Here is a 57671-nt window from a genome sequence, read left to right on the forward strand (position 1 = left end):
CAGGGTTCGCCATTCTTGGTTAGTGCGTCGTTTGGCCATTTCAAATCTCCTTTGCTGCTTTGGGTTGGAGGTTTGATCTTATTATTCGGGCTAGACGATTAGAATGCGGGGTTTATGATGCGCTTACAATTTAAAGTAGTGTGACGCCTAATAAACTTAGATCAAAAAAAATGAGGCTGCATTTTTAGCAGCCTCATTCACATCTCATAATTAATACTATCTAGGTAATGGTGGTAACCCAAGCTCTTCAAGGAAGTTATTGTGTTTATCTAACGCTTCTTTTATATCCTTTTCGATACTTTCTAAATTTTGATGCTCTTCTGCTAGATTGATTTTTTTCTCTGCTTTTGCTGTACTTACGTAGCGAGAAATATTTAAATTAAAATCATTTTTCTCAATTTCATCCATTGATACCCTACGAGAATAACGCTCTTCTTGATCTCGAAACTTATAAGTATCGATGATCTTTTGAATATCTTCAGGGCGTAGTTCGTTTTGACGTTTTCCTTTTTTGAAGTTTTCTTCATCACTTGCATTGATAAATAATACGTCATCGTACTTCTTACATTTCTTCAGTATAAGAATACAAACCGGTATACCTGTAGAGAAAAATAAATTTGCAGGTAAACCAATGACGGTATCAATGTGACCATCTTTTAATAGCTTGCTGCGTATCCGTTGCTCAGCGCCACCTCTAAATAAAACCCCATGAGGTAAGATAATTGCCATGGTGCCTTCATCACTTAAATAATGAAAGCCATGTAAGAGAAAGGCAAAGTCAGCCGCAGATTTTGGAGCGATACCGTGGTTCTTAAAGCGAAAGTCTTCTTTAAGCGCATCCGTAGGTTCCCAACGATAACTAAATGGAGGGTTGGCAACAATAGCATCACATTTCAGTTTCTTCGCAGGGTTTTTCTCATTGAGTAAATCCCAATCATTAACAAGTGTATCACCATGGAAAATATCAAATTCTGTATCCTTTACCCCGTGCAATAACATGTTCATTCGTGCAAGGTTATAAGTGGTGATGTTTTTTTCTTGCCCGTAAATTTTACCAACGCTGCCACCAGCCTCAACAATGTGTTTACGCACATTCAAAAGTAAAGAACCCGAACCGCATGCAAAATCCAAAACTTTATTAAGCTTTTTCTTTTTACCCATTTTAGGCTCTTGACTATCCAAGGTGACAATCTCAGACAGAATGGTTGAAACTAGTTGAGGTGTGTAAAACTCCCCAGCTTTTTTACCACCATTAGCCGCAAATTCACCAATAAGATACTCGTAAGCATTACCTAAAGTATCGGTGTCAGTTGAAAAGCCAGCAATACCTTCTGATACTTTTTGAATGATCGTACACAACTTAGCATTACGATCTGATGGCTTTTTACCGAGTTTTTCAGAGTTTAAATTGATCTCAGAGAACAAGCCTTGAAAGCTACTGTTAAAGCTTTCATTTTCAATATACTTAAAACCTTCTTCTAAAGTTTTAAGTAACTCACCATCTTGAACCCTTGCCATTTCAGCAATGCTTGACCAAAGATGCTCAGGCTTAATGATGTAATGTAATTTACGACGCATTTGTTTTTCAAAAAAAGCAACATCGTCAGCATTATCTTGATACCAAATAGCCAGGGGAGCGAGTTTTACTTTTCTACTCACTTCTTTGCCATCTGACAACGTTTCTGTCACTACGATTTCTTTTGCTTCAGGATAATCACGGCCTAACTCTTTCTTAGCTGCTTCTTCAAAATTATCTGATAAGTAACGTAAAAAAAGGAAAGAAAGCATGTAATCACGGAAATCATCAGCATTCATTGCGCCACGCAGACTGTTAGCGATATCCCAGAGGGTTTTACCCAACTTGTTTAATTGTTCTTGTGTCATCTAAATCGTCTCTATTTTATTGTTCTGTTGATAATTGTTGCACTGAACCATCAGGAAACAACTCAGGGTTAAAGCGGTAGTTATCCATAAACTCATTCAATATACGGCGAAAGTGCTCTTTGTTTTCTTCCGTCATTTCCATGGGCTCAAATAAAGAGTAATTACCATGACTTAAAATATTGATTAAACGAGCATGCAAGATACCATCAGGATCGTCATCACCTTGTTTTATACAAGCTGAAAAGTTTTTAAAGCCATGAAAAGTTGCAGTTTTCTCTAAAATGCTACGCAATATAGTAAAATGATAAGTATATAAATTGTCGTTTATCACAGCTTCATGTAGTTGTTCTAAAAGAGCAACGTGATGAAAAAATGGAGTACTGTTTGTATAGCGCAATTTATACTGTTGATTTTCTTTATCATGCTTTAAAAAGTAAGGCTGTAACTTCTTATTTCCATCCAGTTCATTCCACATGACATTAAAGAACAAAGCATGATGGGATGAGATAACGGTTTTTATTGTCGTATTATCTCTTAATAGCTGAGCTAAATGACTCGCAACAGCAATTGCGTTATGGTCATCAAGTGACGATATAGGATCATCAATATACAAATATTTGACCCAGTTATAGGCTTCTTGACCATCTATCGCTAGCTGAGCTACCGCTAAAAAGAAACACCACACAAAAATATTTTCTTCACCACGAGAGACTTTGATATGCTCAATCGTCTCATGTGACCCACTTTCATTTTGTATTTCTCGCTTGAAATTAATCGTCCAATTTGAATAATCAATTTGAAAGTCAAAATCAGCATATCGTTGCAGTAATGGACGGATACGATTTTCCATTTCTAACTCTTGTAAACCATCAAAGAAGTGAGAGTCTGGATTGATCTTTAATACTCGCTGTTGATCATTATCTAAATCATTATCCCAAGAAAACAGATCTTCAGTGAAAGCATTAAAATAAAGCGTATCTCTCGTTGTATCATCAACTTCTAACGGTGTGGTTACACCATCCATAATATTTGCTGGACGTATTGTGCTTACTTTACCTAACCCTTTGAACTCCATAGATAAGCGAGTCTTACCAGTGCCATTATAAGCAAAAACAAGAATTTGATTCTTTACCTTACGATTAACACCATTTTCCAATACTTCACGAAACTGTTCGGCAACTTGGCTTAGATCGTTGTATATCAATTCGCTCATGATGCAAGCCCCTCTACAGCAGGAAACAGTCGCTGCATTAAACCTTTTTTGTGAACCTTAAGTGTTTCTATTTTTTCAGACTGAGCCTCAATTAAATCATCCATCGAAGAAAGGAAGTCTGCGATCTTTTTTTGTTCTTCTTTTATTGGCAAAAGCATTGGTAAATTTTTTAATTCAGCGAGCCCAATACGTTTTCTTGTTGAGCCTGTAGCAGAACTTTCGACAGTAGAGCGAAATGTCGAATCATTAATCAATGAATAAAGGAAGTATTTATTATGACGATTTTCATCGACAACAAAACGAATACCATCAGAACACATGACATATCGACTGTGTGTTGCAGGTATGAAACATGCCCGACCGACGGGGTCGCCCATTTTAGATATTATAATATCGCCTGGATAAATATTATTTGCTAATAATTCATCTGCTTTTTCTTTAGATGTGAAAATCTTATAATCTTCATTAAACTGACCATCGCCAATATTTTGAAGTTGGATTATTCGAATTCCCTCTTTACGATAATCCGATGATTTTAAGTTTGAGCCAAACGGCCCACCTATAAAACTCCACTTTACATTTTTATCCGCTACATCAATTAATTTAAATCTATTCCAATTTGGCTTATTTTTAAATTCAGGAAACCTCAACTCAGGCACACTTTTCCCTTCCACAGGAAATAGCTTTTGCATCAAGCCTTTTTTGTGAGATTTTAGTGATTCTAACTTCTTAGTATTTGCAGTGATTAGGTCATCCATCGAAGAGAGGCAGTCTGCGATTTTTTGCTGTTCTTTTAATTTCGGGAAAGCACACGCCCAGCCTTCAATCGCACCTTTGGTTATATGCAATAGCCCTAAACCATTTGCTGATTGAGCTTTCATCTTTTCAGTCTCAAACTCCAAAAGAACGTATAAAAAGCTTTTGCTCACTTGTTCTTTTTCAATAACTTTCCAAATGTGATAATGATAAATAACTTTTTCGCCAGTCCAAATCCTTGGGCCAAAAGATGCAGACCATGCATACAAAAGATCGCCATTATCGCAATATTTGTCATTGCTTAATTCTAAATCGGAATAGTACCATTCCTTGTTTGTAAAAAAATTCCCCACCCTGAGAACTCTATATTTTCCTTTGTCTAATAATTCATCTTGTTTGTAAGCTTTTCCATTAATAAACGTAGCCTCAGCTCCAAAAGTGGTGCGTCGCCACCCTTCACTTACTATAAACTCAGGAAACCTCAATTCAGGCACTAACTCTTTAGCTTCTAACTTACTCATACGCTGCTAACCCCGAAATCTCACGCCCTTGGGCTAATTTGTGTAAATGGGGGATCAAATCTTCCATTAATGCTAACTCTTTCTTTGTTCGTTCTTTCCAACCTAAATCTAATGGCGCTAATAAATCCCCAAGTAACTCACCATCAAAAATCATTCGTTCCATAATCCCATCAACAAAAGCTTGTAAGCGCTCACTTGTTAAGCCATGTTTTAATGCCATATCATTAAGCTCATTGGTCGCTTTCTTCGCTTTAAATGCTTGGTAGCCCGCATGAATTTGCGACACATCTAGTGCTTCACCAGCAGGCAAACTGTGTATATAAGCAATCAGTTCATCACGTTCAGCCATTAAATTAGCTTGTGAACAAATAAAATCAATGAGCTCTTGTCGCGTCATTGTTTGTTTACTTGAGCCTTGTGTCGACTTAGCGATAAGTCCCATGATGTAATCGTAATCCACCAAAGCAGAGGCAAATAAAACAAGCTCAAACTCTAGTTGCTCAACTTCTTCAGGTAGTTCACCTTTATTGGTATCTAGCTTACGCTTCAGCTCTTTAGCGGTTTCTAGGTAAGCCCCTTTAAAGCCACGTAACACATCAATGGGTAATGTTTGAGCCACTTGCGTTTTTTGCTCTTCATCCAATTCTGTATATTGCTCTAATTGATTCTTAAGCTTTTGAACTTCTTTAAAATGGTTAATAAAAGAAGCTCGCTGCGCATCCCCTTGAAGGTTGGCAACTTCTGAAGGGTGACACTCTAGCCCTTGCTTTTGCATGAATGCTTCAAGGTTATCGACGGCTTCTTTATATTTCTCAACCACGACAGGGGCAGGATCGACTAGCCACACCTCTTCAGCGCCTTCTTCTTTGTTACCAGAGAAAAGCTTAATCGCATCATTGACTTCTTTTTCCTGGCCTCGGAAATCTAAAATATTCCCCCAAGGTTTACTGTCATTTAACACACGATTGGTACGTGAAAACGCTTGGATCAAACCATGATATTTTAAGTTTTTATCCACGTATAAGGTATTGAGATACTTTGAATCAAAGCCCGTTAACAGCATATCAACGACGATAACGATATCGATTTTGTTTTTATGCGGATAGTCCGCATTATCGTACTGATGATCTTTAATACGCTGCTGCACATCTTGATAGTAAAGATCGAACTCATTCACGGTGTGGTTGGTTGAGTACTGGCGGTTATAGTTATCAATAATATCGATTAATGCTTGTTTCTTACGCTCAGGCTCTTCACTGTTATCTGCCTTTTCTTGAGGTAAGTCCTCTTGTAATTGCTGGATATCTTTTACATTGCGCGCAAGTGTGTTTGAATCCGCACTGTCTTTATCCTTGGCACTCAACTGAGCTGGTGGAGAAAAGACACAAGCAATATTTAAAGGAATATATTCCTCATTTTCAGATAATTTAGCCGTCTGTTGATGCTTAAACTCTTTTACGTATTCAATTGCATGATTGATAGAAGAGGTTGCGAGAACAGCATTAAAGCGTCGGTGGTTAGTGACTGCATCATGTTTGTCTAAGATCTCATTTACCACAGCCTTAGGTGGTGGGGTAACTTTTTGTACTGTTGAGTCTTGTACAGCGTCTTCACTCACATCATCAGCCAGTTTTTTATTTGCTGAGTGTTTACCAAAAAAGTCGATATGGAAGCTGAGAACGTTCTTATCTTCAATAGCATGAGTGATCGTGTATTTATGCAGCTCTTTTTCAAAGATACTTTCTGTTGTTTTAAATGAACCAACATTGCCATCAATTTGAGTATAAGTGGAGTTATCTGGAAAAATCGGGGTTCCTGTAAAACCAAACAACTGAGCTTTTGGGAAGAAGCTTTTAATTGCGTTATGGTTTTCACCAAACTGAGAGCGGTGACATTCATCAAAAATAAAAACGATTCGCTTATCACGTAGTGGCTCTAGTCGCTCTTTAAAGGTTTGCTTACCTTCTTTTAGCTTACTTTGATTACGTGTGCTATTTTCATCTAAGGCTAAGCCTAGTTTTTGTATCGTCGTCACAATGACTTTATCGGCATAATCTTCAGATAGCATACGACGTACAAGGGTTTCTGTATTCGTGTTCTCTTCAACACAACCATCTTGAAACTTGTTAAATTCTTCCCGAGTCTGACGGTCTAGATCTTTTCGATCCACCACAAACAAGCACTTTTCAACATCAGGGTTATCTTTCAGTAGCGTCGATGCTTTAAAGGACGTCAGAGTTTTTCCTGAGCCAGTGGTGTGCCAGATATAACCATTTCCACGCCCCTCATGAATACAATCAACAATCGCTTCCACTGCATAAATTTGATATGGACGCATAACCAATAACTTTTGTTCCGATTGGACTAGTACCATATAACGGCTGATCATTTGGCCTAACGTACATTTAGCCAAGAACGCATCGGCAAAATCATGTAGGTGTACGATCTTACGGTTGTTTTCATTCGCTAATTGATAAATAGGTAAGAAGCGCTCATCAGCATTAAAGCTAAAGTGTTCATTTTTATTGTTAGCAAAGTAATAAGTATTGTTTTCGTTACTCACAATAAAAAGCTGAATAAAACACATGAGTGTATTGGTGTAACCATTACCCGGATCGTTTTTATAATTAACGATCTGCTCCATCGCTCGACGTGTGACGATATCGTAGGTTTTCAATTCAATTTGAACGGTTGGTACACCATTAATCAACAAGATAACATCGTAGCGATGATTACTTTCTGCCGTATCCATTTTGAGTTGATTAATGACTTCGAATTCGTTCTTGCACCAATCTTTAATGTTCACCAAGGTATAATGCAGAGGTGTACCATCCTCACGCTGAAAGTATCCTCGCTCACGTAAGGTTTTAGCAGCTTCGAACACATCCGCAGTAACGATGTCTTGATATAAGCGCTCAAATTCGTTATCTGTCAAATTCACGTAGTTCAGTGATTCAAACTTTTCTCGAAAGTTTTGCTTTAATTTCTTATCTGTTCGAATATCCTTTCGATAGGAGTACTTTAAGTCACCCAACTTATTGATAAGTGCTTGTTCAATTTGTGCTTCTTTCGTTATCATTTTGAGCTACCAAATTCGTTATTGAATGAAACTGATATTTTCAGTTATCACAAATCCTTTAAGATACAAATTCAACTTTATCTTCATTAATCACAGTGTACCTCAAGCGGTTATTTCTATAAATTAAAATAGAGTGATAGGTTATATATTGAGCTACTTAACTGATTGAATATAGGAGCTATCCCAAAGTGATGATTTTACAGTAGACTAAGCACATCACATTCAAGGAAGAAACATGAAAGAATTACTCGCCGCACTCTCTGACGCTACTGTTAACAGGCTCAAATCCCCTATTTTAGGTTCATTCATCCTCTCTTGGGCTGTCATTAATCATGTATCGATACTTACCTTTATTTTCAGTACTTCTCAGCAGAAAATAACGCTATTGCAATCGAGCTCAGATTTTTGGACAACTGAACCTTCTCTTTGGTTATCTCCTGCAATGATGAACCTGCTTTACCCTTCTATCACAGCGATTATCTACACCTTTGCACTTCCCTGGTTACAGCATTTCATTGATATAAAAAGATTCCGATTAATCGACGCAAAACGTATAACTGCCAAGCATCGTAATGAACGTTTTACTTATGCTAGCCAAAAGCGCACCAGTAAAGTAAGAGCAGAATCTAACCCTGAGTACTGGAAAGAAAAATTAAACAGAGATCTCGATAATTGGGATAACAAACGTCAAATTTTAGAAAACGATTTAAGCCAACTCAGATTGGAAAGGGATTCATTACAAGCACAACTAACCTCAAGTAACACCATTCAAAGCAATTTAAGTGAAGAAGTAGAAAAACTTCGTAAACTTCACCATGATGAAAAAGAAAAATTTTCAAATCAAGAGTCTGAATTAATTACCGAATTAAATCGAACTAATGCAGAGGTAGAGTCATTACTTAACAAAGTTGATGAATTAGATGAAGCTAATGCAAACCTTGAAGAGTTAAGGCGAGAGCTAGCAGAGTCAGAGAAAGCAATTGCTGGACTCAAAGAAAAACTCACCCTAGCAACCCAACAATATAATGATGCTCAAGAGTCGATAGAAACATTATTAGTCAAATTTTATGATTTAAGTAACTTCTTAAGTGACAAGCATCAATATCAAACGATAGCTAGAGCTCAAGGTTCCAGTACTGGTATACAAAAAGTCATACCTCAAATTAAAATTGATGAAGTCCTAAAGCCAATTAAAGATATTATCGAAGAGCGAGCTGAGCCAATCAAAAAAGCCAAGCTAAAGCAGCAGCTAGCTGAGCAACACAAAATGACTCAACAAGAACTAGAAAAAGTTAAGAAATCTCTTGCCTCTTTAGAGGAGCCCAATAAAGCAACACAAATATGGGATTAGTTAAAGAATGCCAAGTTTAAGGGTAGAAGAAATATGGCAAAAATTGATTATTTAGACATTGGCATTATTGAGTCCATCAGTAAAATATTAGCAGATACAACAACTGGCTTTACCGGTTCTGAACTTGGACGGCTATTAATGGAAGCTCGCATCGAAGATGTTGAACCAGCCTTAACTAAATGGAAGCGCCTTACTACCGCTCTAATCAATAAACAGAATCAAGACGGTTGCTCTAACAACATTATTAATTTTATACACGTAGCCATGTCTCCAGCTCGACATCATCAACGTGCAGAATGGTTCAATGACACTCGTTATCAACTCAATACAGTATTAAGCTTTGCAGGTTACACTCTTGGTGATGACGGTAAAATATCTCGCTCAACAAAGGCTTCCACTATTAACGAAGCTGCTGCCCGTGCAAGTAAGTTAAAAGAACACCTTATCGCAAGAAACGTCCATCCAGATATTCTTTTTTACTGTAAAGAAGAATTACTTGTTGATAATTACTTCCACTCAGTCTTTGAAGCTACTAAAAGTGTTGCTGATAAAATTCGGTATAAAACAGGGTTAACCTCTGATGGTGCGAATTTAGTTAATGAAGCTTTTTCATTTAAAAATGACATCCCGCACTTGGCCTTAAACACTCTTCAAAGTGATAGCGAAAAAAGTGAACAAAAAGGATTCATCAACTTATTAATTGGCTTGTTTGGAACGTTTCGTAACACCACAGCTCATGCTCCTAAAGTCACTTGGGAATTAAAGGAAATTGATGCACTCGATATACTCTCATTAGTCTCACTTGTTCATCGTCGGTTAGATTCCGCTATTGAAGCAAAAAAAATATATGAAAACAGAATGTAGCCTGAACTTTAAGTTCAGGCTACGCTCTTTATATTTCATTCACCCCCTCCACCAACTCCCCCAATGGTACACTCCTAGCCTTATTATTTTCATCCCAAAATCGTTGCTTACGAACCTTCCAACCGTGATACAGGTAGTTATTCTCTGTGAGATAATTGCCCGCACCCATCGAATAATTGTCCCGTTGCTCCTTGCTTTGAGTTTTATCATGCAAGAACGCCGTATCGGGATGGTTAAGGCACGCTTTGCGCATCTCAGGAAAGCGTTGCTGTGTATGTTTAGACCAGGCCAAGATGATGGTTTTAATTGTCTTGGATTCATAAATGTCAGTATGCGGACAACTGTTTTCACTGTCATATTCGGTTTTGGTGGCAATGATGACGGCCTGTGCCCATTCAGGAACGTTTAGGCTTTCTTGAAAGGCTTGCTCCTTTTGTTGGTGTGCTCGAATGCTTTCTTCTCTTTCCTTTATTTTTTGACGTTGTTTCTCTGCTTGTTTTCGTTTGACCTCTTTTATCACTTCGCTCGCCTTAGCTCTTGCTTGCTGTACTTGAACTCGGTCGAGTTGGTAGTGCTCAATGAGCCCAATCAATTCAAGCTGGTGGTCTTCACGCATCCATGCCATTTCAGGCTTATCGTGATTCTGTTGATGGTAGTCATACACCGATAAACAATGATCGCTAAAACCTAAATCATTGACGTTACAGCCTAGGTCCAAACGGCATTGATGCTCACTGCTATCATGAAAAGTCACTGTAATAAAAGTTTTGTCATAACCCCCTTTGGGGTTATCCAGTGCAACTTCTAGCGCCTTTTTCTCAAAGTCGTCAAAATCCCAAATATCATTAGTTTGAAATTGACGAGACTCTGAGCCGTGTACGAATACGCTTTTCGGAATGAGTTTATTGGGTGTCGAATCATCCGTCGTTTCATTTAACTTCACGGCCTTATCCTCTTTTTATATTTCAGGCATAAAAAAGCACCCCGAAAACATTGGACTATTTGTCTTCTGCTTTCGGGGTGCGGTTTGTTTTTGTTGCGGCTATCTTTGCTGTCTACACTTGATGTTATTTGTCTGGCTCATCTAAAAAACACTAAATGACTTGCCTTCACAAAACGCTTTCTTCGCCTCTTTCTCATTGCTGGCATCCAGTTTACAAATTAACCCGTCGCCATCTTGAGCGTAGTAGGTATAAGGAAAACACCCACCCGAGCCACAGAAATAAGAATATGACACTCGAAACATCCCTCTGCCAATGTCTTCCACTCTCGCTCTGCCTGTTTCATCAGGTTCAGGGTTTACTCTATCTAGGTAGTTCGCTAATTGCTCAGCGCTACCCACACCGCGGATCACCTCTTGAGAGGATTGTGGCGCAGAGGCATAGCTTGAGGTATCGCTTTCACTTTCTGATAACGACATAAAAACCAAGATAGAAAAGCCAAAGACACAAGATACGATCACGGTGTAAAGCTTGTTTTTGTTCAACCGCGCATAAAAGTAACTCACGATAAAACCATGCATTTTAAAATCTTTATGGTTTATTCCCTTTGCCTTTAAATACCGAATATCTAAGAGCCAGGCCAGTAGCACCGTCGCTATCCATATTGGAAAATAGACAAAATAATTACTGGCAATATCTCGAAGCATTTTAGCTTCATGACCATCATTTAAGACCGCTGCCACAAATGAGACAATGACACACCCAATCAATGGTGATAAGGCTAATAACCAAACTCGCCAATGACTCACCGGGATAATCGCCTCGGCTTTAACATCATCGGTCTTCGTCGAGTGATGACTATTCACATTCTTAAGCGCTTCAGGGGCTACTTCAACAGCTTTCGGTAAAGGAGGCGGCATATTCAGTGGTGGAGGTAAGTAACGCGCCAGCTCACTCTCTGCTGCTTTAAGCCATGTACTCATGCCTTGCTTCCATACTAACGTGTCTTGTGTAATTTCTCCGCGAGTAATAAGTGCTTGTAGTTCATCCATTGAATGACCACCGAGACGCTCACCCTGTTTTTCATAAAACCAAATGTCATGGCTCATTGTTATTCCTTATTGCGTTTTATCCCTTCCTCTTTACGTATCGACACGCAATACCATGCTCACAAGGCTTGATACCTAGCAAGCTTGTTTCTGGTCGGTAAGTTAAAGAAAGGGATTGAAAAGATAAGGTCAACCTATCCGTATTGATTGTTGGATACATTGACCGGATTGAATTCGCGATTAAGCCATTACTTAATGCGCAGTGGGTATTTCAAATTATTGAAGAAGGTATTCACACTGCTTGTTAAGCCACTGTCTAGCTTAAGTGCATAACCTGAAGCGGCAACACCTTGGCTACAATCTTGACCTGGCAATATTTCACCTGTTTCAGGATCTCGATTTAACTCGTATAAGCTACTCACATCAAAGCCAGATACTTCACTGCCAAGCTGGTAAACTTGATAGTGGCTGCTCTCACCCACTTGAGTGACACCATCAGCGATAAAACCTAATGAATAGAAGGTCGCATTGGTCACGCCCACCTTTTCACAGTTTGCGTTATATATTCCAAGCGCTTCAATAGCGTATCCTTGGTTATACCCAGAGGCACGAATATCAAATAAACCCGTTTTATCATCTAAAGTGACGAGAGCAGTTATCTCAGCACCATTATTCGTTAAGATTTTTACGTTATCCAAAACATTGTCATCCGCATCAACAAGCTGGCTCACTAACTGAGCAGGCTTTTCATTAACCAGTAAGTTTTCACCATCTGACTGTAAAACAACATTTGCGTTAGCAAGCAATGGCATTGCAACCAATAAAGGGATTAATTTAAATGTGTTCATGTTCACTCCAATGTGATTGAGGCATTTGTAGTTAAAGTAATAGGGGCCGTTGAAACGGTCAGGTTAGTGGTGCTAATCGCGCTATCTAACGTGCAACCTGAATGTTCACACTCTGATAGCTCGCCGCCATTATCGGGCGGTGTAATAGGCTCGATGGGCGTTTCAGGATCGACGGGCACTTCAGGTGTCGAACTGTTATCTGGATCCCCTCCGCCGCCACATCCCACTAAACTGCCCACCAGCAACGCCAGTAATAGTTTTTTCAAAATATTGCTCTCCTTGTTTTTTGATTTATTGATAAATAGGGTTAACCGCTTTGATTTGACGAATCGATACCGATTTAGGCACTCTCTGTGCTCCTCGCTCGGTCTCACGACTAAAATAGAACAAGACGGCATCATCCTGAGTAATATCCAATTTCGTTGGCATGATTTGCTCTTCAATAAGTAAATCGCTAGCACTTGATAAGGCATACACCAGCAAGATTTGATGCTCTCGATAGAGCGCACTTAATATCGCCTCTAGCGGCGGCTCAAAGGGCATGCTGAGCCAGTCCCCTAAAGCCGTAAAATCTATCGTGACTTTATTGAGCCAGCGCTTATCTGGCATATCTTCATCAAGTGCATTAAAGCGTTCGCGGTAATTGTGTAAGTGATCGTTTAATCGGTGTCGTACTTCTTTAGGTAGAAGGTTACTTAGGTAGGTTTTAATCAAATGAGCGATAAGCTCGCTATGAGAAAACTTTTCAAGAAAGGACGCTTTGTAGCGAATGCAATGGGACTTATCTCGCTTGATTTTTTCGATGCCAAGTAATTGCATGACTCGATCATCATTTAAGATACGACGCACTGCATGGTAGCTGGTTGAACGGTTATTCCTTTCCACTGCATTCGCTAACTCTTGATAAGTCATGGGTAATGCTGGTGGACGAGGGATCACCTCCGCCAAACTCAGTAAGGTTTCAATGGTTTTGATTTCATGCTGATCGGACACCCGAGATCACCTTTATAGATTTAAGATGACTCCCGATGATAAGCATGAGCTTTGCACATCATGCAAAACAGATTATTTGAGGTAAATAAACTTAGTTTTTGTGATGTTAATCAAACTATTTTGACTCAATAAACAAAATAGAAGTGAGGTTAACCGAATAAAGTGGTTGTTTTTCATCTGCATGAAAGTAGACAAGAACGGCTCCCACCGTTATAGACAAGGACACCACTCTTCCTATCAAGGTGCGACAAAGCATAACCATCAATATCGGCTCTTGATGAAAGGCGGCCTGTTTGCTTGCAATTAGAGCCTCATCAAAATGATGAGAATAAACGGGTAGTTGAATGTCCATTTCTCCTTTTTGTGTTGATTTTCTTTCATCATGTCGCTTCTCTTTCTGCGCTTTTAATTGAGCCAAAAAAAGAGGCGTTACATTTTGGGGAATGGCGGGATAAAGGTATTTATCAATCCAATCTAAAAACAAAACCTGGGCGCTTGTTGGCCCCATAAACACCACATGGGTTTTACGGTAGCGATAATGTCTACCTTGTTGCCCCTCTTCGACATAACCCAAAGTACACCAAGATTTTAACCAACGGCGTACGGAATCAGGGCTACGTTGAACCCCTAGCGCTAATAACGATTGATGAATATCCACCAGCGCAGTCCAATGCCTATCAGACAATAAGCTATACACTGTTAGCGCGTATTCAATGTGTTTTTCTCGACTCATGAGCCCTCACTTAATAGGGCCGAATGAAATCATTAACAACAATATCAACGGCCCATTTGAGATAAATATTAAAACCTTCACCACTAAAGAAGTCGCACAGATATCTGGTTATAAGAGTCCATCTCTAAGTATTGTAAAAATGCCGTCTCCCATAAGGCATACAGCTCTGAAGCATGCTTATTATTCTTTAACGATTGCCAGTAACAGGCCGGAAATAAAAAGCAGCTACCGGATTGAAAATCAAAATCTAAACAACGCTCTAACTCCGGATAGACACGACCTAAATACGCAAAATCAGTAATATAGGCCAGCGTCCAGGGCTGATTTGAATCAGTACGCTTAAGCATGATTTCAACAGGATGAAAGCCGCCTTCTTCAGCGGTATAACTGGTGTCTTTAAAATTAAAAGTAATGGATTGGGTTTGGGGGGATAAAACGGCGGGGTTTGACGCTTGCAGGTATTGAGACAACCGCTCATTTAAGTGGGATTTTAGCACTTTAGAAATGGGGAATATGGTTGGTTGGATACCAAGATTAGATAAGGTTTGCATTGGTACATTCTCCTCAAAAAAGAAAACCCACCAGCGATAACTGGTGGGCATATTCATGTTGAGGATATAGGGGTGTAACTTTTTAATATTGTTTCTATTTGTTCACACCGAAACCATCGCTGATTATTTTAATGGTATAACTAATATTGAACAGGACATTTTCAAGTTAGGATTTTTGCTCTAATTTTCGCATGTGGGATTACCGAGAGTATGGTAGCTGGCTGAAACTTGTGTACATGTGATTGCATGCTTCGGGACTATAAAAACGTGTTATACTGGTGACTCGCAGCGCGCGCATTTGATATGGATGACATGGGCATCAAAGACAAATAGGTCCAATACTCCCCATTCTTAATCAATCGTGTATTACAGGTGCTACGTGAATACCAACTACCTATTTATTTTCGTAGCGCGTCATAGCTTTTAAATTAAACCTGAATTGCTATTGCAGTTTGTCTTTGGCCAAACTGTCATATTGAATATTTGTCAACTCTGACTCCAAGTAGTCATCACTCATAAGTTTAATAAAATGGTTCTGAGATATTTTTGTCTTTAAGACAAACTTATCCCCTGCGTCATTGAGTTTTAGTAGTTTTGACAGGTATTTGTGTTTCTGTGCAAAAGCGATGATGTCGTTGTTTGCTACTGCTCCCATTACTGGCGAGTTGCGGGCAACCTTTGCTAGTTTACGAGAAAACGCCATATCCTCGCCTTCTACCCGTTCGACTAGCGGTGCAGTATCTTCGATCAACGCCATATCTGTGAGTTTTGCTACGCATTTGGCGGCTGTGTCTTTGATTACATCGTGGAACCCAAGATATGACTCCAGCGTTTTAACATTTTCAACGTAATAATCGTTATCAAGCTTAAGAAATACGAAATTGGGATCTATCTTCAGGATGTTTGATTCAAGTTCAGACAATCTATTATTTGATTTGAACAGATTCAATGCACCTTGTTCAGCTTTGAGTACTGACACTGTGTACTGATGCTTGTAGAGTGTAATTGTTTCGTTGTTTAGCCCCGTCAGTACAACGATTATTGCACTGATATCATCAAAATTTCCGTCCCCGACTTGGTACTTATCAGGCGCATTAACTCTTAGTTGTAAGGATTGATCTAACAGGTCAAATTCAAGCGGCTTGTCGTCAAAGTCAAACTTATAAAGAGCGTTTTTCCTTTCATCAGCGTCCGATAATAGAGGCATCGACAATGATTCATTTTCCACAATCCCAGTCTTTAACTTTGAGACCATGCTCGTTTTTAAGCGGACCAGTGCAGCATTATCAACATCCGAATCTCTAATGTTTGCTTCGTCATCAACAAAGAACATTTTGATACCAACGCAATCATCAACAATTGCACTCACCTTGTTTTTGAACTGTTCAACTGTCATTCGACCTTCCTTGCAAAACAAACACTGTTAGATAAGAACTTGAAATTTACTTGGTCACCTTCACTCAACTCACTCGTTGAAATAATGACCATATTTTTATACAGAGAGCCTCTACAACTCACGTCAGTTTTAAATAACTTGTAACCCAATAAAGCCAGTGTTGGGTTAGCATAATATTTATCGGTTTTGATGAAAATCAATCCAATAACTGCCAAAAGTAAGAAGTAAGCAATCGTCTTTCTTGGCTCATCAAAAGTAAAACCAATGAATGGCAGGATATAAGTTGCTAAAAACACCAAGTGCTCATAGCTTTCACTGCTGGACTTCTCGATCTTCATGACATCAAGAGAGCCTCCTTTCACTTCATTCTCAAACCGAAAATAGAAATACACACCTGCAACCAACCCCAGCAGCGACAATATGCTAGAAAAGTTTTTCTTTGCAATGTCTGCAAATGCACTAAAGCCAACAAATTCGCAATTCTCGCCAAAACAGTACGGAATATCTACAGTCAAAAATATAATAAAAACAAATAAAATCAGTAGTGAAAGTATGTACAACCCGATTTTATCCAAGGTATTTGAAAGATCCATCCTCATCGCCCTAATTACTGCTTATAAATACAGTATACATATTCCTGAACTATCTTTCATAAAGATACTTCTGAAACCCAATAAAGGTTTCTCTGATTGCTGCTGGTGAGCCAAATACCTCAACAGCATCGCCAATGGTGTTGTATTTGAGTTCTATCAGGTTGCGCATCTTACTGGGCGATAGTTGAATCGCCACTGAAATGGTAAACACTTACTAGCATTACAAAAATTAGGCCTACAATCCAGTACCAAGCAGAGCTGGTTAAGTTATGCGAAACAAGGTATGGGGCAAAAGTAAGTTAAAGCACTTCGAACTATCAATCTAGTTTTGCCCCTGAAATTTCCTACCTTATCGGCATACCTTTACTCAAATAACCGTATTATCTACTACGTAAGTATACGAATACTGCTCACCCTCGTTATCTTTAAACGATAAGAAGTACTGCTTTTCTTTTAAGCGCCTTACTTTAACCTCATCATCTTGATAACCTTCCGGTTCCAGTGCTAATACCTCCATAACACAATAAATCGAAGGCACTTCAAGCTCATCATTAAATGACACACGATAACTACTGTTGTGCAGCCTATCTAGAAAACTATTGATGCTTTTTTTTAACGCTTCTCGCTTTTGATTCACTATATCAACTTGGTCAACAACGGCTGTCTTATTCGTCACAAACCAAGCAGTTAAAGGTGTCATATAACCATCAATAGGCGTTTCAACGCATAAATCCCAACATTCAGATGCATTATATTTACGGTACATGATAGAAGCCGCTTTACCACCAGGTAGCCGGACTAAATGCCTCTTTTTTATAATATCAAGTTTAGCTACTAACGTATTTAATTCATAAGTCGAGATTAGCTTATCTGGTGCAAGTAACGTTTCTTCCATATACAAAGCCAAGGCTTTAACTTCAGGACTCGCCTCACTTAAGTTAATATAAATATCCGAAGATGTACCATCGTCGTTCACTGGGTGCTTAATAATGGCATTATAATGTTTCATTGTTTCTCTCCACATTCAGGGCAAAACTTCACACTGGTATCCATCAACATGCTATTACAGTTTTTGCAATACACAGCATCTTGACCTTTTCGTAGCATCGCAATATGGATAACGCTTGGGATGGTCACGCTGTAAGCTGGCCCAGCTAAATCGATAGCCGTCCATACTCCTGTTATCGCCCAACCAACGGGCCCCGCTAATACAGAGGCCGTTCGTACTACAGTCGCGTTAGTGGCAAACATGAGTCCTCGCCCTAAAATAAGCTTAGCGATTTGATTGGCAATAATGACGGTCAACTGATAAGACTTAAAACCACCAGCACGGAACAAGGTAATGAGCGCAGAGCTTGCCATGGCACCTTTAGGCGCACTACCTGAATAATCTAACTCTTCAAATAGCGCCGCCTTTTCCTCTTCACTCATTTGCTCAACGGCTTTTTTCAAAATCACTTCAAGTATGGCTTGCTCATTCTCCTCAACCGCAACGCCCTTTTTCACATTCGCTTTAACCTTCTTACCCACATCAAACACAATTTCGCCATAGCTAGGGCCAGCACTACGGTATAGGTTTGCAAAAGAGTTTCCGCCCATTTCACGAATTTCTTTTGCAATAAGGTCATTATACTTTTGGTGGTCTGGTCGATGCTTTTTGTAGGCATCCGATAGAGTTAAGTCTTGTGAGAACTTCTTCTCGATATAACCGACCAATGGCGCTAAATCCTCATTGGTGGCTTTTTCTAGGACTGGATTGATATCTGAATCGTAAATATTGGTATTGCTCATTTAAGTAGTCTCCATCGTTAATTGATATTCCCTACTTTACTCACCAGCTTTGCACAGTTCGCAAACCAACAAATTTTTTCACTTTTTTATTCTAACGTTCATCCCTTTCAGCAATACGTGCTTCAATCCATTCCTCAACTTCTTCTTTTATCCAGGCAACGGCTCTATCTCCCAACGATACAGATTTAGGGAAACGTCCTTCACTGATGAATTTATAGATACTTGAACGGCTTAGGCTAGTAAGGGCGATAACTTCTTTTAAACGGATAAGTTGCATGATGAGACTCCTTTAAATTGATTGGCTCAAAGGAATTCCCACCGTTGTTTTTTATCTCGTTAATGACTCAGCCCACCTGCAATATCGATAGCGCTCAGCCTTAGATTAAAAATTTGCATTTATATATTACCTCCCTGATTAACTAACCAATCTAGGAGGCAACATGTCTATCTATCATTCCACCGCACACCGTATTACCCCTACCGATATAGAGTTACTAGAGAAAGCTGCTGAAGTGGTTGAAAGCCTCTATCTATCCGGTGATGTGTATACCAACCCAAACAAAGTCAAAACCTTCTTACAATTCAAACTCAGCAAATACGAGCAAGAAGTCTTCGGTGTCATGTTCTTAAATAATCAACATCAACTGATTAGCTTTGAGCTCATGTTTAAAGGCACCGTTAATGCCGCCTCAGTCTATCCAAGAGAGGTTGCCAAGCTTGCACTACAACTTAATGCCTCTGCCATCATCGCCACTCACAATCACCCTTCAGGGCAATCCAGCCCATCACAAGCTGATATACAAATCACACAGCGACTAAAAGAAGCATTAGAGCTCATCGATGTACGCATGCTCGATCACATCATTATTGGTAAAGACACATCATCACTGGCTGAATTAGGCCAAATGTGACCTTTATTCATCGTTTAATTCATTAATCCCTCAAGGAGTCAGACATGTCTTATGCAAAGAAATTAGAAAGAGCCATCAAAGGCACAACAGCGGTGGTGACCGTCATTGTTGCCGCACCTGTATTCGGTCCAGTAGGAACCATCACTGCCGCAGGCTTTACCGTAGCAGCCGTTATTGGAGGCGTTACCGCTATGACTGAAGAAGACTGAATCACTATATTTAAAGCAATAAAAGAAAGCCCCCATGACGGGGGCATATATTATTAATCTTTATTTTTTGTTCAATATACATTCAATTAAAGTTATCGACTATAACCAAAATTATGCTTACCTGATCCATACTTTTTCGTTTCACATTTAGAAAGGTAGCTAAGCCGTCGAAATACTACGTTATATATAAAAGTATAATGCTCGTCCTTTACATTTAATTGATAGAAAGGCTTTGACTTAGGGAAATGTACTAACGATATAATATCGTTAGTTGACACTCTAATAGCGCTACTCCATGCCGAATAAATCAATCCAGCTAAATTATCCCTTAACACTCGGTAATCCCCAATACGATTAAATGAATTAGCATTTAAAAATATAGCCACATGATAATGTGGATTATTAGATTTCCCTTCTTCTTTACACCATATATATTCAAGTTTGGTTTTATGCACTCTAACACCAAACTTTACTTTCCTTTTTTCATACGCTTTGATTTTAGCTTTTAATGATTCAAAAAAACGACTAATCACCCTAGTGTCACTTTTCACTAAAGATAATGCATGTAGATCAAATCTTAATACGAATGTTCTTGCATGATTATTCATTGCTTTATTCATCACCAATCTAATTCTATCTAGATAAGTGTCATTTAAGGTATAGCTAGTCAATATACTCCAACCATCATGTTCGATAGTACTTAGACATGAGTTCATCATTAGGTCTCCTATAGTAATTTCATAGGACACATTGATGTTGTTTTTTTAGGTTACTTGAGTGGAGGGAATCTTAAGTTAGAGAGATTCAATAAAGATAGTATTAACATCCCCGACCTAATAAAAAAGCGTGGGGGAGACTAAACACACCTAAAGCATTAACGTCATTGATACAATCATCAGGAAAAATCACTCTGACAATACATTAAAATGTTAGGTAAGCTAATAACAGCCATTAAGCAAGCGAAATATACACTACAAAAAAACTACCACAATCAACCTATAAGCACTACAATAACAATACAATAAAACTACTGAGTAGATATCATGTTTGCTGAAAGAGATCTTACTGAAAACGGAAAAGATTTAGAAATAACATTTAAAACTGCGATTGAATATCATATGGCTATTATGTACATTCACAGCCATATAGCGATGTACCACTATAAACTTACAGCCTTTGGTCGCTTAGAAACACTACAGCTTAATGAGATGCTAAATGAACATTTAAGGGCTACAGGAAATCAATCAAAGGACCGAAAAAACGAAATAATCTCACACGTCAAAAACAACCTAATTACTGAAGATGATTTACCATGGTTTGATAAAAACAACGCAAGACTTTGTTTTTTTATTTGGTATTGCTGCATAAAAACTGGAGTACACTATGATAATAATTCTGGTACTTATGCTATAGAGCTGCTACCTGATAATTTTACTTTTTCCCCTTTCTACTCATCCGTAATGCTAGGTCAACTTAGCCCGACAGTTAAAACGTGTTTTCGGGACACATTAGACTTCATTAATTCATTCAGCTTTACCACACTAAAAAAACAAGACAAAATAAATTATTTAATCAGCCTACATGAACTACATAAAGAAAATACTTCCGTGGCAAACTTTAAATGGTTAGAATCGGAAAAGATAGATAAAGATTGGGCTATAGACTATATCAAAGATTTATTAGATAAATATAATTTCACAAGAGATTTCAATTTCCCTCATAACTTCCCAGAGTCAGAATTTAATAATGTGATCCCCCTTGCATTTGATACAAATAAAAACATACACCCTATAGATAAATACAAAGCAATTCAAAAACTAAAAAAAGCTTGGCAACAGAAAAAATATCGAGCCACATTAGACAATAAAAATAGAAAAACACATCAAATAACCATGTCTAAAGGAATAGATGATAAAATATCTTTAATAAAATCAAAATTAGAAGAGAAAGCGAATTCAAATTCTGAATTGCACAACAAACGAATTTTCACAAAAAATGAAATCATAGAACGACTAATCGATGAGGAATATGATAGACAAAAAAACTCATAATTTTTGTTCATTATCAAAAAAACTCGAGGTGTCTGTAGACTGCGAAATGTAATTTTGAGGTTATCGAGCACAGTTAAAGAGCATGGGTAAGTCCTACTAAAGCAGTAAAATGGGATGATACATGAATAATAATTTCAATTTAGAGCAAGCCGTTAACGTCTTCAATTCGGGCAAAATGTAACGGACAAAGATTACTTTTAAGCTCCTATCATGAGGTAAAGCGGCTTTAAAGGCTTAATCTTCTCGACGCATAGTGGTAACCAACCTAATCGGAAAAGCGAAAAGTTTAAAAAGATTGAATAGCATAGATTAGAAAGCTGATCACAAAAAGAGATATGGATTATTAAGGCTATCTAAGCAGCACAACAAATTGTGACTTTTGATATTATATAAAAGTCCTTTAAGGTTATTTAATTAATCGTCGCTTAATAGGTACACCAAAAGGTACACTAGAAAAAATCAAATCAACAGAAAGTAATAAATAACAAAAAGATAACAACACAATTCAGATGACGCCAGCCCACCAATCGATTGGAAAGGCCGCTAAGTTTAAAGCTTAGCGGCCTTTTTGATTTTTTATAATTTAGAAAATAGAATCAAGTTCAGATGCGCTGCCGGGATTTGAACCACCGCCCGCTTTTCTTTTATTCTTGTTCTGATTCATTCTTTCTCAATTCACGAGTTTCGGCTTCCAATCTTGCAGCATCAATTTCATCTAAAATGGATTCTACGTCGGCTAATTCGTCGGATTCGACAAACAACCCGGTCAATTTAGTCTCGGGAAATAACTCGCCGGCTTGGTACAACTGCCACATTTCTTTAGCGTATTCGGTTTGCTCTAGTTCTGGTACATACTGGCCGTAGTAGCTACGCATGTTGTTTACATCACGGGCAAACATCCATTCTGCGTTATTGTTGGCGGAGGCATTGACGGCTTGGGGTAAATCGATGATTACTGGCCCATATTCATCCACCAGCACATTAAATTCTGATAAATCACCATGAATGATCCCGGCGCATAACATACGTTTGATGTACTCGATCATCTCATCATGATCTTCTAATGCTTGTTCGGCGGACATAGATACATCATTTAAACGCGGCGCAACAAAGCCTTCTTCGTCGGTAATAAGCTCCATTAATAATACGCCATCCACTACCCCGTAAGGCTCTGGCACTCGCACTCCAGCAGTTTTCAAGGCATAGAGCGCATCGACTTCGGCGCTTTGCCAAACCGCTTCTTGCTCACCACGACCAAACTTAGAGCCTTTTTCCATGGCGCGAGCACGGCGGCTGTTTTTTACTTTACGCCCTTCTCGATATTGCACCGCTTGCTTAAAGCTACGTTGATTAACTTCTTTATACACTTTAGCGCAACGAATTTCGTCACCACAACGCACGATATAGACTGACGCTTCTTTGCCACTCATAAGTTGGCTCACTACGTCATCAACGACGCCATCTTCAACCAAAGATTGCATTTGTTTAGGTATTTTCATTACTGAGGTGGGACTACTTAAAGAAAAGGAAGGTATGTGGTTAGCTTATCTCATTTATGGCGAATTAGATATTGTTGCCGTTATTAAGCAATCTTCGGTCTTCAAAATAATCAATAGAAATCACCTATCAATACAATAAGAACAATCTATTTTTCAAAACACTCAAACAATGTGAATATACTTCCCGTAAGCAAGAAACGAGGCGCAATAACGCATTGCCCCATTTAGATTTCAGCAAGACTTTAGAATTTTAAACAAAAGGGAAAGACCATATTATGATTAACACTCAAATCAAACCATTCAACGCAACAGCATTCAAAAACGGCGAGTTTGTTGAGGTTTCAGAAAAAGACGTACTAGGTAAGTGGGCAGTATTTTTCTTCTACCCAGCAGACTTCACATTTGTATGTCCAACAGAATTAGGCGACCTTGCTGATCATTACGAAGAGCTACAAAAACGTGGCGTAGAAGTTTACTCAGTATCAACTGACACTCACTTCACTCACAAAGCGTGGCACGATAGCTCTGACACTATCGGTAAAATTCAGTACTACATGCTAGGCGACCAAACAGGCAACATCACGAACAACTTCGGTGTTATGCGTGAAGGTCAAGGTCTTGCAGACCGTGCAACATTCTTAATCGACCCAGAAGGTACGATTCAAGCAATGGAAATCACAGCTGAAGGTATCGGTCGTGATGCAGAAGACCTACTTCGTAAAGTGAAAGCAGCACAATACGTTGCAGCGCACCCAGGTGAAGTATGCCCAGCAAAATGGAAAGAAGGCGAAGAAACACTAGCCCCTTCTCTTGACCTAGTAGGCAAAATTTAATTAGCCACTAGTCTTAATATGCTGTTAATAACTCCCCATTATTGACGGCTAATTTGAGAGCTAGTTGATGGTATTACTTCTGACGACCTATACCGTTGGCTAGCTCTCACCCCTGTTTTTATTTTCGAAATTTGATTTATCCAGAGTAACCACTCTCATTTTAAAAGAACTCTAATTTTTAGAAGTAAGGTGTCATAGCATGCTTGAACAAGCGATCAAACAACAATTAGAACAGTACTTAGCCAATGTAAAACATGATATCCAATTAGTGGTTAGCCTAGATGAAAGCAAAGCCGCGCAGGATATTCTTGCTCTTGCTAATGAAATTGCTGAACTTAGCTCATTTATTACCGTGGTACGCGATGACGCAGCTAGCGACCGTAAGCCTGTCATGTCTGTGGTTAACCCAGAAAAAGGCACACAGTTACGTTTTGCTGGCCTACCAATGGGCCATGAATTTACGTCATTAGTTCTAGCCCTACTGCATTCTGGCGGTCACCCAATCAAGCTAGAAAGCGAGACGATTGAGCAAATTGGTCAACTAGGCAAAAAGCTTGATGTTGAAGTGTTTATTTCTTTGTCATGCCAAAACTGCCCAGATGTCGTCCAAGCGTTCAATATGATGTCAGCCATCAACCCTGATATCCGTACTACCATGATTGACGGCGCGCTATTCCAAGATGAAGTAAAAAATCGCGACATCATGGCCGTACCAAGTGTATTTGTGAATGGTGAATTATTTGGCCAAGGTCGTATGACGCTAAATGAAATCCTTGGCAAACTTGATGATGGTGCAGCCGAAAAAGCCGCTGCTAGCTTAAACGAAAAAGACCCATACGATGTATTAGTCGTTGGTGGTGGCCCTGGTGGTAGTGCTGCAGCTCTATACGCGGCACGTAAAGGTATTCGCACCGGGGTTGTAGCAAAACGTTTTGGCGGACAAGTCATGGATACCATGGCTATTGAAAACTTCATCTCGGTAAAACGTACTGAAGGGCCGAAGCTCGCTACCGATCTGGCTGAGCACTTAAAAGAATACGATGTTGATGTAGTAACCGAACAGCAAGCCGACAAAATCATGGGCGCGCCACATACTGAAGATGGCCTGATTCATATTGCTCTTGAAAGCGGTGCGACATTAAAAAGTAAAAGTATCATCCTTAGCCCTGGGGCTCGCTGGCGTGAAATGAATGTTCCGGGTGAACAGGAATACCGTAACAAAGGTGTCGCTTACTGCCCACACTGTGATGGTCCATTGTTTAAAGGCAAGAGAACTGCAGTTATCGGTGGTGGTAACTCAGGTATTGAAGCGGCGATTGATCTAGCTGGTATTGTTGAGCATGTAACGGTACTGGAATTTGCTGATGTACTACGCGCAGACCAAGTTCTTATTAACAAAGCGAACTCACTGCCTAACATCGATATTATTACTATGGCGCAAACTACAGAGGTCATCGGTGATGGTAAACGTGTGACTAGCCTTAAGTACAAAGACCGCAACACTGATGAAATCAAAGAAATCGAACTAGCGGGTATCTTTGTTCAAATTGGCCTAGTACCGAATACTGAATGGTTAAAAGACAGCGAAGTGAAACTATCAGAGCGCGGTGAGATCATCGTAAATGATCGCGGTGAGACTAGCATGCCAGGTGTGTTTGCTGCGGGTGATGCAACCACAGTACCTTATAAGCAAATCATTATTGCGATGGGTGACGGTGCAAAAGCAAGCTTAAGTGCCTTTGATTATCTGATTCGCCAAGATGGTTAATCTCTAATAATTAGAGCCTAGAACAATCATAGTTTGATACTAAAACGAGCTCATCACGAGCTCGTTTTCTATTGGATATAAACCGACTTGAGCATAAAGCTATACTTCAGGCTGAGCATGCTCCCGCTCTTCCGATAACTTCTCTTTCTTCACTTCAGGAATATGCCCTTCGCTCACCGCCTCTTGATAACAACCACTCATCTTAATGGCTAAGTACATATCGGCGCGGATCCGAATACCGCCTTCCCCTACTTTTACGCCAGCTAAATCACACCATTGCTTCAAGCGTCGCTTATGACCAGCCAGTACTAGGCGAATACCACGTTTTTTTAAGATCGCTTGAACGTCACTAATTACCGACATCACAGTGAGATCCAAATGGGTAAAGCTAGCCACCGCATCAATAATCACGTATTTGACATCGTTCGATCCAGCCTCCGCTACTTTATGTAATAAACGACGTTTAAAGTGCGCGGCATTAAAATAAGTAAGTGGTGAATTAAAACGATAAATCACTAAACCGGGAATGGCTTTCGCTTTACCTGATTTACCTAAACTTCTCACTGTACCTTTAGTATCGATACCCAACACTTGATCGGTTGGACGCATCACAATACGCAAAAACTGGAACAAACCGAGTAATACCGCCAAGGTGATCCCCGGAATAACACCAATCACCAACACGGCAATAAAAGTAATACTGGATAAATAGAAGGCATCTTTATCGCGCTTGCGTAGTCCCCAAATTCCTTTTAAATCAATCAAAGAAATCGAAGCAACTATCAAGACCACTCCCAGTGCAGCAACTGGAATAAACTGCAATGGCTGATAAGCCACTACCGCCACAATGGCAATAATAATCGCAGAAATTATCGAAACCAACTGAGTTTTACCGCCATTGGCATCATTGACGGCAGTTCGTGAGCTAGTGCCACTGACTACAAACCCTTGAGAAAATGCCGAAGCAATATTAATCATACCGAGCGCACGGAATTCTTTATCGGCATCAATATCATAGCCATTCTTGGCAGCAAAACTACGCGCAGTAAGCATCATACTTACAAAGCTCACCATGGCTAAATTGAGCGCAGGCATCACAAGCTCACGACTTAAACCAATATCAAATTCAGGTGCTTGAAAAACAGGTAGACCACCATCGACCATACCGACAATACCCACACCAACCGATTGAAAATCACCGAGCCAAACAAAAAGACTCGCGATAATGATGGCAAGCATTGCCGCAGGCCACCTTGGGCGTAACTTTTTACAACAGAGATAGATCCCAATCGTCACCGCACTGACTAACAGAGTTTGCCAATGAATATTCACTAATTGCGAAGGGGCATCCCATATCTGCTCAATGAGGTATGGTTGGTTATAGGTAATACCAAAAACTTTAAAAAATTGGCCAACGATAATGGTGATCGAGACACCATTTAATAAACCTAATAAAATTGGGCCAGAGAGAAAGTCGGCAAAGACCCCCAACTTAAACTTACTGGCAATTAAACACCACAGGCCAGTCATGGCTGTCATGGTAATAACTAATTGCCAATGTTTTACCGCATCACCAGCAGCAAGTGGGGTTACAACCGCCGCAATGACCGCACAAGTTGCTGTATCTGGGCCAACAATAAGTTGTCGAGAAGTCCCCATGAATGCATATACCAACATAGGCAGCACACAAGAGTACAAACCAACTATCGCACTTACCCCAGTTAATTCGGCATAAGCAATCGCAACCGGTAAGGCAACCGCCACCACAGAAAGCGCAGCTCGAAGATCATCACCAAGCCAAGCTTTGTCATAGTTTTTTAATTGAGATAAGCCGGGAAGCCACTCTTCGATCCATGCAACTTTCAACTCTAGCCCCCTTCTATAATTCATCTTCTAATCATTTATCTTATAATCATATTAGAAAATAACGGTGTCATGGGAATGTTTCTTTATAAAAATAAATTACTTATGGTTAAAACAAAGCCGACAAGGTTGAATTAACGAGGGGGATCGACTTTATTCATGCCAGAACCATTCACTCGAAACCAACCCGCTATTGAATAGCGATCACGGGTTGCCGGTAAGACCTCATGGGGGAAATCTTCACTCAAAAAAAGCGCAATCGTACCAAAGCTCGGCGTTACTCTAACCAATTCCTCTCGCGTATCATCTTGATAAATAACCAACTCACCTTGGTCTTCTTTGGTCCAGTTCGGATTTAAGTACACTACGAGACTGAGGATACGATTAGATTCACCTTTAAAGGCATCTTTATGGGTTTTATAAAAATCGCCCGGTGAATAATGCGCAAAATGACTTTCAAATGAGAATAGCCCTAAAAATAGATGTCGATTTAAATAGCGTTGTAACTCAGCCGCCCAAGCAAGCCATTCCTTTCCAGCTAAGCTTTCACCATTAATCCAACACACCTCATCTTTGCGTACAAACTGGTTGAGCATTAGCTTATCTTCACGCCCAATACCAGCCCGCTTAAAGTTATCATCGGGCATGCTGTGTACATGTTGATGCAGCTGATTTAATAAATCGGCAGGAAGTGCATTAGGGTGAATACTGTAACCTTGGTGAGCAATATTTTCGGCAATCGCATCAAATAGTGATTCATCAACCAGAGGTAAATGAATCACATCTTCAGTCAAAACTACGTTCATTTTTATCCTTAAAAAAATACACGCTGCCTCTCTTCTCTAAGGGGGAATATAGAGAAAACTAAAGAGGTTAGAACGGTCGCTGAGTGTAGTGCGTGTTTAGTTTTTAGGCGAGTGTTATTTAACGTTTAGTACTTGTATTACTTCATTGACCAATGTTGATAACGACCTTTAAATTCCTTTTTCTCAGGAGAGCTATAAATAAAGCTTTTTGAGGTTGTTAGATTTAACGCATGTAATGATTCAAGCATTTTCACTGCGGCTGTCACCCCATCAATAACCGGAACGTTTAGGCTATTTTGTAGGCGTAAAGCAAGATCGGACATACCTGCGCAGCCAAGAACGATCGCCTCTGCTTTATCTTGCTTTATCGCGATTAAACATTCAGCTTCAAGCTCATTAAAGACCGCTTCCGAAGTTTTCTCTAAATCTAACACCGATATTTCGGCAGCTCGAATAGAGGCACATTGATGTGTAAATCCATATTTATCTAATAAATGTTCAGCCATCGGGATCGTTCTGGCTAACGTTGTCACAATAGAAAAACGATGTGATACCAAACTGGCTAAATGAAAACCAGCTTGAGCAATACCAATAACTGGTGCAGTGGCAATTTCTTTTGCCGCATCGATGGCTGGATCGCCAAAGCAAGCAATAATATGACCATCGACCTGATTCGCCTCCCCTTCAGCAATAACCTCAAGTAAAGCCGCAGAAGCTATCACTTCATCTCTCATGCACTCAATACTCTCAGGGCCATGTATCGGTGATGAAGCAAAAACTTGAGTGCTATTCTGAGCAACCGATTCAGCACTAGAAGCTATTTTATCGGTCATCGCTAAGCAGGTATTTGGGTTGATAAGGTTAATTTTCATAAACATGCATTCCTAGGTAACAAATATTTAGTAGCACTAACGAATGCGATAAGCATGCCAAGTTTAAGAAAAGTCCAGCAATAGCAAGCAATCCAAACTAAAACCTTAAAAACAATATTGTATACAATTAATATATGCACATTACTGTACTTTCTTTGCACTGATAAAATGCAGATCCCTCATTAAAGGCACTTAAATAGGGAAATATGTACGATTCATTTCTCTATCCTTCCAAATTATATGTCTTAGCATTTTCTTGAACACCTTTATTAATCAACCATTCATACTGAAAAATCAAACATTGGCACGTTAATTGTATCCAAATAAAACAATAAATAAATACAACCAAATTTCAATCTCATAATTTACAGGAAGGAATCTTAATATGAGTGCCCCTAAATTTACCGTAAGCTCAAGACTTGCTAATGATGATCTAATTCCCACTAAAGATAAAAGTTGGGGCTGGTACAGTATCTTTGCTTTTTGGATGTCGGATATCCATTCGGTTGGTGGTTATGTGGTTGCTGCTTCGCTATTTGCTTTAGGGCTTACTGCATGGCAAGTATTAATATCCTTAACGGCTGGGATCTTAATTGTCCTTTTATTTGCTAACTTGATGGGAAAACCAGGACAAAAAGCCGGCATACCATTTCCTGTGGTTTGTCGTATGTCATTTGGTGTGATTGGGGCTAACATCCCGGCAGTAATTCGAGGTTTAATTGCTGTGGTTTGGTATGGTATTCAAACCTACCTCGCCTCCAGTTGCTTAATCGTAATGATTTTATATTTTGCACCTGAATATCAAACCTATACTGAAATATCCTTCCTAGGGTTGTCATATTTAGGTTGGTTTGCCTTTATTACAATGTGGTTGATTCAAGCTTCTGTCTTTATGTTTGGCATGTCAGCAATTAAAAAATTAGTTGATTGGTCTGGACCGGCTATTTATTTAGCGATGATTTTATTAACGGTTTGGATGGTTTATAAAGCGGGTTGGCAAAATATCAACTTAAACCTAAGTGATAAGCAATTATCAGGTTCTGACGCTATTATTCAAATGATCATGGCCACAGCGATCATTGCCGGTTACTTTGCTGGTCCAACTCTCAATTTCTCGGACTTCTCTCGTTATTCACCCTCTTATAAATCATTAAAACTCGGTAATTTATTAGGCTTACCACTTAACTTTATTATTTTCTCAGTAATTAGTGTGTTAATCGTTGCGTCAACTATTCCTGTATTTGGTGAAATCATTACCGATCCTATTGAAACCGTAAACCGACTGGATAATGGCACCGTTATCATATTAGGTTCATTTACCTTTATTTTAGCGACCGTCGGCATCAATATTGTGGCAAATTTTGTCGCTCCTGCCTTTGACTTTTCTAACGTATCGCCACAAAGAATTAGCTTCAAAACCGGCGGATTTATTGCTGCCATTGGCGGTATATTAATAACACCATGGAACCTATTTAATAACCCTGAAGTTATTCACTATACGGTTGATGTATTAGCCGCCATGATCGGCCCGATTTACGGCATAGTCCTCATTGATTACTTTAAAGTTCGTAATCAAGAAATTGATATCGACTCTTTATACACAGAAGATCGTAGAGGAAAGTATTGGTATTTTAATGGCATCAACTCAAATGCTGTTAAGGCTTTAATACCTTCAACTCTATTCGCACTAGCCTGTTCATTTGTATTTACCGATCTGGCTAACTTTTCGCTTTTCATCGGTGGATTTACAGCTTCTATTAGCTACTACTGGCTAATGAAAGATAAGTTAACTTCTGTGGTTAAAACAGAAAGAGCAGTTAGTTAATAGGCATCTGCTTAAATAAGCATAAAAAAACACCAAGCTGGGGAGGCTTGGTGTTTTTCGTTTTTACTAGCTAACTTGGAGTTTAACTAGGTTTACACAGGGAGATACATCGCTATTCCAATTGAAACATTCTAAAGCTTAATGCCTCAGTTCATTCCAGCGACGCTACATGTCGTGCAAACATTTATCGTGAAGTAGATGCAAGGCAACAAAGAAACAAAACATCTACAACGCAACATCTTTTGTTACATTATGGACACATTAATGAAAAATAAAACCATCATTTTTGAAATGTAAATTTACTAGAAACGTCACTTTCAAAATTGGCATTTTCAGAAAAATAGACTACAAAACTGAGAGTGGTATTAACTCTAGACCTAGTACCGAACTAAACGCCATCACGACTAGTAATGAGGTTTTAAATACCGATTTAGACCATTGAATGTAATTCGATTGATCCATGCTTCTAAAGGTGACTTTTGACCATGCGAAGCAAGATAATGCCGCCACCGCTAAATATTCATAACCTGTGTGCCCGAAAGCATACAAACCAAGCGCAACCAACGAGAATGCGGCCACGTATGCCATCATATGTTGACGAGCACGCTGAATTCCTTTCACCACGGGCAGTACAGGAATGCCTGCTTCTTCATAGTCTTGCATTCTGAACATCGCAATGGCATACGAATGCGGCATTTGCCATAAGCAGAACAAGCTAAACAACAATACCGCTTCAAAGCTGACGTAATTAGTCACCGCTAGATAGCCAACCAATGGTGGAATAGCCCCCGATACACTACCCACTAAAGTGCCGTATACCGAGGTGCGCTTGTACCACATAGTGTAAAAGAACACGTAAAACACATAACCTAATAACACCATTACTGCTGACAACGGATTAGCCATTTTATAGAGTAATCCGGTACCCGCCAGCAACATCACCAAGGCGTAAAGAAAGGCGTGATCAACCTTGATTCCACCTTTCACCATGGTGCGATTTTGAGTACGTGACATTTTAAAATCGATATCGCGATCAAAAATGTTATTAATCACACAGCCAGAGGCAATGACCAACGCCACGCCTAGCATAGTGAATAATAGCAAACTCAATGTAACAGGCTCTGATTTAGCCGCTAGAAAGTAGCCAGCTAAAACAGAAATTAAATTGCCAACAATAATGCCGGGTTTGGTTATTGATACGTATTCTTTCAACATCAGCAGACCTACATCATCATATTGTGGTTTAAGTTCCACATGATCCAGATTGAACCTGCGATGACGATGAAAACAATCACGGCAGTAAACGCAAAAGAAAGCGCGTTGAATCGACCTTTCTCTGAGCTATCCATGTGTAAGAAATACACTAGATGAACCAGTAATTGCAGCACTGCGGTAATGATCAAAATCTCAATGGTTGCTTCTCGAGACAGTACCCCAGTGTAGGCAAAGTAAAATGGAATAATGGTCAAGATAAGCGAAGCTATAAAGCCAATGATGTAACCTTTAGCACCTGAATCTTGATGGTCTTTTGATACAGCTGAATGAGACATTAGATCACCCCCAGTAAGTACACGATAGTGAATACACAGATCCAAACGATATCTAAGAAGTGCCAGAATAGACTTAAGCAGTAAAAACGGCCTTTCATTAAATCATTCAAACCTTTAGTGCTTAATTGGAAGTAGCAAACTGCTAACCAAATTAAGCCAAAAGTCACGTGTAGTCCGTGCGTCCCGACTAAGGTAAAGAATGCCGATAAAAACGCACTACGCTGTGGGCCAAAACCCTCTGCAATCAAATGATGGAACTCATACACTTCCATCGCGATAAAGCCTAGGCCAAGTAAAGCGGTGATTAATAACCAACGCTTTAAACCAGCCACATCTTCACGCTTCATTGCAATGATGCCAAAACCAAAGGTGATACTACTTAAAAGCAGCAACATGGTTTCAACAAACACAAATGGTAGTTCAAAAATATCTTTACCAGTTGGACCACCAGCAGTGGCATTAACTAGTACTGCATAAGTGGCAAATAACGAGCCAAATAAAATGCAGTCACTCATCAGGTAAATCCAGAAGCCATATTGCTTCATTTCATTTGCATCATGATGATCGTGATCATCATGATGACCATGCTCAACCGCAGTATTAGCGTGCATAATCAACCTCCATATCTTCATCATCCGCGGGTGTGCTTTGCTGAGCTTTTGCTTTGCGAAGCTGATCTTTATTGGCTTGCTCAATCGCTTTAATTTCTTCAACCGATACGTAGTAATCACGGTCTTCATTGAAACTGTGAACAATCGAGGTCACGATAATGCCAACGAAACCCACTGCGGCTAACCACCACATGTACCAGATCATGGCGAAACCAAAGATCAGGGCGAAACCAGAGATAACCATCCCCGTTGCGGTATTTTTCGGCATATGAATTGGAGAGTATTCTTCCTTTTCTGCCAATGTCGCTTCTACGCCAGCTTCGCCACGTTGTTTTTGATACCAGAAAGCATCAATTTCATCGCCTTTCGGGATTTTGACAAAGTTATAAAATGGTGGTGGTGATGAGGTTGACCACTCAAGAGTACGAGCATTCCACGGGTCACCGGTTAGATCGCGGTTTTGTTCACGGTCACGCACACTGACAATAAATTGCGTGGCTTGACATAAAACGCCACAGAAAATAATAAAAGTACCAAACGCTGCAGTTGCTAATAGCGGGAAGTATTCAGGATCAATGTGCTGGCTCAAACGACGAGTCATGCCCATAAAGCCCAGTGCGTATAGTGGAATAAAGGCAAATAAGAAACCAATAATCCAGCACCAAAATGCTCGTTTACCCCAGGTTTCGTTCAAGGTAAAACCGGTCGCTTTCGGGAACCAGTAAGTCACACCAGCAAAACAACCAAATACCACACCACCGATAATCACGTTATGGAAGTGAGCGATCAGGAATAAACTGTTATGCAATACAAAGTCTGCCCCGGGAACGGCCATCAATACCCCTGTCATACCGCCAACGGTAAAGGTGATAAGGAAGCCAATGGTCCAAAGCATTGGAGAGCTAAACTCAACGCGACCACGGTACATGGTAAATAGCCAGTTGAAGATCTTAACCCCGGTTGGAATGGAGATAATCATGGTGGCAATACCAAAGAAGGCATTGACATTGGCGCCCGATCCCATAGTGAAGAAGTGATGCAACCAAACCACAAAGGCCAAGATGGTAATCACAACCGTTGCCCACACTAATGAGGTATAGCCAAACAATTTCTTACGAGAAAAGGTCGCCACTACCTCTGAATACACACCGAATATCGGCAGTATTAAGATGTAAACTTCCGGATGTCCCCATGCCCAGATAAGGTTGACGTACATCATCATGTTGCCGCCCATATCATTGGTAAAGAAATGGGTACCGATGTAACGATCAAGCGTCAATAACGCAATCGTCACCGTCAAAATTGGGAACGAGATAATGATTAAGATATTGGCGCACAATGAAGCCCAAGTGAACACTGGCATCTTCATCATTGGCATTGATGGCGTACGCATGCGCATGATGGTAGTGAAGAAGTTCACCCCAGATAACGTGGTACCTACACCGGATATTTGTAGCGCCCATATCCAGTAATCAACCCCGGTTCCAGGACTCGCTTGAATGCCAGATAAAGGCGGATACGCTAACCAACCCGTACGGGCAAACTCACCTACCCCTAAAGAAACGTTGGTTAAGATCACACCCACAACAAACAACCAGAAACTCAAGTTATTCAAATATGGGAATGCCACATCACGCGCACCAATTTGCAGTGGTACGACGATGTTCATTAAACCAATGATCATCGGCATCGCCACGAAGAAAATCATGATCACGCCGTGAGCACTAAAGATTTGGTCATAGTGCTCTGGTGGTAAGTAGCCCGCATCTCCAGCAGAAGAAAGCAACTGCTGACTACGCATCATGACTGCATCCGAGAAACCTCGAATCAGCATAATTAATGCCACCGCGATATACATAAAACCAATTTTCTTATGGTCGATAGAAGTGAACCACTCCGACCATAAATATTGCCATTTACCGTAATAAGTAATGGCTGAAACTAACGCAAGCCCGACCAACGCGATAACGGCCAATGTCACCACAATAATGGGTTCATGGTATGGCACGCTGTCGAGGGAAAGTCTTCCAAATATACTTCCAAACATAGTATTTCCTACCCTTTAATTTTGTGCCATGTCCATAGAGTGCCCTTTACTCATCTTTTCATCTGATGAGTTCAGAGAACCTTTGTACTGCTTCACCACATCGGCAAACAAATGCTCAGGAACACTGGAGTAATAAGTCACCGGTACGTTTTCACTTGGCTTAGCAAGCTGACGATAGCCCTCAAAATCATTCATCACTAAAGCATTTTTATTGGCTTTAACGCTGTTTACCCAGTCATTAAATTGCTCAGGAGTGTCCGTAACATGGGCAGTAAATTTCATCCCAGAGAAACCTTCACCACTGTAGCTAGCGGAGATGCCTTTGTAGTCATTCGCTTCATTAGCCATTAAGTGGACACTGGTCATCATGCCCGGCATCGCATAGATCTGACTGCCAAGACGAGGAATAAAGAAAGAGTTCATGATGTTGTCAGAAGTGACTTTGAACTTAACCGGGACATCTTTAGGGAAAGCCACGTAATTGACGGTCGCAATATGTTGGTCAGGGTAGATGAACAACCATTTCCAATCCAAAGAAACGACTTCGATGGTCATATGATCAACATCACTCACTAACGGTTTAGATTGCTCTAACTCGTGAGTAGTGCGCCAAGTGATCGTACCTAAAATAGCGATGATAATGATTGGAACTGTCCACACCACTATTTCAATCTTGGTTGAATGTGCCCATTCCGGATCGTATTTTTCATCGGTATTGCTCGCGCGATACTTATATGAAAAAAACACTGTCATTAAGATCACGGGGATAACCACAATCAACATCAGCAATAGTGCCGTGATGATCAGTTCTTTTTCTTGAATGCCTATGACCCCTTTAGGATCAAGCAAAGCAGATTTGCATCCTGACAAGAGTAGAGCTGCAATAAACATCCCTCCTCTCACCAAGATACTTCTATATCTTGAGGCTTCCATTCTAATTCTCGATGTTTAAGGGTTGCTGTCACATTGTGGATATAAACGAAACAACCAAGTGGTAAACAACGCAGCTTTATTAACCAGTCACCGCATTTAGCGACTTGTTAGCTAACATTTACTGCTTTTTTTTAATTTATTGCTTCAAGTGCATATCGCCCCACCTTGAGTGGTACAAAATACACACACTTCAAAAACAACAAACCACACCAAATAAAATTAAAATATTACATTTAAAAATATCTAGTTACATTTAGACCATTATGCTTACATAAACACAACAACTCACCATGCAAAAATGAAAACTAACTTTCCATAAAACAAAAACCCACAAGATAGACGGGCCAGTTTTATCCAATCTAAAAACATGTAGAGAACAATCTAAGAAAGAATAATCGAGAAAGGAAACAACTTAGGAATAACTGATATTCGCCGAATTTAGCGACAAAAAAGCAAACATTCATGGATTTTAACGACAAAAATCGCAAGGAAAATTGAGTCCTGATACACAAAACAAAGAAAAGAATCCGAGAGTGGTTACTGAAAAAATGGAGGGAAATCGCGTGCTTTTACTCTAGATGAAAATTAACAATTGGTACTGTTAACGATTAAAAAACACCCAAAAAGATTAAAAACATTCATTACATCAATAACAAAAATTGCAACTTCCATTAGCATAAATGCTTTAAAATTAACACTGTTAGCTACATTCAATTTATTCGACTTTGGTCTTAGTTTTCTATATAAAGAATGTTATTTTCATGTAAACACACAGATATATTGTGGTTTTGTGCTGTTAATGGATTGCTGTATTTTGCTTAGGAGTTAGCTAATGAACACGCAAAAAAATTCTTTTTCACTCATAGATAAACCCACCTTCTTTGGTGCAATTATCGTTCTTTTATGTGCCGTCATCCCTTTAATGATTTTCCCTGAAGAAGGGGAGAAATGGGTTGCACTGGCCAAAACATTTATGACAGATAAAGTGGGAGCGCTTTATCTTATTCTTGGCCTTGCCTCTTTCTTCTTTATGATTTACATCATTTTTTCAGACATTGGCCAAATCAAACTCGGTGATCCCGACGAAAAACCTGAATTCAAAACGGCATCTTGGGCTGCCATGCTATTTTGTGGTGGTATCGGTGCCAGTATTTTATATTGGGGTACTATCGAGTGGGCATTTTATTACCAAAATCCACCATTTCAATTAGCGCCAGGAAGTGAAGAAGCGGTCCGTTGGGCAGCAACTTATGGAATTTTCCACTGGGGCCCAATTGCTTGGTCTATTTACCTAGTACCTGCAATTCCAATTGCCTACTTCTTCTATGTTCGTAAACAACCTGTTTTAAAGGTTTCAGCAGCACTGATGCCTATCATTGGTGAAAAACGCGCTCAAGGCGGTTTAGGTAAAACCATCGACGTTATGTTTATCTTTGGTTTACTTGGCGGTGGTGCAACCACGCTAGGCTTAGCCTCACCACTGATCACTGAAGGTCTACACCACCTATTTGGTACACCGAAAACCACTGGTGTACAGCTAATGGTTTTATTAGTTTGTACTATGATCTTTGCTTATTCTGCTTATGCCGGAATGTCAAAAGGGATCCAATTACTCAGTAACATCAACTTCTGGGGTGCCTTAGCATTATTGATTTTCATCTTCGCAGTTGGACCAACTACCTTCTTACTTGAGACAGGTTTGGATTCTCTAGGAAGAATGCTATCAAACTTCTTTGTCATGGCCTCTTGGGCTGAACCTTTCGGTGGTTACGGTTCATTTGAAAATACCCATTTCCCACAAGATTGGACGATTTTCTACTGGGCGTGGTGGCTAGTGTTTGCACCAAGCATGGGCTTATTCATTGCACGTATTTCTCGCGGCCGTACCATTAAACAAATGGTTGCAGGTTCAGTGTTCTTTGGCTCTTTAGGTTGCTTCTTATTCTTCATGGTTCTAGGTAACTTTGGTTTATCACTTCAGTTATCAGGTCAATTAGATGTTATCAGCGTCCTAAATGCTCAAGGTACTACTGCTGCTATCTTTGCGATATTAGATCAACTGCCAATGAGCACTTTGGTTATCGTGGTCTTTACCGGTCTATGTATCATCTTTACCGCAACAACTTTTGACTCGATTTCTTACATCCTGGCTTCTGTTGTGCAAAATGATGTCACTGAAGAACCAATGCGTTGGAACCGTTTATTCTGGGCATTTACCCTATCATTCATGCCATCGGTATTGATGTTCATGGGCGGTCTCGCGACACTACAAACCGCTTCGATTGTGGCCGGTATTCCATTGATTGCTATTTCAGCCATGTTAATGATGTCGACCATTAAGGCTGCCAATTTCGATCTGGCAAACCAAGAAGGTTACGAAGATCCAGTGATCAACATTGAAGACTTACCAGATGTCGATCCTTGGTCTACGGAAGGTATCGCTCTGGCAAAATTTGAAGAGCTGAAATCTACAGCGATTGAAGCTGCCGATGATGAACGTCAAGCACTGAAAGCGATTTGGAAATTAAGAAAGCAAATCCGTGAAGAAGCCTTAACCTATGGTGATAATGGTCTTGAACTTGGTGATATTCCGGCTGAACTACAGAAACAGTTAGATACCCTCACAACTGAGGCGATGGCTGCAAAAGAAGTGAAACTTGCGGCTTCTCAAGAAGCACAAGAAGCTCGAATTGCTTTCAATGATCTAATCAAAGAAAAACAAGAGCAAGAAGCTCAAAGTGACTCTACTCCACCAGCGGAAGTAGAAAAAGCAGCGAGTTAATATAAGTAACAATCTCTTAGATACGAAAAAGGGCAGATGATTCTGCCCTTTTTATTGCGCTAAATTTACTTCAAATACTGAGCATGAAACTTCAGGTGTTCATCAATAAAGCTAGCGATGAAAAAGTAACTATGATCATAGCCATCACGAAGATTAATCTCGAATGGGTAGTTCACATCATTCGCTGCATTTTCCAAAAGTTGCGGTTTCAGTTGTTCTTCCAAGAAATTATCCGCTAAACCTTGATCGACTTTAATCGGCGGTAGGTAGGCTTCGTTACCTTTGATTTTTTTCATCAACTCCACCGAATCATATTTGACCCACAATGCTTGGTCATCCCCTAAATAAGCGGTGAGAGCTTTGTGTCCCCACGGACAATGCAGTGGGCTAACAATTGGGCTAAATGCTGAAATCGATTTGAACCTTGGTGCATTACGCAAACCGATCGTTAACGCTCCATGACCACCCATTGAGTGACCAGAAATCGCACGCTTATCGGTAACGGGAAAATTCGCTTCAATCAAAGCTGGCAGTTCATAAGCGATGTAGTCATACATTTGATAATGCTTAGCCCAAGGCTCTTGAGTGGCATTGAGATAAAACCCCGCCCCTTTACCAAGATCATAAGCTTCATCATCCGCCACATCATCACCACGAGGGCTAGTATCTGGTGCCACAATCGCAATACCTAACTCCGCCGCCATACGCTGCGCACCGGCTTTCTGGACAAAATTCTCATCGGTACAAGTTAAGCCTGATAACCAATATACGACCGGTACTTTATTCGACTCTAACGCTTGCGGTGGCAAAAAAATCGAAAAGCGCATCTTGCAATTAAGCACTTGCGATTCATGCTCAAATTGCTGTTGTTGGCCGCCAAAACACTGATTTGAATTCAACTGTTTCATAAATATCCATCTGTTATTTTACGTGTCTCGTGTCTCGTGTCTCGTGTCTCGTGTCTCGTGTCTCGTGTCTCGTGTCTCGTGTCTCGTGTCTCGTGTCTCGTGTCTCGTGTCTCGTGTCTCGTGTCTCGATAAAGAGTGTCCTAGCTACGATTCAATCGTCAAGCTCATTGAACTAACCATTAGGAAAACTCTTATCATAGAAACTCGATCTTTCGTATTTCACCTCGAGATACGAGCAACGAGCTTCCTAGCTACGATCCCCCCTTCAAACTCATTGAACTAACAACTAGGAAAACTCTTATAATAAAAACTCGATCTTTCGTATTTCACTTCGAGACACGAGCAACGAGTTTCCTAGCTACGAACTTTAGAAATGAATAACACTACGAATACTCTTACCCTCATGCATCAAATCAAATGCATCATTAATATCTTCTAAGCCCATAGTATGAGTAATAAAGTCATTCAACTTAAACTCACCTTTCATGTAACGTTCTACGTAATCTGGTAGTTGTGAACGACCTTTTACTCCGCCAAATGCAGAACCTTTCCATACGCGTCCAGTAACAAGTTGGAACGGACGAGTTGAGATCTCTTGCCCTGCACCTGCTACACCAATGATGATCGACTCCCCCCAACCTTTGTGACAACACTCAAGCGCTGACCGCATTAGGTGTACATTGCCAACACATTCAAATGAGTAGTCAACGCCGCCATCGGTCATTTCTACGATCACTTCTTGAATTGGCTTATCGAAATCTTTCGGGTTCACCACATCGGTTGCGCCAAGTTTTTTAGCAAGATCGAATTTTGATTCATTGATATCAATAGCAATGATTCGGCCCGCTTTTGCCATGGTCGAACCAATGATCGCTGATAGACCAATGCCACCAAGACCAAAGATAGCTACCGTATCACCCGGCTGAACTTTTGCGGTATTGGTTACGGCGCCCATGCCTGTAGTTACCCCACAACCAAGTAGGCAGACTTCTTTTAAATCGGCTTGTGGATTAATTTTTGCTAACGACACTTCCGGTAGAACCGTGTATTCAGAGAACGTTGAAGTGCCCATGTAGTGATAAATCGGCTCACCATTAATAGAAAAACGAGTGGTACCATCTGGCATTAAACCTTTACCTTGCGTTTCACGAACCGAAGAACACAAGTTGGTTTTGCCCGAAGTACAGAATTTACATTCGCCACATTCTGCGGTGTATAACGGGATAACATGATCGCCCACTTGAACCGAAGTAACACCTTCACCCACAGACTCAACAATACCGCCACCTTCATGGCCTAAAATGGCTGGAAATACGCCTTCTGGATCATCACCTGATAAGGTAAAAGCATCAGTATGACAAACACCAGTGGCAATAATTTTCACGCGCACTTCACCTGCTTGTGGAGGCATGACATCAACGGTTTCCATCTTTAAAGGCTCACCGGCTTTCCACGCTACGGCTGCGCGTGACTTAATTACTTGTGCTGTCATTTCAATTCCTATTTAGATGTTTTTTAATTGCTTTCAGTATAGCCAAGCTCACCTAAATGATAAGGATCTTATTTGCAAAACACTTTTACCAGTAGGTAATAATGGGTAGGATATAGTATCGATTGATACATATAGGTGATAAATATGCAGTGGCAAGGAATCTCAGAATTTGTGGCAGTCGCTGAAACTGGCAGCTTTACTTTGGCCGCCAAACACCTATCGGTATCGACCGCGCAAATCAGCCGTCAGGTGAATCAGTTAGAAAAACGACTATCGGTAAAATTGTTTTATCGCACGACTCGTCAAGTTAAGCTCACCGATATTGGTCAAAATTACTTTGAACAATGTCAGGCTATTTTAGAGCAATTAAAAGAAGCCGAACTGTCCGTCACCAACCTCAATCATAGCTTGCAAGGGCAACTTAAAGTTTCGGTGCCAATCGCCTACGGTGAAAGTCATATTGCGCCATTAATTAATGACTTCTGTTTGTTATATCCAGACTTGAATATCGAGCTTTGGTTAACCAACCAGTTAGTCGATCTTACCGAAGAAAAAGTCGATCTGGCGATCCGCTTAGGCGCGTTGGATGATTCGAGTATGATGGCGAAAAAGTTACGTCCAAGGCAGCAATATCTCTGCGCCTCGCCCAAATACTTACGCCAACATGGTCAGCCAGAATCTTTGAACGATCTCAAGCATCATAATTGCCTAGTGGGAACCCTAGACTATTGGCGTTTTCATAACAGGAAGTTAACCGTAAATGGCTCGTTAAAGTGCAACAATGGTTATGCGTTGCTTGATGCGGCACTCAAAGGGATTGGTATTGTTCAACTGCCCGACTACTACGTAGAAAGTTATCTAGAGTCAGGTCAATTGGTCGCACTATTGCCTCAGCTACAAACAAAAAATGATGGCGTGTGGGCGGTCTACCCTCACAACCATCATTTATCGACTAAAGTCCGTTTACTGCTCGACTATTTAGATAAGCACTTGAACTAAGATTGCTTTTTATTCATTTCAGCTAGCGTTGCTTGTAGCTTGTCCAACTTTTCATTAAGTATCTGCATTTCCTGTGAAGTCGCCATGGTATCCGCATCCGGGTTTTGCTCTTCGCGTAGTTGCTTATGCTCTTCTGACATCACTTCCAAAATAGTACCAACCATCATATTTAAGAAAATGAACGCGGTGAGGAAGATGAAAGTTAGGTAGTAGATCCAACTCAATGAATAGACTTCCATGGTTTCATACATCACATCGGTCCAATCCTCAAAGGTCGCCACTCGGAACAGGGTTAGCATTGAGATCGACACATCACTCCACAAGGTTGGGTTAATGTTGGCGAACAACATGCTGCCAATTGCGGCGTAAATGTAGAAGATCACAAACATTAATAACCCGATATACCCCATCTGAGGAATCGCTTTTATCAATGCATTTACCAGTACCCGTAACTCCGGCACCATGGAAACCAAACGCAGCACGCGGAAGATACGTAGTAGCCTAGCGATAAGGATGGTCGAGCCGGCTGCTGGATATAAGCTACCGATAACAATAATGGTATCGAAAATATTCCAGCCCTTTTTAAAGAAAGAGCGGATACCATCACTGGCGAGATAGCGGATCACTAATTCCACTAAAAAGAATACCGTGATCGCGATATCCATGATGTTGAGTGCCGACTCCATCGTCGGAGGTAAAGAATAGGTATGGGCTCCAACCGTTAGGGCTGAAATGATGATCACCGCAATCACAAACCATTGAAAACTTTTGCTTTGATCGATGCGTTTAAAAGCTCGCTGAAAGTGCGAAAAGGTAGACGTTTGTTCCAAGAATTTATCCCTTAAGAATATCGTGTTATTAACTCACATCATGATAAGTGGATTCTTGGTATAACAAAGTGAATAGACGTAACAGAGTATTACCTGCACGTCTGTTCAATGGTCATTAACTCATTAAACCTAACAAGTATTTGGCTGCTGCTTGTGGATCTTGCGCATGACAAATCGCTGAAACTAAAGCCAAACCATGTACGCCCGTTGCCATTAACTCAGGAATATTGCTTTGGTTAATGCCACCAATCCCGACAATCGGTAACGAGAGGGTATTCAGCGCCTTTTGTAAACCTTCAATGCCCCAATGATTTTTCGTATTGGTTTTAGTAGGTGTTGCAAAAATGGCGCTTAAACCAATGTAGTCAATTGGCAAAGTATCGGCTTGCGCAAGTTGTTGTTCGTTTTCAATCGACAAGCCAAGGATCTTATCTGGGCCGATTAACCGACGAGCGATGTCCGCTGGCATATCCGACTGACCGAGATGAACGCCATCAGCATCAATCGCCAGTGCAACATCCACTCGATCATTGATAATTAAAGGTACACCACTACCTGTTAAAATATCTTTTACGGCTTGTGCTCGTTCAATAAAAGCACGCACATCACCATGTTTTTCGCGTACTTGCACCATGGTAACCCCACCTAGTACCGCTTCACTGACTACATGTTTCAGTGTGGCTAAATCTTGTTGATCATCGGTGACCAAATACAAACGATAGTCGCTCATTGCGCTTCCTTATTCACACGCTCTAGGTTTATAGGATCTCATTTAAGACGTTCTACTTTAAGACGTTGGCTCAGCGTTTGCACATCAAGTTGATATAACTCATCTAACAATGCCATTTGCAGACTACCCGGACCGCGCGCTTGCTCCGCTGCAATCTCCCCCACCACACCAAGCACCGCTGTGGCAGCTAAACCAGACTCATCACCGACGGCGGCAAATGCTCCGGTCAAAGCGCTAAGCGTACAACCCATCCCCGTTACGCATGGCATCATTGGGTGACCATTGCTGAGTTTTACGGTTTGTGTATTACTCACTATGTAGTCAGTTTCACCGGAGATCACCACACTCGCACCATACTCATTAACCAAAAAACTGGCTGCGCTTAATGCCGCATCACTACTATCTAAAGCATCTACGCCTTTGCTTTGCGCTTGTTCACCGGCTAATGCAATAATCTCAGAAGCGTTGCCACGAATGATCAACTTATTGGCTAACTGAGCAATTTGACGTGAAGTGTTGGTACGTAGCTGGCTGGCACCACAACCCACAGGATCAAGCACCACTACTTTGTTATGAAGATTGGCTTGTTCTACTGCATAAGTCATTCGCTCTGTCCAAGCACTATCAAGCGTGCCGATATTCACTACCAGCGCACCAGCAAATGACATCATCTCCGCCATTTCTTGTTTTGAATGCGCCATGATAGGAGATGCACCAATTGCCAATAACGCATTAGCCGTATTATTCATCACTACATAATTCGTAATGTTTACGACCAATGGCTTCTGCTCTCGTAACGAAGTTAGCGCTTGAGTAATTTGTTCGATTAACATGTGAATTCTCCAATTAACCCTATTTAACGTTTAAACCTTGCTGCCAAAAAGCCACTTCCATACGAGTTGCGGTTTTAAATACTTCAATCAAGTTTCGGCCACGCTGACTATTAATATCAATTTCATCTAGCAGTTGATTAAAGTGCTCTGCACCACTTGCCACACCAGACTGAAACTCTTCGCCGCCGTATAAATTTATCCAGCTTGCGTAAGGATTGCCTTCCAAAACGGTATCGGCATCTTCGATCAGTCTTTTTCCAATCACTGCATAGCCAATCGAACACGGCGCTAAAGCAGCGTAAAGATCGACGAGATCGCCAGTCATGCCAGCATCAAGCACATAACGGGTGTAGGCAACAGTGCCAAAATCTTCTGGCTCATTTTCCAAATCACTTTCGGTTAATCCCCACTGGCCGCAATAAGTCACATGATGCGACAGTTCAGAATCAAGTAAACCCTGTACCGTAGGTAGAGCGCGGCGCATATCATCCAAAGTACGGGCTTTGTAAATAGCCAATGCATAAGCTCGTGCATACTGTTTTAAGAATAAAAAATCTTGCTTTAGATAATGTAAAAAACAAGCTTGCTCCAGAGTACCTTGTGCCAATTGCTCAACAAAAGCATGCTCGGTGTATTGCTGCCAATCTCGCTGACAAGCGTCGATCAAATCTTGGTATTTCATAATGTAGTTATCTCAAATTGGCGATATCGAATTAACTAAATCTCAACTTAGTCTCTTTAACTTAAAGGCTAAGAACGTAATCTTTAGCTTTTGGTAGCGTCTCGATGATTTTTTTATCGAACATAAACTTGGCGTAGTCGTCATAACGTTTGAGATCGACTGCCGATGGACGCAGTGCAAAACGGGTTAAAGTATCTTTCCACGCACGATGATTAAGCTCGTTATCTAGCGTATCGGGTGCGTAGGCGACAAACTCTTTCCATGAGGTTTCTGGATGGTTAACGATATAAGTAGTGGCTTGTTGTAGTGCAGTATTGAAAGCTTGGATCATCTCTTTATCGTAGCTTTTAGCATTGGCAACAAACACCAACTCATCATAGGCAGGCACACCATGTTCTTCAGGGTAGAACGATTTCGCTTTATATCCTTCTAGTGCTAGCTGATTGGTTTCAAAGTTACGTAGACCGCCCCAAATCGCATCCACCTTGCCAGAAGCTAATGAAGACGATAGCGCCCAGCCAACGTTGATCATTTGTACATCAGAAAGCTCAACGTCCTCTTGCGCTAACATAGTGCCTACCGTTGCCCCTTCATTGCCGGAAATCGCAATACCGATCTTCTTACCTTTAAGGTCTGCAAGATTTTCATTCTTTCCATTATCCAGCACCATCAAGGTATTAAGCGGTGTGGCGACAAGAGTTGCCGAGCGAATTAAAGGCAAACCGGCTGCCACATCAATGGTTAGACTAGGTTGGTATGAAATCGCCATATCGACCTTGCCTGCTGCAACTAACTTAGCCGGAGTACTAGGATCGGCTGGCTCTTGAATATTGACTGTTAAACCTTGTTGCTTGAAATAACCCCGCTCTTTGGCAATCACAATTGGGCCATGATTTGGATTGACGAACCAATCCAGCATTAAGGTCATTTCTTTTTCTGCGGCAAGCGCATTAGTAGAAATAAGCGAGGTAACTAAAGTGACAGCACTGATCAATTTGTTTATTTTCACGAATCATTCCTTATTAAATTGTCCTGTTGGTTTACGATTTACTAGGTTCTGTTGAGCTTTCGATTCTTGGAGATCGTTATTTGCTTTCCCAAGGGACTAATTATTTACTTTCCCAGGGAATAGCGGCTTTCAATAATTTATCGGTGATGAAATACAAAGCGATCGATAGCATTGCCAAAATAAATAACGCGGCAAACATTTCATCGATAATCATCCGAGCGTTAGCTTGTAACATCAGATAGCCCAAGCCTTCACTGGAACCAACCCACTCCCCCACGACCGCTCCAATCGGCGCGATCACTACTGCGACACGAATCCCAGAAGCTAAGGTGGGTAAGGCTGCGGGTAGTTGAATATGGCGTAACAATTGCCACTTAGAAGCGCCCATGGTTTTGGCGAGATCAAGGTAACCCGTTGGAGTATTACGCAGGCCGTCATAACAACAAGTCGTCACCGGGAAAAATATAATGATGGCTGCCATCACCACTTTCGATGCAATGCCATAACCGAGCCAAAGCATCAACACTGGCGCGATAGCAAATACTGGGATCGCCTGGCTGGCAATAAGAATCGGTAATAACCAACGCTTGAGCGGTTCAAACATCAACATTTGTAAGGCGAACAGCAGGCCCATCGATAAACCAAGCGCAAGACCTAGCAAAATTTCCTGCGCGGTTACCCAGGTGTGCTTAAGCAACACATCATATCGAGTAAGTAATTTATCCAGTACATCGACTGGCGCAGGCAAAATAAAGCTTGGCATATCAAACATCACCACAACCAACTGCCATAAGCCGAGTATCACCACAACCGTAACTAGCAAACGTAGCGCAGGATGCGTCACACGCTCTTTTTGACTCACTCGGCGAGAAAGCGATTGGTATTGAGTCATCTCACTCATAATCTTTCTCCAATTGCTGCAAAATGGCTTGTTGTAACGCGGCGCATTCGCCATCTAATATTCGGGGAGTCGGCGATTCTGGCACCGCAAGAGATTGCGCTTTGGCTGGTGTTCCTTGCAGTACATACAATTGATTGGCTAGCCGGACAGCTTCTTGTGGATCATGGGTGATCAAAACCACGGTTTTCTCTTTCAATAACTCGGCTGACAAAGTCTGTAATTTATGTCGCGTCACGGCATCAAGCGCTGAAAAAGGTTCATCCATCAATACCACTGGCTTGTCTTGCATTAAGGTGCGAGCAAGCGCCACACGTTGTCTCATTCCACCTGAAAGTTGATCCGGTTTGGCATGGCTATAATCCACCAGCCCGACTTGCTGCAATAATTTGATCGCACGTTGCTGCTCTTGCGGAGAATCGCTTGGAGAATGATTAAAACGAGAACTTAAACAAACGTTATCCAACACATTGAGCCACGGCAGCAATAGATCTTGCTGAGCCATATAAGCGATATGCTCGGTTAACAGTAAGTTGTCGGTAGTCGTCAGGCTCCCTTGCCACTCAACTTTGTCGGCTAATAAGCCCGCTAAGTAGCGAAGAATCGTGGTTTTACCGCAGCCACTTTTCCCCAACAACACCGTCCATTGCCCTGCTGGGATCTGCATATTGATGCCTGAAAGCGTAGGAGTTTGGCTATCTTTATATTGCAAACAAGCGTTAGTAATTTGAATGCCGATAGTTTTAGCTGACATAGCTCTAGGAGACGTAGATTTAGTAGACATAGCTTCAGTAGACATTGCTAACGCCTAACTTTATCGCGATGGTATTAAGTGGGATGACCGATAAGTGATTTAAATCAACGCAGTAAGCTCCTGAAATCACAGGCGCACTAGGTTCTTTTGATGAAGAGATTTGCTGAGGATTACACTGTATTGAAGAATTCGCCATTACCACTCCTATTACCAACGTATAGGAACTGGCTTTGGCCGTCATTTGGAAGGATCGAAGATCAGATTCGCAAAGGTTGCCGAGGTGATTCGGCGAGTGGCAAAGCGTTATAGTTCCCTACGTCAGTGCTAACTGAATCAGGTTCTACGGGTCTCGAATTTCGATCTCAGCCAATCTTTGGCTCCCCGACTATTACGCGCAAATCATAACAGGACATTTAAATCAGTAATATGCTTTTTTGATAATAACTCCTATTTAGAATTCATTTATGAGAGCTAGGTATTCCGTTTGCTATCACTTTTGGTCAGGAGAGCGCCATGGCCAAATAACGGACAAAAAAAGTCCGCAATAAATGCGGACTTTAAGGATGCTTAATATCAAGCTAGTGTTGGTGGAAAATTATTCCCACTCAATCGTCGCGGGTGGTTTGCCCGAAATATCGTAAACCACACGAGAGATGCCATCGATTTCATTGATGATACGGTTAGAAACCTTACCTAGGAAATCGTATGGTAGGTGCGCCCAATGTGCAGTCATGAAATCAATGGTTTCTACCGCGCGTAGTGACACAACCCAATCGTATTTACGGCCATCGCCCATTACGCCAACCGAGCGTACAGGTAGGAATACCGTAAAGGCTTGAGAAACTTTATTGTAAAGATCTGCAGCGTGAAGCTCTTCAATGAAGATAGCATCGGCGCGACGTAGTAAATCACAATATTCTTTCTTCACTTCACCTAGAACACGCACACCTAGACCCGGGCCAGGGAACGGGTGACGGTAAAGCATGTTGTATGGTAGGCCAAGCTCTAGACCTATCTTACGTACTTCATCTTTGAACAATTCACGTAATGGCTCAACCAGACCCATCGCCATATCATCTGGCAAGCCGCCAACGTTATGGTGAGATTTGATCACATGCGCTTTACCGGTTTTCGATGCTGCAGATTCGATTACATCTGGGTAGATAGTGCCTTGTGCCAACCATTTAGCGTTTTTCAGTTTCTTCGATTCTTCATCAAAGATTTCTACGAATACACGACCAATGATTTTACGTTTGGCTTCTGGCTCATCTTCACCACCTAGTGCGTCAAGGAAGCGGTTTTCTGCATCGACATGGATAATGTTAAGACCGAAGTGATCGCCAAACATTTCCATCACTTGCTCAGCTTCGTTTAAACGTAGTAAACCGTTATCAACAAATACACAAGTTAATTTAGGACCAATCGCGCGGTGGATTAGCATTGCAACCACTGATGAATCAACACCACCAGATAGACCTAAGATCACTTCATCATCGCCCACTTGCTCTTTAATGCGGGCAACTGCGTCTTCGATGATTGAAGATGGTGTCCATAGTTTGCTACAGCCACAGATATTCAGCACAAAGTTTTCAAGCATGCGTAAGCCTTGACGAGTGTGCGTTACTTCTGGGTGGAATTGAACACCGTAAAAACGTTTTTCTTCGTTGGCCATTGCTGCATACGGGCAAGTGTCGGTTTGAGCAACTTTGGTGAAATCAGCTGGGATCTCAACTACTTTATCGCCGTGGCTCATCCATACATCTAAAAGTGGTTTGCCATCTTCAGAGATTGCATCTTCGATATTTTTGAATAAAGCACAGTCAGAAACAGACTTAACTTGAGCATAACCAAATTCACGTTCGTTAGAACCAGCAACTTTACCGCCTAGTTGCTCAGACATGGTTTGCATGCCGTAGCAAATACCAAATACCGGTACGCCAGCATTAAAAACATATTCAGGAGCGCGAGGTGAACCAGCTTCAGTTACACTTTCTGGACCGCCCGATAAGATAATACCGTTTGGATTAAATTCACGGATATCCGCTTCGTCTACATCCCAGCTCCACAGTTCACAGTACACACCGATTTCACGGATACGACGAGCAATCAATTGGGTGTATTGAGAGCCAAAATCTAAAATTAAAATGCGTTCAGCATGGATATTGGTTGTCATTAGTGTTCTCTAATAATCTAATCAAAGTGGGTGTGGTACGAGTTTCGAGAAGACTGGCTTCCCTTTGTTTAAACTCAAACACTCATACCTTTAAAATATTATCTGGGGTAAAGCTTTGCCGTTATGACTCACTTTTCCCCATAGATTAACAACTTACATTCTGTTGTAGTTTGGCGCTTCTTTGGTGATCTGCACATCATGCACATGCGACTCTTGCATGCCCGCACCTGAGATACGAACAAATTCAGCTTTAGTACGCATATCTTCGATGGTTGCACTACCCGTTAAGCCCATACTTGAACGTAAACCACCCATTTGTTGGTGGATGATTTCTTTTAGGCGACCTTTGTATGCGATGCGACCTTCAATACCTTCAGGTACTAGCTTGTCTGCAGCATTATCCGATTGGAAGTAACGGTCTGATGAACCTTGAGACATCGCACCTAGTGAGCCCATACCTCGGTAAGACTTGTAAGAACGACCTTGGAAAAGAATGACTTCACCCGGTGCTTCTTCCGTACCTGCGAACATAGAGCCAACCATTACGCAAGATGCGCCAGCGGCAATCGCTTTACAGATATCACCAGAGAAACGGATACCACCATCAGCAATCACAGGAATGCCAAATTCAGCTGCTGCACTTGCCGCTTCTGAAATAGCGGTAATTTGTGGAACGCCTACGCCTGTTACGATACGAGTAGTACAAATAGAACCCGGGCCAATACCCACTTTAACCGCATCAACACCAGCATCAATAAGTGCACGAGCGCCGGCAGCCGTTGCTACGTTACCACCGATGATTTGCAAGTCAGGGTATAGAGCGCGTGTTTCTTTAATGCGATCAAGTACGCCTTGCGAGTGGCCATGTGATGAGTCAATCAATAACACATCAACACCGGCTTCAACTAACGCTTTAACACGCTCTTCGTTACCTGCGCCAGCGCCAACTGCAGCACCAACACGTAAACGGCCGCGCTCATCTTTACAAGCGTTCGGTTTACGTTCAGCTTTTTGGAAATCTTTTGCCGTGATCATGCCTGAAAGTTGGAAAGCGTCATTGACGACCAATACTTTCTCAACACGATGGGCTTGCATGCATTGCTGAACTTCACTCATTGATGCGCCTTCTTTTACAGAAGCAAGACGATCTTTTGGTGTCATTACTTGTTCAACAGTTTTGGTTAAATCGGTTACAAAACGCACGTCACGACCGGTAATAATACCGACAAGATCGTTACTTTCTGTCACAACAGGAAAACCAGCAAAACCGTGTTTCTCGGTTAATGCTTTTACATCAGCAATGGTTTCATCAGGACGGATTGTCACAGGATTGCTAACCACACCCGCTTCGTAAATTTTTACTAAGCGAACTTCTTCAGCTTGTTGCTCGATCGACATATTCTTGTGAATAAAACCGATACCGCCTTCTTGAGCTAGAGCAATAGCCAAACGAGCTTCTGTTACCGTATCCATAGCGGCAGAGATCATTGGTACATTAAGGGTGATCTTTTTAGTCAACTGAGTGCGAAGATCAGCTGTATTTGGAAGAACAGTGGAGTGTGCTGGGACGAGCAGTACGTCATCAAACGTTAAAGCTTCTTTAGCGATTCGTAACATTGCAATATCTCACATAAGAGTTTTGGAGGAATAAATCCCGCATTGAGCCTGAACTCTCCGCGATAAACTCATTTCATCGTTTCGCATAACAAAATGAATTTGGGATTTGATATTGCAGCGGGATTATACGCCTCACGCAATCGTTTGACTAGCCGTTTTTGATAGTTTCTTTATGATATTTTCATCAGTAAAATTATTGATTAAAAATATGAATAAATTTCGTTCATTTATTAATGTTATCGGACGTGTTTTTTATCTCGAAATAGCCAACACTATTAGGCTCAAAAGCCAACTAACGTTATAATGAAATCGATTGCTTACCTCTTTTTTATCTAAAAATGGCGACCAATGACCTTAAATTCTAATCCCAATATTTTTACCGTCTCTCGTTTAAATGCCGAAGTCAGAATGCTACTTGAAAATGAAATGGGCATTGTATGGCTTGTTGGTGAGCTATCAAACTTTTCAGCGCCGGTTTCTGGCCATTGGTACTTCTCATTAAAAGATGCTCGCGCCCAAGTCAAATGTGCCATGTTTAAAGGCAATAACCGACGAGTGAGTTTTAAACCACTTAATGGTAACCAAGTTCTCGTTAAAGCGCGTTTATCTTTATATGAACCACGTGGCGACTACCAATTGATCGTCGAAAGTATGCAGCCTGAAGGCGATGGCCGCTTACAACAAATGTTCGATGAACTAAAAATGAAATTGGCCGGTGAAGGCTTATTTGCTCAGCACCTTAAAAAGCCCCTGCCCGATAATCCCAAACGTATTGGGGTGATTACGTCCAAAACCGGCGCGGCTTTATATGACATTCTCGATGTTTTAAAACGTCGCGATCCTAGTCTACCTGTCATCGTCTACCCAACGACGGTACAAGGGGAAGACACCGCATTTAAAATTGCCCAAGCGATTGGACGAGCGAACAGCCGTAATGAATGCGATATTTTAATCGTTGGACGTGGCGGTGGTTCGTTAGAAGATCTATGGTGTTTTAACCATGAAATTGTGGCTAGAACTATAGCGGCAAGCCAAATTCCGATTGTCAGCGCGGTTGGCCATGAAATTGATGTCACGATTGCTGATTTTGTTGCCGATGTACGTGCACCAACGCCATCGGCTGCGGCTGAACTAGTTAGCCGAGATAATAGCCATAAAGCACAAACCATTTTAAGCAAGCAACAAGCGTTAATGAGTGCTTGGCGTCATTATCGCCACCAGCAAAAAACGCAGCTCAATCGATTACAATTTGCATTAGAAAAGCAGCATCCTCGCTACCAGTTAGAAAAGCAAAGCCAAAAGTTAGATGACCTTTCTTTTCGTATGCAGCAAGCTTTAACTAGGCAGCTAACACAATCAAGAAATCAATTGGATCGAGCTCAACAACGACTCAATTTTTATTCGCCAAATAAGACGATTGAACGTAATCAGTACCACCTAAAAAATAATAAAGAACGATTGATCCAAGCAATCAACCAACATTTATTAAATCAACACTATCGACTTTCTCTTCAAGCGGAAAAACTCGATACCGTTAGCCCCCTTTCCACTTTAAAGCGCGGCTATTCGATAACCCGAGATGAAAATGGCAAGCTGATCACGGATGCTAAACAACTCCGTTCAGGTCAGACAATTAACACGAAATTTATTGATGGTGATATATACTCAGTTATTGTATGAGTATTTTTTGATCACTATGCACTCCAATATCGAGGCTTGATTTGAATCAGCATAAAGAAATTTGGCCATCACTATGGCAAGAGATCGTAAACTTGGTTACAGACCTTACCGAAGTGCCGGTCGCGCTGATTATGCGTAAAAATGCCGATAGCATGGAAGTCATAGCGGCCAATAATAATAGGGCTGATAATCCTTACCAGATTGGTGCTAAGGAAGCCTTGTGTCATAACTTATACTGTCACCATGTGGTACAAACAGATTCTCCTTTGCATATCTCCAACGCTCTAAAGTTGGATAAATGGAAAGACAATCCTGATATCAAACTCGGCATGGTCGCCTACTATGGCTTACCAATTCATTTTGCTGATGGCAGTACTTTCGGCACTTTTTGTATTTTAGATAACAAAGAACGCGAGTTTGACGAGAAATTTCAACGCTTAATGCAACTACTGGCTAATTCAGTTGAAAGCTCACTAGCTATGCATGTTGAAAATCTGAAATTAAGCGATGAACTTCAAGAGCGCGATCATTATCATTCTCTCACCAACTTACCGACTCAATCGCTAGGCCAACTCAAATATTCACATAAAGATGATCTCAATTTATCCATTCTCTTTATTCGCAATATTCAAGCATTTGATATTCGAGATAATCTTGGCTTGATTGATGCGCAAAGGTTAACTCAAGAGTTTTATAAGCAGGTCAAAAGCTGTATTCCTAAAGAAGTAGAAATCTACTACATCAGTAACTCTGAAATGATCTTGGTTCTTAACTCTCAATCTCCCGATACATTAGCCGGTGAAACTGAAAATCTAGCTTGTTTGCTACGCGAGTTATTTTCCTCTCCGATCAATTTAAACGATAAAAAAATCACCGTTCCAATCAGCATTGGTTGTGCCTTTTCTTACAACAATGAGTACCGCTTTGAAGAAGTGCTTGATATGTCGACCGTTGCTTGTACTCAAGGAGCACATTCCAGTAAAGCATTTCATATCTTTAATCCTGACCAACAAAAACTGCGTCAGCATCATTATGAAGTCATGCAACAATTCCCAAGTGCTTTTGAAAATGATGAGTTTTATCTCAACTATCAGCCTATTATCTCAGCGGAAACCAATCAGATTGTAGGTTGTGAAGCCCTAGTTCGTTGGAATAACGCGACATTGGGAATGATCTACCCAGATGAATTCATTCCTCTAGCAGAGAAGTGTGGCGCGATGGTGAGACTCGGTGATTGGGTCATCGAGCAAGCGCTTGAAAACTTGAAGCGCTGGCAGGAGAAGAATAATCCTGACTTTTATATCAGCATTAATATCTCCAGCACGCAATTTAGCCAAGATGATTTTACCGATAAGATCAAAGCGAAATTGAAGCAGTACCAGATTAACCCAGATAATATTTTGCTAGAACTGACAGAAACCGCACTACTTGATAATCAACAACAAGTGATGAAGCACTGTCAGGAACTGTCTCAACTAGGCATAAAAATCGCTCTGGATGATTTTGGAACGGGTTTTTCTTCTTTAAGCCACTTGCATGACTTCCCGATTGATATTGTGAAAATCGATAAGAGCTTTATCTTTAGCTTAAACAGCTCTAAAAAATCAGAACAACTGGTGAAAGGTATTTTATCGCTAGGTAAGATGTTGGACTTGAAAGTGGTGGCTGAAGGGGTGGAAAGTTTAGATATCTGCCAAAATCTACAATCGCTGCATTGTGACTTTATGCAAGGTTACTACTGGGATCGTCCACTCTCTCCGGAAGATTTTGAATCAACCTACCTTGATTCCTCGAAATAACGACAACATTTGAAATTCAAAGCCAGCGAAGTATTGCATTATGCTCGCTGGCTTTTTTGTACCTACCGCTATCAGGCAAATAGGCGCCGTACCGCTTCCTGTTTAAAGGGCGTCATGGTACTCAAATAGAATACGCGATTTAGACTTAAGCTCATTACAATGAGAACAGAAGTAACTCACCGAGCCACAGGCCTGTATTTTGTCTGCCGTTTGCTGGCAGTCTGGACACTTGGCTACGCACGTATAGTTATGCTGACATGCATGACATTGATATTGCTCACTTCCCTTGTTGCCACTAGCATCGAAGGTTAATTCCCCCTGACAAGAAGGGCATAAATCCTGCTTCATAATCACCTCTGTAAAAATACCTGTAGATTTAACTCAATAGTACTATTATCCTAGCAAGACAAAAAAATTTACTGACTTCAGATAAGATAAATAGATCTTTCACCGATCTTCCGCTTTCTACCCCGTGATCAGCGATCTACCCCATTAAGAATATTTATATCACCATATGCCGAAAGCATAAGTTACATGTTCTGCATTTCAATTTTAAAAAGCATAAAAATCTAAATTTTATTTTTAAAACGCCACGATCCGATATTTTCGATATTCCAAAAAACGCTATTTAGGCTATTAAACCAAAAGATCATCGTCTCACAGGAGAAGTGACTTCTAATTGGTATTCATGCTTCCAGTACGCTTATCTATACCCAAGTGATTTCAAGATAGATAGATATGCTTAGAGTCACTTGGCTATATACAAAAATACCACTCAATTGGAGTGGTATTTAACGTTACAGCTTATTGTGCGTGTAGAAAACTACTTCTTACGGCCACGCTTAATCAAACTCACCATACGCTTACGCTTCTGCTCTTCAGAATAGCCCGCTTTTTTGGTTGGCGCTTGATTCTCAAATGGGTTCTCACTATTTTGGAATTGAATACGAATTGGTGTACCCATGATTTCCAAAGAACGACGGAAGTAATTCATCAAATAGCGCTTGTAAGAATCCGGTAGATCTTTTACTTGGTTACCATGCACCACCACGATTGGCGGGTTGTAACCACCGGCGTGGGCATATTTCATCTTCACACGGCGACCACGAATAAGCGGCGGCTGGTGATCATCTTGCGCCATCTTCATGATGCGAGTTAGCACAGAAGTACCAACACGTGTCGTAGCAGATTTATACGCTTCTTGTACTGATTCGAACAAATGTCCAACGCCCGTACCATGTAATGCCGAGATAAAGTGAATACGAGCAAAATCAACGAAACCTAAACGACGGTCTAGCTCTTTCTTCACGCGCTCTTTGACATCTGTATCAAGACCATCCCACTTATTCACCGCAATCACCAGTGAACGACCCGCATTGAGCGCAAAGCCTAATAAGCTAAGATCTTGATCGGAAATGTTCTCACGAGCATCAATGATCACTAATACCACGTTGGCATCTTCAATCGCTTTTAAGGTTTTAATGACCGAGAACTTTTCAACCGCTTCATTAATACGCTTACGACGACGAACACCGGCAGTATCAATCAACACATATTCACGCTCATCACGCTTCATCGGGATATAGATAGAGTCACGAGTGGTTCCTGGCATATCGTAAACTACGACACGCTCTTCACCCAGAATACGGTTAGTCAGGGTTGATTTACCTACGTTTGGTCGACCAATGATAGCAAGTTTAATCGGCTGATCTTGTAGACGTTTGAACTCAGCTTCCGCTTGCTCTTCCGTGTATTCAAGCTGCTCTTCTTCCACATCTACATCGCCAGTAAGATCTTCAATCCCACCATTGAGTAGTGCTTGCTCTGCTGCAAGTTCATCTGAAAATGGTTTTAATGCTTTATCAATTAGGCTCATAACACCACGGCCATGCGCTGCTGCGATTTGATAAATCTTATCCATGCCTAGTTGCCAGAATTCAGCACTTGCCGCGTCAGCATCAATACCGTCAACTTTGTTAACCACTAGCATGCTTGGTTTTTCACGCATGCGTAGATGACGGGCGATCGCTTCATCGGCTACGGTTAGACCAGCACGGCCATCCACCATAAATAAAACGACATCTGCTTCTTCAATCGCCGCTAATGACTGTTCAGCCATTTTGGTTTCTACGCCATCTTCGGTG

General features: G+C 40.9%; 52 protein-coding genes and 1 riboswitch (1 of these 53 running past the window's edge). Of the genes, 12 read left to right on the plus strand and 40 right to left on the minus strand.

What is annotated here, in order from left to right; genetic code table 11:
• Positions 1-216: 216 nt before the first annotated feature.
• The 4 genes from L3V25_RS15305 to L3V25_RS15320 are packed head-to-tail and all read right to left on the minus strand — an operon-like array spanning position 217 to position 7453.
• Entirely contained in the window at positions 217-1884 is a 1668-nt protein-coding gene (locus L3V25_RS15305; RefSeq protein ID WP_237296335.1) for a type I restriction-modification system subunit M, read from the minus strand.
• A gap of 16 nt (positions 1885-1900) precedes the next feature.
• A complete protein-coding gene (locus tag L3V25_RS15310) occupies positions 1901-3097 on the minus strand; it encodes an AAA family ATPase (RefSeq protein ID WP_237296336.1) in 1197 nt (398 codons plus the stop codon).
• A complete protein-coding gene (locus L3V25_RS15315) occupies positions 3094-4374 on the minus strand; it encodes a restriction endonuclease subunit S (protein WP_237296337.1) in 1281 nt (426 codons plus the stop codon). Before L3V25_RS15315 ends, L3V25_RS15310 begins: the two co-directional genes overlap by 4 nt.
• Positions 4367-7453: a type I restriction endonuclease subunit R gene (locus tag L3V25_RS15320; RefSeq protein ID WP_237296338.1), complete on the minus strand. Its 3087-nt coding sequence runs from the start codon at positions 7451-7453 to the stop codon at positions 4367-4369. Before L3V25_RS15320 ends, L3V25_RS15315 begins: the two co-directional genes overlap by 8 nt.
• Before the next feature lie 235 nt (positions 7454-7688).
• Between L3V25_RS15320 and L3V25_RS15325 the strand changes: the two genes are divergently transcribed.
• Both L3V25_RS15325 and L3V25_RS15330 read left to right on the plus strand, forming a co-directional pair.
• Positions 7689-8804 carry a hypothetical protein gene (locus L3V25_RS15325; RefSeq protein ID WP_237296339.1) on the plus strand — a complete coding sequence of 372 codons (1116 nt, stop codon included), beginning with the start codon at positions 7689-7691 and terminating at the stop codon, positions 8802-8804.
• A gap of 33 nt (positions 8805-8837) precedes the next feature.
• Positions 8838-9668, plus strand: coding sequence for a TIGR02391 family protein (locus tag L3V25_RS15330; RefSeq protein WP_237296340.1), 831 nt, complete (start codon positions 8838-8840; stop codon positions 9666-9668).
• Positions 9669-9696: 28 nt separating this feature from the next.
• On the opposite strand, the gene L3V25_RS15335 is transcribed toward L3V25_RS15330, so the two are convergent.
• The 12 genes from L3V25_RS15335 to L3V25_RS15390 all read right to left on the minus strand — a co-directional run bounded on the left by L3V25_RS15335 (position 9697) and on the right by L3V25_RS15390 (position 18840).
• Positions 9697-10611 (minus strand): LPD25 domain-containing protein, encoded by a 915-nt coding sequence (locus L3V25_RS15335; RefSeq protein WP_237296341.1) that lies wholly within the window; start codon positions 10609-10611, stop codon positions 9697-9699.
• A 141-nt stretch (positions 10612-10752) separates the two neighbouring features.
• Positions 10753-11718: a DUF4339 domain-containing protein gene (locus tag L3V25_RS15340; protein WP_237296342.1), complete on the minus strand. Its 966-nt coding sequence runs from the start codon at positions 11716-11718 to the stop codon at positions 10753-10755.
• A gap of 188 nt (positions 11719-11906) precedes the next feature.
• The gene (locus tag L3V25_RS15345; RefSeq protein WP_237296343.1) at positions 11907-12506 is read right to left on the minus strand and encodes a hypothetical protein; all 600 of its coding nucleotides are present in this window, start codon (positions 12504-12506) and stop codon (positions 11907-11909) included.
• A 2-nt stretch (positions 12507-12508) separates the two neighbouring features.
• On the minus strand, positions 12509-12772 hold the full coding sequence (locus L3V25_RS15350) for a hypothetical protein (protein ID WP_237296344.1): 264 nt from the start codon (positions 12770-12772) through the stop codon (positions 12509-12511).
• 25 nt (positions 12773-12797) lie between these two features.
• On the minus strand, positions 12798-13499 hold the full coding sequence (locus L3V25_RS15355) for a hypothetical protein (protein WP_237296345.1): 702 nt from the start codon (positions 13497-13499) through the stop codon (positions 12798-12800).
• Positions 13500-13614: 115 nt separating this feature from the next.
• The gene (locus L3V25_RS15360) at positions 13615-14232 is read right to left on the minus strand and encodes a hypothetical protein (RefSeq protein ID WP_237296346.1); all 618 of its coding nucleotides are present in this window, start codon (positions 14230-14232) and stop codon (positions 13615-13617) included.
• Between the two features lie 83 nt (positions 14233-14315).
• Positions 14316-14783: a DUF2787 domain-containing protein gene (locus tag L3V25_RS15365; protein ID WP_237296347.1), complete on the minus strand. Its 468-nt coding sequence runs from the start codon at positions 14781-14783 to the stop codon at positions 14316-14318.
• Positions 14784-15225: 442 nt separating this feature from the next.
• Positions 15226-16179, minus strand: coding sequence for an anti-phage protein KwaB (gene kwaB / locus L3V25_RS15370; protein WP_237296348.1), 954 nt, complete (start codon positions 16177-16179; stop codon positions 15226-15228).
• Positions 16176-16772: an anti-phage protein KwaA gene (gene kwaA / locus L3V25_RS15375; RefSeq protein ID WP_237296349.1), complete on the minus strand. Its 597-nt coding sequence runs from the start codon at positions 16770-16772 to the stop codon at positions 16176-16178. Before kwaA ends, kwaB begins: the two co-directional genes overlap by 4 nt.
• 367 nt (positions 16773-17139) lie before the next feature.
• Positions 17140-17781, minus strand: coding sequence for a hypothetical protein (locus L3V25_RS15380; protein WP_237296350.1), 642 nt, complete (start codon positions 17779-17781; stop codon positions 17140-17142).
• Entirely contained in the window at positions 17778-18563 is a 786-nt protein-coding gene (locus L3V25_RS15385; RefSeq protein WP_237296351.1) for a ubiquinol-cytochrome C chaperone family protein, read from the minus strand. The genes L3V25_RS15380 and L3V25_RS15385 overlap by 4 nt, the downstream gene beginning before the upstream one ends.
• A gap of 91 nt (positions 18564-18654) precedes the next feature.
• Positions 18655-18840: an AlpA family transcriptional regulator gene (locus tag L3V25_RS15390; RefSeq protein ID WP_237296352.1), complete on the minus strand. Its 186-nt coding sequence runs from the start codon at positions 18838-18840 to the stop codon at positions 18655-18657.
• Positions 18841-19003: 163 nt separating this feature from the next.
• Between L3V25_RS15390 and radC the strand changes: the two genes are divergently transcribed.
• Together radC and L3V25_RS15400 are read left to right on the plus strand one after the other, a co-directional pair.
• Complete coding sequence (gene radC / locus L3V25_RS15395; RefSeq protein WP_237296353.1) at positions 19004-19474, plus strand: DNA repair protein RadC; 471 nt, start codon at positions 19004-19006, stop codon at positions 19472-19474.
• Positions 19475-19518: 44 nt separating this feature from the next.
• A complete protein-coding gene (locus L3V25_RS15400; protein ID WP_237296354.1) occupies positions 19519-19683 on the plus strand; it encodes a hypothetical protein in 165 nt (54 codons plus the stop codon).
• Between the two features lie 92 nt (positions 19684-19775).
• On the opposite strand, the gene L3V25_RS15405 is transcribed toward L3V25_RS15400, so the two are convergent.
• Positions 19776-20402, minus strand: coding sequence for an inovirus Gp2 family protein (locus L3V25_RS15405; protein ID WP_237296355.1), 627 nt, complete (start codon positions 20400-20402; stop codon positions 19776-19778).
• Positions 20403-20726: 324 nt separating this feature from the next.
• On the opposite strand from L3V25_RS15405, the gene L3V25_RS15410 reads away from it, so the two are divergent.
• Positions 20727-21734: a hypothetical protein gene (locus L3V25_RS15410; protein ID WP_237296356.1), complete on the plus strand. Its 1008-nt coding sequence runs from the start codon at positions 20727-20729 to the stop codon at positions 21732-21734.
• Between the two features lie 644 nt (positions 21735-22378).
• Here L3V25_RS15410 and L3V25_RS15415 read toward each other — a convergent pair.
• Positions 22379-23233, minus strand: coding sequence for a PA4780 family RIO1-like protein kinase (locus L3V25_RS15415; RefSeq protein ID WP_237296357.1), 855 nt, complete (start codon positions 23231-23233; stop codon positions 22379-22381).
• A gap of 275 nt (positions 23234-23508) precedes the next feature.
• Between L3V25_RS15415 and ahpC the strand changes: the two genes are divergently transcribed.
• Both ahpC and ahpF read left to right on the plus strand, forming a co-directional pair.
• The gene (ahpC, locus tag L3V25_RS15420) at positions 23509-24066 is read left to right on the plus strand and encodes an alkyl hydroperoxide reductase subunit C (protein WP_027696829.1); all 558 of its coding nucleotides are present in this window, start codon (positions 23509-23511) and stop codon (positions 24064-24066) included.
• 199 nt (positions 24067-24265) lie between these two features.
• Positions 24266-25834 carry an alkyl hydroperoxide reductase subunit F gene (ahpF, locus tag L3V25_RS15425; protein WP_237296358.1) on the plus strand — a complete coding sequence of 523 codons (1569 nt, stop codon included), beginning with the start codon at positions 24266-24268 and terminating at the stop codon, positions 25832-25834.
• A 99-nt stretch (positions 25835-25933) separates the two neighbouring features.
• Here ahpF and L3V25_RS15430 read toward each other — a convergent pair whose 3' ends face one another.
• From L3V25_RS15430 to L3V25_RS15440, 3 genes are all read right to left on the minus strand, one after another.
• Positions 25934-27724, minus strand: a complete 1791-nt coding sequence (locus L3V25_RS15430; protein WP_237296359.1) for a SulP family inorganic anion transporter — start codon at positions 27722-27724, stop codon at positions 25934-25936.
• Between the two features lie 107 nt (positions 27725-27831).
• Positions 27832-28503 (minus strand): 2OG-Fe(II) oxygenase, encoded by a 672-nt coding sequence (locus L3V25_RS15435; RefSeq protein WP_237296360.1) that lies wholly within the window; start codon positions 28501-28503, stop codon positions 27832-27834.
• A gap of 137 nt (positions 28504-28640) precedes the next feature.
• Positions 28641-29375 (minus strand): aspartate/glutamate racemase family protein, encoded by a 735-nt coding sequence (locus L3V25_RS15440; RefSeq protein ID WP_237296361.1) that lies wholly within the window; start codon positions 29373-29375, stop codon positions 28641-28643.
• Between the two features lie 385 nt (positions 29376-29760).
• Between L3V25_RS15440 and L3V25_RS15445 the strand changes: the two genes are divergently transcribed.
• Positions 29761-31200 carry an NCS1 family nucleobase:cation symporter-1 gene (locus L3V25_RS15445; RefSeq protein WP_237296362.1) on the plus strand — a complete coding sequence of 480 codons (1440 nt, stop codon included), beginning with the start codon at positions 29761-29763 and terminating at the stop codon, positions 31198-31200.
• A gap of 345 nt (positions 31201-31545) precedes the next feature.
• Here the strand turns inward: L3V25_RS15445 and cyoE are convergent, their stop codons facing one another.
• From cyoE to cyoA, 5 genes are read right to left on the minus strand one after another with little or no spacing between them, the layout of a single operon-like run.
• A complete protein-coding gene (gene cyoE / locus L3V25_RS15450; RefSeq protein ID WP_237296408.1) occupies positions 31546-32463 on the minus strand; it encodes a heme o synthase in 918 nt (305 codons plus the stop codon).
• A complete protein-coding gene (cyoD, locus tag L3V25_RS15455; protein ID WP_237296363.1) occupies positions 32424-32750 on the minus strand; it encodes a cytochrome o ubiquinol oxidase subunit IV in 327 nt (108 codons plus the stop codon). The genes cyoE and cyoD overlap by 40 nt, the downstream gene beginning before the upstream one ends.
• On the minus strand, positions 32750-33361 hold the full coding sequence (cyoC, locus tag L3V25_RS15460; protein WP_237296364.1) for a cytochrome o ubiquinol oxidase subunit III: 612 nt from the start codon (positions 33359-33361) through the stop codon (positions 32750-32752). The genes cyoD and cyoC overlap by 1 nt, the downstream gene beginning before the upstream one ends.
• On the minus strand, positions 33351-35396 hold the full coding sequence (gene cyoB / locus L3V25_RS15465) for a cytochrome o ubiquinol oxidase subunit I (RefSeq protein ID WP_237296409.1): 2046 nt from the start codon (positions 35394-35396) through the stop codon (positions 33351-33353). The genes cyoC and cyoB overlap by 11 nt, the downstream gene beginning before the upstream one ends.
• A 27-nt stretch (positions 35397-35423) precedes the next feature.
• Positions 35424-36341 carry a ubiquinol oxidase subunit II gene (gene cyoA / locus L3V25_RS15470; protein ID WP_193001108.1) on the minus strand — a complete coding sequence of 306 codons (918 nt, stop codon included), beginning with the start codon at positions 36339-36341 and terminating at the stop codon, positions 35424-35426.
• 832 nt (positions 36342-37173) lie between these two features.
• On the opposite strand from cyoA, the gene L3V25_RS15475 reads away from it, so the two are divergent.
• Complete coding sequence (locus L3V25_RS15475) at positions 37174-39123, plus strand: BCCT family transporter (protein ID WP_237296365.1); 1950 nt, start codon at positions 37174-37176, stop codon at positions 39121-39123.
• Positions 39124-39188: 65 nt separating this feature from the next.
• Here the strand turns inward: L3V25_RS15475 and fghA are convergent, their stop codons facing one another.
• Positions 39189-40037 carry an S-formylglutathione hydrolase gene (fghA, locus tag L3V25_RS15480; protein ID WP_346656341.1) on the minus strand — a complete coding sequence of 283 codons (849 nt, stop codon included), beginning with the start codon at positions 40035-40037 and terminating at the stop codon, positions 39189-39191.
• A 361-nt stretch (positions 40038-40398) separates the two neighbouring features.
• On the minus strand, positions 40399-41523 hold the full coding sequence (locus tag L3V25_RS15485; RefSeq protein WP_267135511.1) for an S-(hydroxymethyl)glutathione dehydrogenase/class III alcohol dehydrogenase: 1125 nt from the start codon (positions 41521-41523) through the stop codon (positions 40399-40401).
• Between the two features lie 144 nt (positions 41524-41667).
• Between L3V25_RS15485 and L3V25_RS15490 the strand changes: the two genes are divergently transcribed.
• A complete protein-coding gene (locus L3V25_RS15490) occupies positions 41668-42522 on the plus strand; it encodes a LysR substrate-binding domain-containing protein (protein ID WP_237296367.1) in 855 nt (284 codons plus the stop codon).
• On the opposite strand, the gene L3V25_RS15495 is transcribed toward L3V25_RS15490, so the two are convergent.
• From L3V25_RS15495 to guaB, 10 genes are all read right to left on the minus strand, one after another.
• Positions 42519-43352 (minus strand): ion transporter, encoded by an 834-nt coding sequence (locus tag L3V25_RS15495; protein ID WP_237296368.1) that lies wholly within the window; start codon positions 43350-43352, stop codon positions 42519-42521. The two genes, L3V25_RS15490 and L3V25_RS15495, sit on opposite strands and share 4 nt — an antisense overlap.
• 115 nt (positions 43353-43467) lie before the next feature.
• Positions 43468-44082: a thiamine phosphate synthase gene (gene thiE, locus L3V25_RS15500; RefSeq protein WP_237296369.1), complete on the minus strand. Its 615-nt coding sequence runs from the start codon at positions 44080-44082 to the stop codon at positions 43468-43470.
• 38 nt (positions 44083-44120) lie between these two features.
• Positions 44121-44915, minus strand: coding sequence for a hydroxyethylthiazole kinase (gene thiM, locus L3V25_RS15505; RefSeq protein ID WP_237296370.1), 795 nt, complete (start codon positions 44913-44915; stop codon positions 44121-44123).
• A 19-nt stretch (positions 44916-44934) separates the two neighbouring features.
• A complete protein-coding gene (gene tenA, locus L3V25_RS15510) occupies positions 44935-45597 on the minus strand; it encodes a thiaminase II (RefSeq protein ID WP_237296371.1) in 663 nt (220 codons plus the stop codon).
• A 61-nt stretch (positions 45598-45658) separates the two neighbouring features.
• Positions 45659-46606, minus strand: coding sequence for an ABC transporter substrate-binding protein (locus L3V25_RS15515; protein ID WP_237296372.1), 948 nt, complete (start codon positions 46604-46606; stop codon positions 45659-45661).
• A gap of 100 nt (positions 46607-46706) precedes the next feature.
• The gene (locus L3V25_RS15520) at positions 46707-47507 is read right to left on the minus strand and encodes an ABC transporter permease (protein WP_089140483.1); all 801 of its coding nucleotides are present in this window, start codon (positions 47505-47507) and stop codon (positions 46707-46709) included.
• The gene (locus tag L3V25_RS15525; RefSeq protein WP_237296411.1) at positions 47500-48258 is read right to left on the minus strand and encodes an ABC transporter ATP-binding protein; all 759 of its coding nucleotides are present in this window, start codon (positions 48256-48258) and stop codon (positions 47500-47502) included. The genes L3V25_RS15520 and L3V25_RS15525 overlap by 8 nt, the downstream gene beginning before the upstream one ends.
• Positions 48259-48292: 34 nt before the next feature.
• Positions 48293-48454, minus strand: a complete 162-nt coding sequence (locus tag L3V25_RS15530) for a hypothetical protein (RefSeq protein ID WP_237296373.1) — start codon at positions 48452-48454, stop codon at positions 48293-48295.
• Positions 48455-48551: 97 nt separating this feature from the next.
• A riboswitch (TPP riboswitch) is annotated at positions 48552-48652 on the minus strand.
• Between the two features lie 201 nt (positions 48653-48853).
• Positions 48854-50431, minus strand: coding sequence for a glutamine-hydrolyzing GMP synthase (guaA, locus tag L3V25_RS15535; protein ID WP_193001086.1), 1578 nt, complete (start codon positions 50429-50431; stop codon positions 48854-48856).
• A 153-nt stretch (positions 50432-50584) separates the two neighbouring features.
• Positions 50585-52048, minus strand: coding sequence for an IMP dehydrogenase (gene guaB / locus L3V25_RS15540; RefSeq protein ID WP_089123480.1), 1464 nt, complete (start codon positions 52046-52048; stop codon positions 50585-50587).
• Between the two features lie 348 nt (positions 52049-52396).
• Here guaB and xseA point away from each other — a divergent pair, with 348 nt between their 5' ends.
• Together xseA and L3V25_RS15550 are read left to right on the plus strand one after the other, a co-directional pair.
• Complete coding sequence (xseA, locus tag L3V25_RS15545) at positions 52397-53728, plus strand: exodeoxyribonuclease VII large subunit (RefSeq protein ID WP_237296374.1); 1332 nt, start codon at positions 52397-52399, stop codon at positions 53726-53728.
• A 41-nt stretch (positions 53729-53769) separates the two neighbouring features.
• The gene (locus L3V25_RS15550) at positions 53770-55527 is read left to right on the plus strand and encodes a sensor domain-containing phosphodiesterase (RefSeq protein ID WP_237296375.1); all 1758 of its coding nucleotides are present in this window, start codon (positions 53770-53772) and stop codon (positions 55525-55527) included.
• 102 nt (positions 55528-55629) lie between these two features.
• On the opposite strand, the gene L3V25_RS15555 is transcribed toward L3V25_RS15550, so the two are convergent.
• Together L3V25_RS15555 and der are read right to left on the minus strand one after the other, a co-directional pair.
• Positions 55630-55875: a zinc ribbon domain-containing protein gene (locus L3V25_RS15555; RefSeq protein WP_237296412.1), complete on the minus strand. Its 246-nt coding sequence runs from the start codon at positions 55873-55875 to the stop codon at positions 55630-55632.
• A gap of 475 nt (positions 55876-56350) precedes the next feature.
• Positions 56351-57671, minus strand: the 3' portion of a protein-coding gene (gene der, locus L3V25_RS15560) for a ribosome biogenesis GTPase Der (protein ID WP_089123484.1). The gene runs 185 nt beyond the window's last position; 1321 of the gene's 1506 nt are visible here — the last part of the coding sequence; its start codon lies beyond the right edge, outside the window; the stop codon is at positions 56351-56353.

The sequence above is a fragment of the Vibrio sp. CK2-1 genome (assembly GCF_021726515.1).
Classification (GTDB): domain Bacteria; phylum Pseudomonadota; class Gammaproteobacteria; order Enterobacterales; family Vibrionaceae; genus Vibrio.

Excerpts from the sequence above, each read along its gene's own strand:
- L3V25_RS15555 (WP_237296412.1), bottom strand. The coding sequence starts at position 55,875 with ATGAAGCAGGATTTATGCCCTTCTTGTCAGGGGGAATTAACCTTCGAT.
- cyoA (WP_193001108.1), bottom strand. The coding sequence starts at position 36,341 with ATGGAAGCCTCAAGATATAGAAGTATCTTGGTGAGAGGAGGGATGTTT.
- thiE (WP_237296369.1), bottom strand. The coding sequence starts at position 44,082 with ATGAGCGACTATCGTTTGTATTTGGTCACCGATGATCAACAAGATTTA.
- L3V25_RS15475 (WP_237296365.1), top strand. The coding sequence starts at position 37,174 with ATGAACACGCAAAAAAATTCTTTTTCACTCATAGATAAACCCACCTTC.
- L3V25_RS15430 (WP_237296359.1), bottom strand. The coding sequence starts at position 27,724 with ATGAATTATAGAAGGGGGCTAGAGTTGAAAGTTGCATGGATCGAAGAG.
- L3V25_RS15410 (WP_237296356.1), top strand. The coding sequence starts at position 20,727 with ATGTTTGCTGAAAGAGATCTTACTGAAAACGGAAAAGATTTAGAAATA.
- L3V25_RS15415 (WP_237296357.1), bottom strand. The coding sequence starts at position 23,233 with ATGAAAATACCTAAACAAATGCAATCTTTGGTTGAAGATGGCGTCGTT.
- L3V25_RS15435 (WP_237296360.1), bottom strand. The coding sequence starts at position 28,503 with ATGAACGTAGTTTTGACTGAAGATGTGATTCATTTACCTCTGGTTGAT.
- L3V25_RS15440 (WP_237296361.1), bottom strand. The coding sequence starts at position 29,375 with ATGAAAATTAACCTTATCAACCCAAATACCTGCTTAGCGATGACCGAT.
- L3V25_RS15340 (WP_237296342.1), bottom strand. The coding sequence starts at position 11,718 with ATGAGCCATGACATTTGGTTTTATGAAAAACAGGGTGAGCGTCTCGGT.
- ahpF (WP_237296358.1), top strand. The coding sequence starts at position 24,266 with ATGCTTGAACAAGCGATCAAACAACAATTAGAACAGTACTTAGCCAAT.
- L3V25_RS15315 (WP_237296337.1), bottom strand. The coding sequence starts at position 4,374 with ATGAGTAAGTTAGAAGCTAAAGAGTTAGTGCCTGAATTGAGGTTTCCT.
- L3V25_RS15320 (WP_237296338.1), bottom strand. The coding sequence starts at position 7,453 with ATGATAACGAAAGAAGCACAAATTGAACAAGCACTTATCAATAAGTTG.
- L3V25_RS15310 (WP_237296336.1), bottom strand. The coding sequence starts at position 3,097 with ATGAGCGAATTGATATACAACGATCTAAGCCAAGTTGCCGAACAGTTT.
- L3V25_RS15530 (WP_237296373.1), bottom strand. The coding sequence starts at position 48,454 with ATGGCGAATTCTTCAATACAGTGTAATCCTCAGCAAATCTCTTCATCA.
- L3V25_RS15345 (WP_237296343.1), bottom strand. The coding sequence starts at position 12,506 with ATGAACACATTTAAATTAATCCCTTTATTGGTTGCAATGCCATTGCTT.
- xseA (WP_237296374.1), top strand. The coding sequence starts at position 52,397 with ATGACCTTAAATTCTAATCCCAATATTTTTACCGTCTCTCGTTTAAAT.
- thiM (WP_237296370.1), bottom strand. The coding sequence starts at position 44,915 with ATGTTAATCGAACAAATTACTCAAGCGCTAACTTCGTTACGAGAGCAG.
- ahpC (WP_027696829.1), top strand. The coding sequence starts at position 23,509 with ATGATTAACACTCAAATCAAACCATTCAACGCAACAGCATTCAAAAAC.
- L3V25_RS15485 (WP_267135511.1), bottom strand. The coding sequence starts at position 41,523 with ATGACAGCACAAGTAATTAAGTCACGCGCAGCCGTAGCGTGGAAAGCC.
- L3V25_RS15405 (WP_237296355.1), bottom strand. The coding sequence starts at position 20,402 with ATGATGAACTCATGTCTAAGTACTATCGAACATGATGGTTGGAGTATA.
- L3V25_RS15390 (WP_237296352.1), bottom strand. The coding sequence starts at position 18,840 with ATGCAACTTATCCGTTTAAAAGAAGTTATCGCCCTTACTAGCCTAAGC.
- L3V25_RS15445 (WP_237296362.1), top strand. The coding sequence starts at position 29,761 with ATGAGTGCCCCTAAATTTACCGTAAGCTCAAGACTTGCTAATGATGAT.
- L3V25_RS15305 (WP_237296335.1), bottom strand. The coding sequence starts at position 1,884 with ATGACACAAGAACAATTAAACAAGTTGGGTAAAACCCTCTGGGATATC.
- L3V25_RS15360 (WP_237296346.1), bottom strand. The coding sequence starts at position 14,232 with ATGAGTCGAGAAAAACACATTGAATACGCGCTAACAGTGTATAGCTTA.
- cyoD (WP_237296363.1), bottom strand. The coding sequence starts at position 32,750 with ATGTCTCATTCAGCTGTATCAAAAGACCATCAAGATTCAGGTGCTAAA.
- L3V25_RS15330 (WP_237296340.1), top strand. The coding sequence starts at position 8,838 with ATGGCAAAAATTGATTATTTAGACATTGGCATTATTGAGTCCATCAGT.
- L3V25_RS15385 (WP_237296351.1), bottom strand. The coding sequence starts at position 18,563 with ATGAGCAATACCAATATTTACGATTCAGATATCAATCCAGTCCTAGAA.
- guaA (WP_193001086.1), bottom strand. The coding sequence starts at position 50,431 with ATGACAACCAATATCCATGCTGAACGCATTTTAATTTTAGATTTTGGC.
- L3V25_RS15520 (WP_089140483.1), bottom strand. The coding sequence starts at position 47,507 with ATGAGTGAGATGACTCAATACCAATCGCTTTCTCGCCGAGTGAGTCAA.
- L3V25_RS15525 (WP_237296411.1), bottom strand. The coding sequence starts at position 48,258 with ATGTCAGCTAAAACTATCGGCATTCAAATTACTAACGCTTGTTTGCAA.
- kwaB (WP_237296348.1), bottom strand. The coding sequence starts at position 16,179 with ATGACAGTTGAACAGTTCAAAAACAAGGTGAGTGCAATTGTTGATGAT.
- L3V25_RS15380 (WP_237296350.1), bottom strand. The coding sequence starts at position 17,781 with ATGAAACATTATAATGCCATTATTAAGCACCCAGTGAACGACGATGGT.
- radC (WP_237296353.1), top strand. The coding sequence starts at position 19,004 with ATGTCTATCTATCATTCCACCGCACACCGTATTACCCCTACCGATATA.
- L3V25_RS15490 (WP_237296367.1), top strand. The coding sequence starts at position 41,668 with ATGCAGTGGCAAGGAATCTCAGAATTTGTGGCAGTCGCTGAAACTGGC.
- cyoC (WP_237296364.1), bottom strand. The coding sequence starts at position 33,361 with ATGCACGCTAATACTGCGGTTGAGCATGGTCATCATGATGATCACGAT.
- tenA (WP_237296371.1), bottom strand. The coding sequence starts at position 45,597 with ATGAAATACCAAGATTTGATCGACGCTTGTCAGCGAGATTGGCAGCAA.
- L3V25_RS15325 (WP_237296339.1), top strand. The coding sequence starts at position 7,689 with ATGAAAGAATTACTCGCCGCACTCTCTGACGCTACTGTTAACAGGCTC.
- guaB (WP_089123480.1), bottom strand. The coding sequence starts at position 52,048 with ATGTTACGAATCGCTAAAGAAGCTTTAACGTTTGATGACGTACTGCTC.
- kwaA (WP_237296349.1), bottom strand. The coding sequence starts at position 16,772 with ATGGATCTTTCAAATACCTTGGATAAAATCGGGTTGTACATACTTTCA.
- L3V25_RS15365 (WP_237296347.1), bottom strand. The coding sequence starts at position 14,783 with ATGCAAACCTTATCTAATCTTGGTATCCAACCAACCATATTCCCCATT.
- L3V25_RS15400 (WP_237296354.1), top strand. The coding sequence starts at position 19,519 with ATGTCTTATGCAAAGAAATTAGAAAGAGCCATCAAAGGCACAACAGCG.